Origin of the sequence: Rhizobium sp. 768_B6_N1_8 (assembly GCF_051811225.1) — a bacterium.
GTDB lineage: Bacteria > Pseudomonadota > Alphaproteobacteria > Rhizobiales > Rhizobiaceae > Rhizobium.
In genome coordinates this window covers 1,340,170-1,395,084 of the sequence record NZ_JBPWPV010000001.1, presented here as the reverse complement: position 1 = coordinate 1,395,084, position 54,915 = coordinate 1,340,170, and the positions used below count along the sequence as shown (strand labels likewise).

Sequence of the window (54,915 nt, the reverse complement as noted above, 5' to 3'; positions counted from 1 at the left end):
ATAACGCCGCTCGAGTTTGGTGACGATGCGCAAGGATTGGGCATTGTGATCGAATCCGCCATAGGGCAGCAGTTCTTCATGCAGCGCATCCTCGCCGGTATGGCCGAAGGGCGTATGGCCGAAATCGTGGACGAGCGCCACGCCCTCGGCCAAGTCCTCGTCAGCCTTCAGGGCGCGGGCAAGCGCGCGGGCAATCTGTGCTACCTCTATCGTGTGTGTCAGGCGCGTGCGGTAATGGTCGCCGTCCTGGGCGATGAAAACCTGCGTCTTATGCTTCAGCCGGCGAAAGGCGGTCGTATGGATGATGCGATCGCGGTCTCGCTGGAAATCGGAACGCGTCGGGCTGCCGCTCTCGTGATAGAGACGCCCGCGCGAGTTCCATGGATCTGCCGCATAAGCCGCCCGTTCGCCATAACCGAAACCCAATGCATGCCTGTCGAAGCTCATTCTTCACCGTCACTAACGCGTTGTAGCCTTGCCCATTGACGCGGCTATCCGCTCTTCATACCTATAGCTTACAGAAACGGCAAAGAGGCGCTTCATTGTCCGCTTCGCCAGATCCTGTCCTTTACCGAAGGAACATGATAAGTTTCTTTGATATCATGCGTTTGAATATCAAACGCCGAAAAAGAATTCTCTCCGGATCTTGACCCCGGCAGGAGGAAGAATGACTGAAGTGAATGTAACCCTTTCCGATGCCGCGGCAAAGCGTATTGCCGCTATCGTCGGCAGCGATCCCGGCAAGAGCGCGCTGCGCGTCTCCGTCGAAGGTGGTGGCTGTTCCGGCTTTTCCTACAAGTTCGATCTTGTGGATGGCGCAGCTGACGACGATATCGTCGTCGAGAAGAATGATGCCAAGGTGCTGATCGACAGTCTCTCGCTAGTCTACATGGCAGGCTCCGAGATTGATTTCGTCGACAACCTGCTCGGCCAGTCCTTCCAGATCAAGAATCCGAATGCGGTGGCAAGCTGCGGCTGCGGCACCAGCTTCGCGATCTGATCCAAGAACGACTTTGAACGACTTTCCATTGATAACCGGCCGAAGATTTTCTTCCGGCCGGTTTCTTGTCTTGTCCTCTGACGCGGGAGCGAGATAAAAGAGCGTTCAGCACAGAGAGCAGGATGAAGCCATGAAGATCGCGACTTGGAACATCAATGGCGTCAAGGCGCGTATCGACAACCTCACGCAATGGCTGAAGGATTCCAGTCCTGATATCGTCTGCCTGCAGGAAATCAAGACGGTCGACGAAGGCTTCCCGCGGCTGGAAATCGAGGCGCTCGGTTACCATGTCGAAACGCATGGACAGAAGGGCTTCAACGGCGTTGCCATTCTTTCCAAGAGCTCACCATCCGAAGTCAATCGCGGCCTGCCGGGCGATCCGCTCGATGAGCAGGCGCGTTTTCTCGAAGCCGTCTTCTCCTTGCCCGGCAACAAGGTGGCGCGCGTCTGCTGCCTCTACCTGCCGAACGGCAACCCGCCGGAAACGGAAAAATACCCCTACAAGCTCGCCTGGATGGAACGGCTGCGCAAGTTCGCGGCCGAGCGCCTTGAATACGAGGAAATTTTCATTCTGGCCGGCGACTACAATGTCATTCCCGAGCCGCATGACTGCTTCGACCCGAAGGTCTGGGAAAGCGATGCACTCTTCCTGCCGCAGACGCGCCAAGCCTTCCGCCGGCTGGAAAATCTCGGTCTCGCCGATGCGGTGCGTTCGGCAACCGATGCGACGGCGCTCTATTCCTTCTGGGATTATCAGGCCGGCGCCTGGCCGAAGAACAACGGCATCCGCATCGACCATTTGATGCTGTCGCCGGAAGCCGCCGACCGCATGACGTCAGCGGCCATCGAAAAGCATGTGCGTGCCTGGGAAAAGCCGTCGGACCACGTGCCCGTCGTCGCTTACTTCGATTTCGCTGCCTGAGATTTAAAGCACTTCCGTTTTACGCAATTCCGGACGCAAAACCGCTAAGCACTTTTGCTGTAATTGCTCGAAAACTCAATCGTCCGAGCCGCTCGCAATCGTGTGCGACAGGGATACGGCCGTGCGCCGATCCGCTTCGCTGGCGATCGAGAAGGCATCTTCCTGAAGCGATTGCATCCAGCTGCAATCCTTCGGCTTACAGCGATCGAGAGCCGCCGTCATCAGCGCGAGACCGCGAGCAGACTGGCCTTCATCGAAGAGGATGTTGCCGAAGACCGCCATGGCGCCGGGATGGCCGCTCTTGCGGGCCTGATTGAGCCATTTCTTGGCCTGATTGACATTGGCGCTACCGCCCTCGCCAGCCAGCATCATCTGCGCTAGCTGGAACTGCGCCTCGGGAACGCCGAAGGTGGAGGCAACCTGGAAATAGAGCTGGCGGGCCTGATTGAGATCGATCTTCACCGGGCTGCCGGAAATGCCGTGCTTGTAGTAGTTGGCAAGCGACAGCAGCGCGTTGATGAAGAAGCCGGTATCCTCCGAGCCAGGCTCCACGCCCTGCTGTGCAATCTCGCTGTAGATCTTGAAGGCCTCGAAATCGTCCTGCGCGACACCGTCGCCGTCAGCATACATATTGGCGAGCGCCCAGCGCGAACCGGTGTGGCCCTTTTCGGCGGCGTATTTATAGGCCTCGACCGCCTCTTCCTTCTGACCGTTCTTGTAAGCTTTGAAACCGAATTTGAAGAGATCGAAGGGCCCCGATTCCTTCGTCACGCCCGTCTTGATGTCGAATGCCAGGACCGGACAGGCCAGGGCCAGCGAAACGGCCATCGACATGCTGAGCAGCATGAATTTGAACAATCTGAACTCGGACGTTACCATCTTTACCGGTTTCTTTCGTTCATCACAGACGCCTGGCGGCGGCTTTTTTTCGCCGTTCTGCCCGCGTGGATGCATTCCTTCCAGGCGAGCGATCCCGCGGCGGGCTCCAAGGCCCCTTTACCCGCGTCGCTTCCAGCCCCATACCCCTCTTTCAAAACCAGCACATCCTTGTGAACCATCCGGCTTCCGGCACGGCCCGCATGTGATGCCTGCGGTACTCCTTTCGCGACCCAGGTCCCCACCCGTCCGCCTTTATCGTCTTCGTAAACAGCAAATGTGACCAAACCGGTATCGCACTCTTCCGTGGGGAACGAAGCTTCATGCCGGGAGACTGAAAATGATTGAAACGAGTAAATCTGCAACACTACCGAAGGGGCGGATTTCCGGCCGGAAATGCCTTTGGCGAAAAGCAAAACGGCTGCTGCCGCTGGCTTCTCGCCCGCGCCATCGCGATACCTGGCGTTACCGGAAAAAACTCGACCCATGCTACTGCTTACGCACACCCTACGCTTGTCATCTCCTCGCCCGCTAATAGCGCTGCGCCCTCTTTGTGGCGGGAAATGGACAAATTCGCCCCGCCGACACCATACGCGAACCGTCGTAAAAAAGTGTTGCTGAATCGTCACAAAACGAGGCGAGAAGATGGAATGATTAAGAGCGGCAAACAAAGAAGAGCCCGGCACTGCCGGGCTCCTCAATTCTTCAAATCAGGGAATTAAAACTTGACCTTTAGGCTGGTCGATAGCGCAGCAACCAGATCGTTGCCAAAGGAATAGGAGACATCATCTCCAAACGTGACGCCATTCTGTGTCACGACGCCAGACGAACCACTCGTCAGCACGCCGACGGCACCGGCGACGCGCCATTCGATGTGCTCGGTCGGCGTGAAGGCTGCACCGACACCGAGTGTCCAGCTATCGGTCTGAGCGCCATAGCCCTGGCTGGTGCCACGATCCCAGGTCAGGCTGACGGCGCCTGCCCATTGGTCATTGAACTTGTGGCCGACGCCACCGGTGATGGTCCAGCCGTCGCGATAGAGAAGGTCGAGCGAAGTCAGTTCTGTCTTACCGCCAGATGTGCAGGCGATCACGCCCTTTGTCGATGTCGGGCAGAAGGGCACGGACTGAAGGACACTCCAGTTCGTCCATTTGACCGAACCGAAAGCGAGCCAATCCGGAGCGATACCGCTCTGCAGCTTCAATTCCAACGAATCCGGCGCTTCGGCGGAACCGAAAACGGGCGTGACGCGTCCGTAAGGCGCAGCATTCAGCGGCGCAAAAGGTGCGGTAACCTGGGTCAGATCTACCGTGCCCGTCAGGTTGTCGTACTTGACGCGGCTGTTATAGACGAGGCTCGCGCGCATCGCATATTCCGGGATCTCGTATGCGAGACCGGCGCGCCAGCCCCAGCCATTGTCTTCGAGATCGAGGCGACCGATGCCATTACCCGTACCGACCAGAAGCGGAACCGTCGAAACCAGACGCTCCTTGAAGCCCTCGACTTCCTGATAGAAGGCGCCGCCGATGAAGCGAAGCTGTCCCGGACCGACATCGAAGCGATAGGAGCAGGTGCCGCCATAATTACGGGTTTTGATCTCCGTCTCGATATTGTTGTTGGCGCCAGCCCAGTTCAAGCCGGGATCGGTGTGCCCGCCGAAGGGCTCGGAATAGTCGACAAGGCAGTCGATCGCATCGCCGAAACCGGCCTTGAAGCCAATATAGGGAACGGCGTAATTCGCGGTATCGTCGGCGGTGCTCGAACGGCTGTTCAGATTGCCCCCCCCTGGAGATACAGAGGTATCCGTGTCGCGAGCATTCTTCAGCTTGCGCTGGGGCGTGACATAAATAACGCCCGATTGAAACGAGAAGGGCGAGGTATCGAACAACTGATCGATATTATAGCCGCCGCGCTCCAGACCACCCGCAAAGGACGGTGAAGCGAGCGCCGAAAGGATAACGAGCGATGTTACGCCCCTGAAAAACATACGCGCTGCCATTGTGTCTCCCCCACTCAAGCAATTGATGTAATCACACTGTGCTAGTGAACTTAACAAATCGCAACGAGGCGCCCCGCTGCGACGCGAAGTTGCGTTATGACTAATTTACGTAACTAATTGACGGGCACGTCAAAAAATCGGATGGATAAAATTCTATTCTTCCATCTCTGGATTTTTAAGGGCCTGTTAGATTCTTTTTCCATCAAGAGTGGAAGCTGTATCAAACTGACAACAGTGTTAGTTTTCGCGCACAGCATGCCCAAAATGGGTGATATCCACAGTGGTTGCGGCCCTAACGGGCCAAATTTAAGAGAATCATCATACTTTTGAACGCAAAAGGCGCGCTCCAAGGGAACGCGCCTTCAGGAATAATATACTCGTTCCCCGCGATTATCCTGCTTCGCTAACTCGCGCTAGAGCAGTCCTCAGGCTTTCGATCTGGCTCGTCAGTTCGGCGTGACGCTCGCGTTCCGCCTCCACCACTTCCGGGTTGGCATTGGCGACAAACTTCTCATTCGAGAGCTTGCCATCGATGCGGGCGATCTCGCCCTCGGCCTTTGCAATCGCCTTTTCGAGACGGTTCTTTTCCGCCGCGAGATCGATCAGATTGCCAAGCGGCAAGCAGGCGGTCGCTTCTGCGACGATGATCTGAGCAGCACCCTTCGGTGCGGATTCCGCCAGTGAGATACCCTCGACACGCGCCAGGCGCTTGATGGCCGCGTCGTGACGGAACAGCCGTTCACGCGTCAGGCTGTTGGCGCCAACGACGACGAGCGGCGCGGTGGCCGACGGCGGCACGTTCATTTCCGAGCGGACCGAGCGGATGCCGGAAACGAGGTCGATCAGCCAGTTGATCTCATCGGCCGCAGCATTGTCGGCATAAGACGGCGACGGCCATTCGGCGTGGCAGAGCAAGCCGTCACGTTCCTGGCCCTCACCCGCCGTGTGCGCCCACAGCTCTTCGGTCATGAAGGGCATGAAGGGGTGCAGCAGCTTGTAGATCTCTTCCAGAACATAAGCGCTGCACGCTTGAGCTTCGGCCTTCGCACCCTCGTCTTCACCTCCGAAGACCGGCTTCAGAAGTTCGAGATACCAATCGCAGAACTGGTTCCAGACGAAACGATAGAGCGCACCGGCGGCATCGTTGAAGCGGTAGGCTTCAAGCGCTTCCGTAACGTCACGTTCCGTGCGGGCAAGCTCCGTCAGGATCCAGCGGTTGATGGTGAGCTCGGCTGCTTCCGGCACAAAATGCGGATCGCTCTTGACGCCGTTCATTTCGGCAAAGCGCGTGGCGTTCCAGAGCTTGGTGCCGAAATTGCGGTAGCCGGCGATGCGAGCCGGGTCGAGCTTCACGTCGCGGCCTTGGGCTGCCATGATCGCCAGGGTAAAGCGCAGGGCATCGGCACCATATTCGTCGATCAGTTCGAGCGGGTCGATGACGTTGCCCTTGGACTTCGACATCTTTTGCCCGTTCTTGTCGCGCACCAGAGCGTGAATATAGACGGTATGGAACGGCTCGACCGGGTTATCGTCCTCGTCCTTCATGAAATGCAGGCCCATCTGCATCATGCGAACAACCCAGAACGGGATGATATCGAAACCGGTGACAAGAACGCTGGTCGGGTAATATCGCTCCAGTTCGGGCGTCTTGTCCGGCCAGCCAAGTGTCGAGAACGGCCAGAGGGCCGAAGAGAACCAGGTGTCGAGCACGTCTTCGTCACGTACCAGAATCTCGCCCGGCTTGAAGTTCTCAAGCAGGTCCTCGACATAGGCCTTCATCGGTCCTTCATGCGACAGGTAGTGCTGGATGGCGGCCTGCAGCGCCTCCTCTTCGGTCTTCTCGACGAAAACCTGACCATCCGGGCCATACCAGGCCGGAATCTGGTGCCCCCACCAGAGCTGACGTGAGATGCACCATGGCTGGATATTGTCCATCCATTGGAAATAAGTATTTTCCCAGTTCTTCGGGACGAACTTTGTCCGGCCCTCGCGAACAGAGGCAATGGCAGGCTTGGCAAGGGTCTTGTTGTCAACCCACCATTGCTCGGTCAGACGCGGCTCGATCGGCACGCCACCACGATCGCCATGCGGAACCATATGCTTATGCGGCTCGATCTTGTCGAGCAGGCCGGCTTCCTCGAAAATCTCGACAATGATCTTTCGTGCAGCGAAACGATCCTGGCCTTCCAGCCGGTCCCAGGCGCCATGCAAGGCGGCCGGATGATCGAGACCTTCCAGGAAATCCTCATTGTCCTTGATGGTAATCGTGGCGTCGACATTCATGATGTTGATGACACGCAGCCCGGTGCGCCTGCCGACGTCGAAGTCGTTGAAGTCATGCGCCGGCGTAACCTTGACCGCGCCGCTGCCGGCGGTTGGATCGGCGTAGCTGTCAGCAACGATCGGAATGCGTCGGCCAACGATCGGCAGGATGACATGCTTGCCGACGATCGACTTGTAGCGCTCGTCCTTGGGATTAACTGCAACGCCGGTATCGCCAAGCATCGTCTCCGGCCGCGTGGTCGCAACCACGAGGTAGTCGCGCGTTTCGAATTCGGTGGGCTTGCCCTCCTCATCAAAAGCGATTGGATACTGGTAGGTGACGCCGTCTTCCAGGGGATAGCGCAGATGCCAGAGATTGCCTTTGAGCTCGATCTGCTCGACTTCCATGTCGGAAATCGCTGTCAGCAACTTCGGATCCCAGTTGACGAGGCGCTTATCCTTGTAAATCAGCCCTTCCTTGTAGAGCGTGACGAAGACTTCGAGAACTGCCTGCGACAGGCCCTCGTCCATGGTGAAGCGCTCACGCGACCAGTCACAGGAAGCGCCGAGACGCTTCAGCTGGTTGAAGATCAGGCCGCCCGATTCACCCTTCCACTCCCAAACCTTTTCGATGAAGGCATCGCGGCCCATCTCGCGGCGGCCGGGAAGCTGTTGTTCCATCAGCTTGCGCTCGACAACCATCTGCGTGGCGATGCCGGCATGGTCCATGCCCGGCTGCCAGAGCACATCCTTGCCGCGCATGCGCTCGAACCGCACCATGACGTCCTGCAGCGTGTTGTTCAGCGCATGACCCATGTGCAGCGAACCGGTCACGTTCGGCGGCGGGATGACGATGGTGAAGCTGTCGGCGCCCGGCTTGGCATTGGCGCCGGCGCGGAAGGCATCGGCCTCATCCCATTTCGCAGCGATTTTCGGTTCGACGGCGGCGGAATCGTAGGTCTTTTCGAGCATTTTCTGACCAATTCGAGGTTCGAGGATGGGCGTTTTGTAAATAGGATGGTTACGGCCAAGTCAATAAAAAAGCCGCCCCGGAGACCGGAGCGGCTCTTGTCTGGAAAAAGCGTTTCCGATCAGCGGCGCGGGCCGTGCGCCACACGTTCGATCTCTTCGCGCACGAGGCGTTCGACGAGCGTCGGCAGATTGTCGTCTAGCCATTCGCGCAGCATCGGCCGCAGCATGTCTTCGGCAATCTCATCCAGCGAGCGGCGCTCGGCTGCGCCATCGATGGCAGCGGCGAGCTCTTCGAAGGAACGGGCAACCTGCAGGCCAGTGTTCTGGGACAGAAGTGACGGCTGAACGTCTTCCGCTACACGCAAAGGTGTAACTTCGGCAGGCTGGAAGGCCACCGGCTCGACGCGCTGTTCGACGACGGGAAGCATGGGTGCCTCCTCGACGAGCGCGGGCTGCGGAACCTCGGGCAGGCGCTGCTCGGCAAAGACCGGCGCAGGCTCGGGCGCATAATGGGGGACGGGGGCAACGCGGGGAGCCGGAGCCGGCTCGACCGGGCGGGGGGTGGGCGCTGCGTGCGGCGCGTCATAAGCTGACTGCGGCTCGAATTGCGGCTGCGGTTCGCGGAACACCTGGGGCATATCACGCGGCATGTCACGGAGAGCCTGGCCGGCCTGAACGGCGTTACGCTCTGAAGCAGCACGGACGCGGGCTGCGACGTCGGCAAGTGACATGGCGCGGGCCGGCATTTCCGGCTCAGGCGCAATACCGGCAGAATTTGCAGCGACGAAACGCGGATCGGGACGCAGCGCAGACGGCTCCGGGAACTCGACGCCGGCATAGGTATCGTCAACCGTCAGATGGATTTCGGAGTCGTTGTCCTCTTCCGCACCGTAAACGGGAGGAAGCGAGGCGGAAATCGCCTTTCCGGCGCCTGGCTCATTGCTTTCGATGATCTGGCGAATGGAGGCCAGGATCTCTTCCATGGACGGTTCACGCACTACACCTGGCTGAGCCATATCTATCCCCGTTATCCCTTAACAACGACCGGATGGCGTGGAGCATGCACCCGAATCACCATGACCTTAGAATACCCCAAAGGGGAAAAAAATCAGCGCGAATCAAACAAATGCAGCCATGCACAGTTTTGTTACCCAAGTGTAAGCGAAGTCTGTGAAGGCTTTTAAGACAGCCGAAACGAAAACGGGCGCCCATGGCGCCCGCTCAAAAAAATCGGCGGTAGAAACGCCTTAGAATACGAATTCACGAGCCTTGGCGAAACCGGGCAGCGGCTTGACCGAAGCATTGAAGAAGACGTTTTCGGAAACAGCCCCGCGCTCGCTGACGAAGACTTTCGCGCGGGCAGCATTGCCATAACCCTGCACGACAACGAGACGGCCGCCATCCTGCAGCTGGCCGAGAAGTGCCGCGGGAACCTCTTCAACCGAACCGTTGATGAAGATCAGATCATAGGGAGCGCCGGCGGCATTACCCTTCTCAAGCGGGCCAGTCGCCACCTGCACATTTGCATAGCCGGCGAGATTTGCCTTGGCTTCAGCCGCAAGGGTCTCGTCCGATTCGAGCGCCACGACGGAGCCCGCGATCAGCGACAGCAGCGCGGAGGCGTACCCCGTGCCAGCGCCGACTTCGAGAACGGCATCATCCTTGGTGACGGCGGCGAGCTGCAGCAGCTTGGCGAGCGGCGACGCCTCCATGATGAAACGGCCCGGATTGCCGGCGGTTGCCGGAGCAATCTCGATATCATTGTCGATATAAGCCAGCACCTTCGCCTTCTCCGGCACGAATGCTTCGCGCGGGACGGTGAGGAAGGCCGTCAGCACCGAATGCGAGGTAACGTCCGTGGTGCGGACCTGGTTGTCGACCATCTTTACGCGTGCTGCTTCGAAATCCATCATATCCTCTCGCCGATGAAAGCGGTTCTGTCTTCCGTCTCTTAATCTCCGGCACGAATGCTTTCAAGGCTTGCCGGAGACCCGTTTGAAGAATCCCGGAAACCCCTTCCCACATGCAACAGCTGAAAAACGATAGCTGCAACTTCTGCGTGGAGTAAATTGCGATTTCATGATACTGTTCTAACCGGAGGAAATGAGGAGGAGCAGGCCATGTCTGCCATTCTGGAATATTTTACGCTGTTCGACTTTTTCATCGGCGCAGCACTCGTCGGCATATTCTGCTGCGGGCTCCTGGACCGCGAGATGAACTGAACAGATTGCACTCTCTCAGTAAAAGTTTCCTGGCCGCCTGCTCGGCGCGCCGGAAAAATGGATTTCGGCGTCCAGTCGGATCAAGCCGGCACAGTCGATCGCGCCATTAACTCTATATCAACCATATTGTTGCGCCAATCGCGGCTTTCGCTAGTTTGGCCGCATGCAAACATTCGCCATTCAATCGCCAGATATCGAAGCGCTTCACTACAATCCGGAAGCGCGGCTGCTGCTTGTGAAGTTCAAAAGCGGCGCCATCTGCAATTTCACACGTATCTCAGCGCAGGCGCTGCAGCGACTGCTCGGCCCCGATGTGCAGATAGAGAACCCAACGGCAGAGGACGATGCCAGCTATCTGGCGGGCCTGCGTAGCGGCGGATTGCGGGCGCTTTATTCACTCACCGGCATCAAACCAGCCCAATTCGATTTCGCCCAAGTTCCCGGCATCTGGTGATGCGAGACTGCCGAATCGATGCCGCGCCTCATTTCTGAAGCGGATCGGATTTCTATGTCGGTGGAATTTTTTGGAGGCCTCGCCCGGAATTGAACCGGGGTACAAGGATTTGCAGTCCTCTGCGTCACCACTCCGCCACGAGGCCTCACAGGCTGTCATGTTAGCCGTGGCGAGCGTTTAGAATGATCGTAAGGAAATCGCAAGAGGGCTTTCCAAAAACATTTCCTGCAATTTCAAACTCCGGCCACATCCAGCGCATATAGAACAAGGGCCGATCCAGTCTCGAAGGGCGCCGCGACAGCCGCACGCATAGCTGATGATAAAAGACCCATTCTGCTGGAAATTCGCGCTCGGTTGAACAACAATTAGGCTAACAGCTGCTCAGACAGGCCTCCAGGCTATCCGAATTGCACAATAGGCATATCTCAATGAGTTTAGCCTATCACTTATATTCATCCAGGAGGTGCGATCTGCGATCGCAACAACGCCCTCACTTCCATTATATTAGATAAATCGAAATATCACCTCAAACATTAGTAACGAATTCTTAACTTGACTTTCAGAATCGTCATTCCATGCTGCCTGTGGGAGAGACAGGAGCAGAGATGAATTGGGTGCCGTTGAATTCCAAACAGATCCGCGCCGTATCCTACGATCCAGAAACCCAGGTTCTTCATGCCAAATTCGCCGGCCGCCGCCCAGTCCGGCATGTCGGAGTGCCGTCGCATATCTATGACAATCTCGTCGAAACCAGCGATCCGGAATTTTACTATAAATATTACCTCGAGCCTTCGCGTATTCAGACCGGCTGGTGGCGGAAAGCCAACCTCAGCCCCAATGCGGTGAAGCTGCTGATCATTCTCGTCGGCACACTCGTGATTACGGCGACGGCGCTTGAGGAAAATGGCGAACTGCCAATCCACCTGTCGGAGATCACAGAGTCGGGCACGACCTCTCCCGCCTCTGGCGAAAGGCCCGCCGTCTTTCCGCAGTGATGGTGCCCACCACCGCGCAACCGCAGTGCGCCGATCTACCGGCAGGCAGTTCAATCAGCGCCCGTCGTCGGCATGGTCGGTTATGGCTTCCTTGGCGACTTCACGCAGGGCGCTTTCGGCGATGCCACCAGACCGCGACGCGTCGCCGCCATCTGCGTGCTATCGGCAGGTCGTGGGATAAGACGAGGAAGCCCAGCGGCAGCATCCAGAACCCGAGGACAGGCAAAAAGCCCAGAATGCCGCCGAAAATGAGCAGCGCTCCGGTCGTCATGCGTGCGATGCGCGAGCGCGGCATCGGCACCCGCAGCGAGCCGAGAACCAGCTTGCCATCCTTGTGATCGATCCCGAAACGTTTTTCTCCGGCCTTTTTCGGCCCATTTTTCCTGCTAGTCATCCACAAAAGATGGGCTCAAGCGCCGCGAATACAAGCTGATTTCATTTTTTTGAAAAAACTGCTTGGCAAATCGGGAAAGCATTTGTATTACCCCGCTCACGCCGCGGCCAAGCGGTGATCCCTGGTAGCTCAGCGGTAGAGCATTCGACTGTTAATCGACAGGTCGCCGGTTCGAATCCGGCCCGGGGAGCCAGTTTTAGAGATAAGCGCCTGTTTTCGTCGAATATTCCGAAGCAGGCGCTTTCTCGATACATTCCCCGTAGTTTTCGCCGACAAGCCAACGAGATCGTGACGTTCTACGGCCAAGATGCTGATACCAGCAGTTCGGGCTATGACACTTGCACTCGCCTGAATTTTCGTCAAAATCCTGATCGCAATGCGCGGGCTCGTGATATCAGCGTGGCCCGTGTCCGGAAGTTTCATTCATAAATCAAAATAGAATTGCAGACGGCAGCGTGGCGGCAGCAATCGGCTCGTCGATGCTGAATGGTTCAAATTTCCAGACCTGCCTTCAAGACGAGGATGCGACATGGATTTCGACGCGTCGCAAGGGGACAGAAAATATCCGACCAGCAAGCAGGTGGGCGGGCTTATCGAATGTTCCGGGCTGCAGGTCGAGCTCCGGCATTTCGATCCGGGCTGGCAGGTCGATCTCACCCTCGAATGCACGGAAATAGCAGTCCTGCTGTCTGGTCAGTCGAAGATCAGGTGGACCGGCGACGGTCACCGGCGGGAGGCTATCGCCCGCCCCGGCGTCGCATGGGTATGTCCCGCCGGGGTCAATGAGAGCGCCGTAGAGATCGTCGGCACCATGCCCGAGTCCCTTCACATCTTCCTGCCGCCATCGCTTGTCGGTGAGAGCGCGCTTTCGAACTTCGACATCGACCCGGCCAAGGTGCAGCTCGCCTATGCGGGCGGTGTCCCCGATCCGGTGGTCTTGCAGATCGGTGAGCTCTTTCGTGGCGTGCTGAATCGAAAACTGGAGGCGACAGACCGTCTGTTTCTCGACGGGATTCAGCTCGCTCTGGCGGCGCATTTGCTCGGCACCTATTCGTCCGCCCACTGGCGTCCGCCGACTCGGACACCGACCATCGATCCGAAACGGCTGCGGCGCGTCCTCGATTTCATCGAGGCTCGCATCGCGGCGGAGATCTCGCTGGAAGACCTTGCTGCAGAGGCTTGCCTCAGTCCCTTTCACTTTTCCCGCACGTTTCGTGCGGCCACCGGTTTCGCCCCGCATCGCTACGTCACCCAGCGACGGATCGAGGCGGCCAAGGAGAAGCTGCGACTCGCGCAGTCCTCGCTGGTGGAGATCGCTATCGACGCCGGCTTCGGCTCGCAGGCCAATTTCACCCGCGTCTTCCGCAAGATGACCGGCTTGACGCCTGGCCAGTACCGCACGCTCTTCACCTCCTAGCAATATCCGCCGTCTTGACGCGTTCGCCGGCCCCTTCGTGCGCAGTCCGAGCGCAAGATCTGCAAATACTGCAGCAAGAGATGGAAATACCGCAAAGCGCCTTCCGGCCTACACCTGTCTCATCGAACGGGAAGCATTAATCCCCGAACGAAAAGGGAGACAGGGAGATGATTACCACTGACGAAGCCCGCAGGGTCATCGCCGCCGGCGAGGCGCGGGCAAGAGAAATCGGCGTCCCGGCCAATATCGCTGTCCTCGACGCAGGCGCCCACATGAAGGCGTTTGTCCGCATGGACGAAGCCCTGCTGGGCTCCATCGACATCGCCGTTAACAAGGCCCGGACAGCGGCACTGTTTTCCATGCGCACCGAAGCAATCGGCGAATTCTGCAAACCCGGTGGCACCTCGTTCGGTCTGGAGCAGACCAATGGCGGCCTCGTCGTCTTCGCCGGCGGCATTCCCCTCACCGATGGACGCAATATCGTGATCGGCGCGGTCGGCGTGTCCGGAGGGGCCGTCGCCCAGGACCTCGAAATTGCCCAGGCTGCAGCGGCCGCCCTCACCGCCTGAAATGCTTTCCAACCCCAAGCACATCGAAAGGACGTTATTATGACCAAGACCATTCTCATCACTGGCGCCGGGTCCGGTTTCGGCAAAGCCGCAGGCATCGGCATGGCCAAGAACGGCCATAACATCATCGCCACCACGCAGGTTTCGTCGCAGGTCACGCCGCTGCGTGAAGAAGCGGCCGCTCTCGGCCTGAAGAACTTCCGCGTCGAGCGCCTCGATCTCACCGACCCCTATGACATCAAACAGGCGCAGGGTTGGGATTTCGACGTGCTCTGGAACAATGCAGGCATGGGCGAGGCCGGCCCGGTCTGGGAAATTCCGGTCGAGCTCGTCCGCAAGAACTATGAAGTCAATGTCTTCCTGCCGCTGGTACTGACCCAAGGTGTCGTTCAGAAATGGGTGCGCGAAGGCAAGAAGGGCAAAGTGGTTTTCACCTCCTCGATGGGCGGCCTGTTCACTCCGGCCAACTGGGGTACCTACGTCTCCACCAAGCACGCCCTGGAATCGATCGCCGAAGCGCTGCAGCAGGAGCTTGGTTCTTACGGCATCAAGATCCAGACGATCAACCCGGGCGCCTACTACACCGGCTATAACGAGACGATGGCCGATAATCCGTTCCGCTGGCTCGATGACAGCAAGAACTTCACCAAGCGGGCAGACCTGCGCAACGGCTTCAACGACTTCTTCGCCACCCCTGAAGGCAAGATGGACCCGCAGGAAATGATCGACCGGATGATCGAGGTCGTCCCCGCCGACACAGGCAAGTTTCGCAACGTGGTTCCAAAGGTCATCGAAGACATGCTGAAGGAGCATCAGCTCAAGGCCTGGGAAAACCAGATCTGATCGGCGCAGAGCCTCGCACGCGACACCCGCTCAGCGGGTGTCGCACCACCAATCAATCTCTGGAGGAAGCCATGTCCATCACCGCAAGTGCCATCGTCCACAGCCCGCGATCCCTCGCCCGCGGCATCTTCAACGCTGCGCTCGGCATCGCCGCCACCATCCTGGCCCTTTGCGGGCTCGAAGCCCGGGCGGCCTCGCAGACGCTGACCGAAACCGAACGCCGTAACAAGACGGCCGTCGAGGCTGGGTTTGAGAAGTGGGCGTCTGGCACAGGTAGTCCTTATGACCTGCTCGCCGACGACGCCCGCTGGACCATCGAGGGCTATTCGCTGGCGTCGAAGACCTATCCTAGCCGCGAGGCGTTCCTGCGCGAGGTGATCCGCCCGTTCAATGCCCGCATGAAGGCGCCGCTGAAGCCCGTGATCCGCAACGTCTATGCCGACGGCGACACCGTGATCGTCTTTTTCGATGCCCGCGGCATCGCCCGCGACGGAAAACCTTACGTCAACACCTATGCCTGGTTTCTCGACATGCGCGACGACCGTATCGTCCGAGCTTCGGCCTTCTTCGATTCGGTCGCGTTCGACGACTTCTGGACCCGTGTGACGCCATCCGAATAGGCCAGGACCGACCTGCGTTCCAAAGCGGCGCTGCAGCGAGCAATACTACCTCTACGTCCGCGGCAACCATTCTCGTTCGCGGGAAAGCGAGAATGCGTCTCTGATAGAGGCCTGCGCCAGCCGACCTAAAAATAAAGACGCCCCGGAAGCCGGGACGTCTTTTGATCCAATCACAGTATCAGCGCAGTGGCTAACTCACGCAGACGGCTGCTTGGTCTTTCTAAGATACGGCAGAACCGTATCGAAGGAGCCGAAGCGGGCGATGGCGTCTTCATTGGAGACGGCAGCCGTGATGATGACATCGTCGCCCTGGTTCCAGTTGGCCGGTGTAGCAACCTGGTGCTTGGCGGTCAGCTGGATGGAATCGATGGCGCGCAGGATCTCGTTGAAATTGCGGCCGGTCGTCATCGGGTAGGTAAGGATCAGCTTGATCTTCTTGTCCGGGCCGATGACGAAGACCGAGCGCACGGTGGCGTTATCGGCGGGCGTGCGGCCTTCGGAGCTTTCGCCGGCACCAGCCGGCAGCATGTCATAGAGCTTGGCGACCTTCAGGTCCTTGTCGCCGATCAGCGGATATTCGACATCGAAGCCAGTTGCCGTCTTGATGTCGTTCTTCCACTTGCCGTGGCTTTCGACCGGATCGACGGAAATGCCGATGATCTTGACGCCGCGCTTCTTAAACTCGCCTTCAAGGCCGGCCATGGTGCCGAGCTCAGTCGTGCAGACCGGCGTGAAGTTCTTCGGATGCGAGAAGAGAACGGCCCAGCCATTGCCGATCCAGTCATGGAACTGAACAGGGCCCTGGGTGGTATCGGCGGTGAAATCGGGAGCAATATCGTTGATACGTAGGCTCATGGTCGGCCCTCCAATTGCGGATCATTAAATCTGAACACTCGCAGGCAGTTCTGCGTGCCAATGACTATCTACAGACCTGCGCCAAGCGCGGTCAAACCAAAGCCTTCCCCGAAAGGGGCAACGGCGGAATATTTATTTCCAGCGTGCAAAGATCGCCTGACATCGGACTAACGACATTATGCGCGCAAAAAGGCAGCGGCGCGCGCGCAAATCGATGCTTTTCGCATGTCGCGTTATTCCCTACTCACTATCGAATAATGACAAAGAGGGAAGCGGCGATGGGGACACCATTCTACTGGAATGAACTGAACACTTATGATTTTGCCGCGCTTTCCGCCGACACGACCATCGCTATCCTGCCAATCGCTTCGACTGAGCAACACGGTCCGCATCTGCCCATCGCAACCGATGTGGCGATCGCCAACGGCATGTTGGCGGAATTGCGCCGGCAACGGCCCGAGGACCTCGATATCCTTGTCCTGCCAACCCAGGAAATCGGCAAGGCCAACGAGCATGTCTATGGTCCAGGTACGCTTTCCCTCGGTGCCGAGCTGCTGATCCCCGTCTGGACGGCGATCGGCGCGAAGGTGGCGGAGGCGGGTGTGCGCAAGCTCGTTATCGTCAACTCGCATGGGGGCAATGTCGATATCATGAGCATCGTCGCCCGCGAGCTGCGCGTGCGCTACCAGATGGCTGTGGTTTCTACCCAATGGGGCCGGTTCGGCAATCCTGACGGCATGATCAGCGAGCACGAGACACGTTACGGCATCCATGGCGGCGAAGTCGAGACATCGCTGATGCTGCATTTCCGACCGGAGCTGGTACGGATGGAGAAGGCTGAGAATTTCGTGTCGAAGGCCGAATGGATGCGCGAGCAATCACAGTATATCCAGCCGCTGCCGCCACATTCGCTCGCCTGGATCGCGCATGATCTCAATCCGAACGGCGTCGTCGGCGATGCTTCGAAGGGCACGGCCGAAAAGGGCGAAGCAATCTGCCGCCATCAGGTGAAGGGCTTTATCGAGCTGCTCTATGATCTGAAGCGCTATCCGCTCTCCAACCTTTATTCGCACTAATCACGCAACGACAGGCCGCTCCAGCGGGATGTGCCCCTTGGCCTGCAGTTCCTGAACGAGACCCGCAAGCTCGGCCAGGAGATACTCTACGAAAAGGCTGGTGGCGGAATCGAGCGGCGCGCGGGCGCGGGCAAAGAGCTTCATCGGCTGATGGCGGCTATGCGGCTCGGCAATCGGGCGGAACACTAGTTCGCCCTGGCGGCACTCGGTGATGACATCGAGCGGGTTCAGCATGGAGAGCCCTGCTCCGCATTTGACCAGTTTCTTCAGCATTTCCGAGGCATTGGTTTCCAAAACAGGCTCGACAGGGATATCGAGCCTGGACATTGCGAGGTTGATGACCTCACGCAGGCTGGTACCCTGCTGCGCAAGCACCAGCCGCTCCTGCACGACATCGCCGAGATTGATCGGCCCCGGTCCGATCAGGGGGTGGCCGGGCGGCAGGATGACGCCAATCGGGATATCGAAATTGCCGAGCGTGCGGATACCGGGTGTCGCCGGAATATTGAAGCCGAGGCCGATATCCACCTCACCCGACAGCACCGGGTTGACTGTCATCGTCCCGGCATCGTTGCGCAGCTGGATGAAGACACGCGGATGCTCCGACTGGAAGCGGGCGATGATTTCCGGCAGCGGGCCTGCGGCAAGACCGACCGTCGTCACCAGCCGTACCTTGCCGGCCTGCTGCATCTTCAGGCTTTTGATGCGCCCTTCCAGCCGCTCGTAGTTCTTCAGAACCTCGCGAATATGCTCGATGCAGAGTTCGCCGGCGGCCGTCAGGCGCAAGCCACGCGGCAGGCGCTCGAAGAGCGGAGCGCCCATCTCCTCCTCCAGCGCCAGAATCTGTCGGTTGATCGCTGAAGAGGCGACATTGAGGCGCGCTGCGGCCTTCCTGATCGAGCCCGTTTTTGCGATCTCGTTGATGTAGAGAAGCTTTCTGGAGTGCAGCATCGCGACCTCGTTGCATCGTTTTTAAGCACAGCGCCCAATTTAGGCACAGACATCAGGTGAGATGCCAAAAAGGCATCGTTGCGCACGAATTTTGATGCTTTTCAAAGAGCGAAGCAATCGCTCAAATGCGGAAAATCGGAGGCCGAAAACGAGCTTCCATGGCACCAGAAGGGGAACGCCGCCATGTCCAACAGATTGAAAACATCAGTATTTTCTGCAGTTCTTGGGCTTGGCGGGATGCTTGCCGCCAGTGTTCCCGGTTATGCGCTCGACAAGGTCAGCTATGGTACCAACTGGCTGGCGCAGGCCGAACATGGCGGCTTCTACCAGGCGGTGGCCGACGGAACCTATGCCAAATACGGCCTTGACGTTTCCATCGTGCAGGGCGGACCGAATGCCGCCAACAACGCATTGCTGATCTCAGGCAAGATCGACTTCTATATGGGCGGGCCACAGGGCGAAATCTCCGCCGTCGAGCAGGGTATTCCGCTCGTCGATGTCGCTGCGATCTTTCAGAAAGACCCGCAGATCCTGATCGCCCATCCTGACGTCGGCGTCGACAAGTTCGCAGATCTTGCGAAGCTGAAGACCTTGTTCCTCAGCAAGGATGGCTACCTCACCTATTTCGAATGGATGAAGGCAAACTTTCAGGGCTTCAAGGATGAGCAATACAAGCCCTACAATTTCAATCCCGGCCCCTTCCTTGCCGACAAGCAATCCGCCCAGCAGGGTTACCTGACCTCGGAACCCTACGAAATCCAGAAGCAGACCGGCTGGGAGCCGAAAGTCTTTCTTCTCGCCGATAACGGCTATTCACCCTATTCGACGATGATCACCACGACCCAGCAGATGGTCGATACCAAGCCTGACGTCGTGCAGCGCTTCGTCGATGCCTCGATAAAGGGCTGGTACAACTATCTCTACGGCGACAACAGCAAGGGCAATGAGCTGATCAAAAAGGACAATCCGGAAATGACGGATGGCCAGATCGCTTATTCGATCACCAAGATGAAGGAATACGGCATCATCGAATCCGGTGAGGGCCTGGAAAAGGGCATCGGCTGCATCACCGACGCTCACTACAAGAAGTTCTTCGATGAAATGGTGGCGATCAAGGTCTTCAAGCCTGAGACCGACTACACCAAGGCCTTTACGACGAAGTTCGTGTGCAAGAGCGTTGGCGTATCGCTGAAGAAATAAGCCTCCCAAGGCAGGGTCCGTCGCTCTCAGGCGGCGGGCCGCATCCCCTTCGATAAAAGAGCGAAAGAATGTCCCTAGCCGAAACCAAGGCGGCGCCTTCGAAGGAAATACGCAGGCGGCCGCTGGTCGTCATGCAATCGGTCTCGAAGGTCTTTTCCAGCGGCACGATTGCGCTTTCGGGCATGTCGCTGACGGTCGAAAGCGGCGAGTTCATCAGCCTTCTCGGTCCGTCCGGCTGCGGCAAATCCACGGCCTTGCGCATCATCGCCGGTCTTGGCGACGTCACGTCGGGCAAGATCGACTGGCCAAGTTCGCGCATCAATTCGAAGGGCCTGCCGGAGGGCGATATCGGCTTCGTCTTCCAGGAGCCGACGCTGATGCCCTGGAAGACGGTTTTCGGCAATGTCTACCTGCCGCTGAAACTGCGCGGTGTTTCCAAGTCGGAGGCGAGCGACCGGATCATGCAAGTGCTCGCGACTGTCGGCCTGCAGGATTTCGCCGATGCCTATCCGCGGGAACTCTCCGGCGGCATGAAGATGCGTGTGTCGATCGCCCGCGCCTTGGTGACCAAACCGAAACTGCTGCTGATGGACGAGCCTTTCGCAGCGCTCGACGAGATCACCCGGCAGAAGCTCAATGACGACGTTTTGCGGTTGTGGAAGGCGACCGGCATCACGGTGATTTTCGTCACGCATTCCGTCTTTGAGTCCGCCTACCTTTCCAACCGGATCGTGGTGATGAAGGCGCGGCCCGGCCGCGTTCATGCCGATATTCCGCTTACGACGAGCCTCGATCGTGACGCGCACTACCGGACTTCCGAGGAATACCGGCAGGCCTGCGAGACCGTTTCCTATTCGCTGATTGGCGCGATCAACGCGGCAAAGGAAGACTGATGAGCATCGAGACAGTCGAAAATTCCGTACCGGCAATGCCCAATCCACTCAATGCGAAGCGCCGGGATCTATTGCTCCGCATTACCGTGCCTTTTGTCGCCATCATCGTGCTGATTGCGATCTGGGCGACCTATGTCAAGGTTTCGGGTGTGCCGCCCTATATACTTCCGAGCCCATTTGCGGTTGCCGGAGCGCTCGTTAGTGATTGGGGCACGCTTTCGCCGGCGCTCTGGGTTACGACCAAGATCACCTTCATGTCGCTGGCGCTCGCCCTGATCGGCGGCGTCGGTTTTGCGATCTTCCTGGTGCAGTCGCGCTGGATCGAGATCGCCTTCTATCCGCTCGCCGTCATCCTGCAGGTCACGCCGATCGTGGCGATCTCGCCGCTGATCCTGATCTATGCGCCGTCGACGCAGGTGGCGTTACTGATCTGCGCTTTTCTCGTCGCCTTCTTTCCGATCCTGTCGAACATGGTGCAGGGATTGAAGAGCGTCGATCACAACCTCATCAATCTCTTCGAGCTCTACGGCGCCTCGCGCTGGCAGACGCTACTTTATCTGAAGTTGCCCGCGGCCCAGCCCTATTTCATGACCGGGCTTCGCATCGGCGGCGGTCTGGCGCTGATTGCGGCGGTTGTGGCCGAGTTTGCGGCCGGTTCGGCGGGTGCGGGCTCCGGCCTTGCCTTCCGACTCCTCGAAGCGCAATACCGCATGAATATCCCCCGCCTCTTCGCTGCGCTCTTCATGCTGTCGATGCTCGGTGTCGCGATCTTTGCCATCACCTCCTTCATTTCATGGCTCAGCCTGCATCGCTGGCACGAGAGCAGCCTGAAGCGGGAAAATTGATGACCTATTCCTTCATGTCTCCCCCGAATGCGGGCCGCTTCGTGCTGGCCAATGCGACGCTCCCGACCGTTGCCGTCAGCGACTTCGCTGCTGCCTCCAATGAGGGCCTCGTCAAGGCCGACATCGTGATTGCCGACGGTCTCATCTCGGCAATCCTGCCCTCCGGAACAGCACCGGCGGAATTCGCCAAGTCCGATATGAAAGAGGGCATGGTCTGGCCGTGCTTTGCCGATATCCATACGCATCTGGACAAGGGCCATATCTGGCCGCGCAAGCCCAATCCGGACGGCACCTTCATGGGTGCACTGGAGGCCGTCGGCAGGGACCGCGAGGCGAACTGGTCGGCGGCGGATGTGCGCAAGCGCATGGAATTTTCGCTACGCTCGGCCTATGTGCACGGCACCGGCCTAATCCGCACGCATCTGGATTCACTTGCTCCCCAGCACCGTATTTCTTTCGAGGTCTTTGCCGAGGTGCGCGACGAGTGGAGAGACAAGATTGCCCTGCAGGCAGTCGCTCTCTTCCCGCTCGACAATATGGTCGATGAAGCCTTTTTCGCCGATCTCGTTGCTGTCGTGAAGGACAAGGGCGGCCTGCTTGGCGGTGTCACCAGGATGGGACCGACACTCGACTGGCAGCTCGATACGCTTTTGCGCGCGGCGACGGAGAATGACCTCGATGTCGATCTGCATGTCGATGAGACGGATGATCCGGGCGCGGAGACACTGAAGGCGATCGCCGAAGCGGTTCTACGCAACCGGTTCGAAGGCAAGGTGACAGCGGGCCATTGCTGCTCTCTGGCGCGGCAGGATGACGATGCGGCCAAGTGGACCGTGGATCTCGTTCACAAGGCAGGGGTTTCGGTCATCTCGCTGCCGATGTGCAACATGTACCTGCAGGATCGCTATCCCGGCCGCACGCCGCGCTGGCGTGGCGTCACTCTGTTCAAGGAACTGGCGGCTGCCGGCGTCGAGACGGCTGTCTCCTCCGACAATACGCGCGACCCCTTCTATGCCTATGGCGATCTCGATCCGGTGGAAGTATTTCGCGAGGCGGTTCGCATCCTGCATCTCGACCATCCGCTCGATACTGCGGCGCGTGTCGTCACGGCGTCACCGGCCAAGATTGCCGGCAGGCCGCAGATGGGCCGCATTGCCGTCGGCAACCCCGCCGATCTCGTGCTCTTCAACGCAAGGCGCTGGAGCGAATTCCTTTCCCGTCCGCAGTCTGACCGCGTCGTGCTTCGCCGCGGCAAGGTGATCGACCGCAGCCTGCCGGATTATCGTGAACTCGATAGCGTCGTTGGAGGCTGAGATGGCCGATTATCAGAAGATCAGACAAGAACTCGAAGGTATCGCGGTCGAAGACAATCCGGCGCTCGTTCGCCAGAAGAGCCGGGATTTCTATTGGTATTCGCCGATCCTGAAGGCGCAGCTCGACAATGTGACGGCCGATATCGTCGTCACGCCGAAGAACGAGGCCGAAGTCATCCAGACGCTGAAGGTTGCCTTCGCCCATGGTGTTCCTGTCACCCCGCGTGGCGCCGGTACGGGCAATTACGGTCAGGCCATGCCACTGTCAGGCGGTATCGTGCTCAACCTTGCCGCCATGGACAAGATCAAGGAAATTCATCCCGGCCGCGTCATCTGCGAACCCGGCATCGTGATCGCCCAGCTCGATAAGCAGACCAAGGCACATTCCGGGCAGGAGTTGCGCTTTCACCCTTCGACGGCGCAGACGGCGACGGTCGGCGGTTTCATTGCCGGCGGCTCTGGCGGCGTCGGCTCGATTACATGGGGCGGGTTGCGCGATCTCGGCAATATCCTGCGCTTGCGTGTCGTGACCATGGAGGCGGAGCCGCGGGTGCTCGATCTCACCGGCTGGGACCTGCAGAAGGTCAGCCATGCCTATGGCACCAACGGCATCATCACCGAAATCGAAATGCCGCTGGCACCTGCCTATGACTGGGTGGACGTTCTCGTCGGCTATGACGACTTCATGGATGCAGTGCGCTTCTCCGATGCGCTGGCGAAGTGCAACGGCATTCTCGTCAAGGAAATAGCGCCGATCGCAGCACCCATCCCGCATGAATATTTCACCCGCCACAAGCCCTATATCCGTCAGGGCCAGTCGATCGTCGTGCTGATGATCGCACCGCATTCCATGGATGCCTTCCTGGCCTTTACGGCAGCGCAGAAGGGTGAAATCATGTTCCGTTCCGACAAGGTCGAGAGCATGCGCGGCATCCCGCATGCCTATGAACTTGCCTGGAACCACACGACGCTGCGTGCCCTCAAGGTCGATCCGTCCTTCACCTATCTGCAGGTGCAGTATCCGGGGCCGGATCATGTCGCCAAGGTGAGGAAGATGGTGGAGATTTTCGGCGATGAGGTGCCGGGTCATCTCGAATTCATCAAATTCGATGGACAGATCCAGTGCTCTGGCCTGCCGCTGGTACGCTACACGACCGAGGAACGGCTGGAAGAAATCATCAAGATCCATCAGGACCACGGCTGCCCAATCTTCAACCCGCACCGCTATACGCTGGAAGAAGGCGGCATGAAACGCACAGACAAGGTGCAGCTCGCCTTCAAGCATGAGACCGATCCAAAGGGGCTGCTCAATCCCGGCAAGATGATCGCCTGGGAAAATCCCAATTTCGATTTCAATGCCGGCAAGAACTATCTCTTCCCGGGTCTTGCCGCCGTTATGGAGGCTTCATGAGGGTTCTCGTCCTCCACTCGCACCCGGTCGAGGAAAGCTACGGCAAAGCGCTCTTCAGACAGACCCTGGAGAGCCTCGCCAAGGCCGGGCACGAGGTGGATGCGTGCGATCTCTATGCGGAAAATTTCGACCCCGTCCTGTCGAAACATGACCGGCTCGTCTATCACGACTATCCCGGCAATACCTCGCTGGTGAAACCCTATGTCGAGAGGCTGAAGCAGGCCGAGGCGCTGGTCATTTGCACACCGGTGTGGAACTTCGGTTTTCCGGCCATCCTCAAGGGCTACTTCGACCGGGTCTGGCTCCCCGGTGTTTCCTTCGAACTTGTCGACGGCAAGGTTCAATCCCGACTGCGGCATATCAAGAAGCTCGGTGCAGTGCTGACCTATGGCGCGACACCTTTTCGCGCCTTCGTTGCCGGCAATCCGCCCAAGAAGATCGTGAAGCGTGTTTTGCGGGCGCAGATCAACCCACTCAAGCCGGTCACCTTTCTCGCCCATTACGACATGAACAATTGCACCCCGGAGACGCGAGCAGCGTTTCTCGCCAAGGTGAAGAGCGCGATGGAGCGCTTCTAAAGTCGCGCAAAAATGTGGTGCGGTTTGCGACAACCACATGCGAAAACAAGTGCCTGAGCGCGGCCAGCAAATCAGAAGGATTGCGATACGCTTTAGGAAGCGGCTTGCATGCGTGCTGCCACGCCGTTGAACTGCGCGGTCGTGATCGCCACGGAGCCTGCGGTCAAACCTTAGAAGACCTTGGCGGCCGTTACTTCCACCTCGACCAAAAATTCGGGCCGGGTAAAGCCGCTGACGATGATGAGCGTCGAAACAGGTTTCGGGTCGAGCGTGAAGCGGTCGCGCACCGCCATATAGGCCGGGAAATCCTCCCGCTTCGTTACGAAGCCGGAAACGCGGATGACATCGGCAAAGCTCATCTCGGCCTCGGCGAGGATCGCCTTGATCGCCTCGAAGCAGAACTCGGCCTGCGCCGTCACATCCTCGGGGACCTTTTCATCGAGACCGATTCCAAGTTGACCTGACGTGACCAGCAAGGACGCGCCCGGCGGCACGAGAAGGCCGTGATTGTAATTTCCGAAGGGGCGGCGGACAGACGGCGGGTTGAAAATCTTCTTCATGAAAAACCTCGCTATAGACAGGGTTTTATAGCGAGGATTTTCAGCATATTCCAAGCACTTGCTTGCGGCTTCGTCCTCAAAAATCGAGAGACTGCTGGGCGGGCGGCGGCGGGCCGACATGCACGCCCTCGAGTTCCAGCATATGCAGCTTGGCATTCGAACCACCGGGCGCCGAAAAGCCGCCGATCTTGCCGCCTGCGGCCAGCACGCGATGACAGGGAATGATAAGCGCGACGGGGTTTTTCGCCATGGCCTGGCCGACGTCGCGTGCGGCTTCCGGCCCTGCTCCAAGCTCCTTGGCCAGCGTGCCGTAGGTGGTCGTGCGACCCCAACTGACGCGGCGCGCGGCGGCATAGATATCGCGGAAGAATGCGTCCTGGCCGTCAAGGTCAACGGCGACAGTGGAGAAGTCGACTTCCTCACCTTCGAAGTAGCAGTTTACCGCAGCAACGGCGTCCAGAATCTGCGGCGTCGGCCTGCCCGGTTCGGCAGCCGGCAAACGGCGCAGCAACAAGCGTTCTGTCGACTCGGCGCTCTTCGTCGGCAGCTGGAATCGCGTCACGCCGGCATCGCTCCAGGCAATGCCGCAAAAACCGCCGGCGGTTTCGAAGATCAGATATTGATGCACTTTCTGAGCCATGGTGAAGCCCTCACATTCCGTCGGGCATCAGAATCGTACTGCAAAGGCGTAAGTTCAACCCGTTTCTTGCGCATGTCCCGATAAAATATCAGGCCGATGCGGCGGTCGCGGCAAGCGTGGATATCTGCGGTCTCTTCGCCTTCGCCTTGCCTTTTACTGCATCGAACAGGGCGTAGCCGCCGGTCCAGCGACCGAAACCGCTGGCAATGTTGATATGGCCTGCGAGACCTATGTTGCGGACCTCGGTTTTCCAGAGGCGAGTGTAGAAGCTCAAACGGTCGAGCGACATATATTTGTCGTCGAGGCTGCCGACGGTGAGGCTCGGAAAGGGAAGCGGGTTTGTCGGCATGGGGCCGAAGGCGAGCGAGCCGGGATGCAGCCTTTCCGTGGCCGGCAAATCGCACGGGGCGACCAGAAGCGCTCCCTTTACCCGGCGGGCCAGTGGCCGGTCGGCGAGCCTCGCCGTCAGGATGCAGCCGAGGCTATGGGCAACGATATAGGCTTCCCCCGCCTCCAGCAGTGCCTGTTCCAGCCGCTCCATCCAGTGGTCCAGACGAGAGTGGTTCCAGTCGTCCTGCTCGACCATTCGGCTCTGCGGTACATCATCAAGCCAATAGTGCTGCCAATGCCCCTCGTCGGAACCGAACAGACCCGGCACGATCAGGATTTTTGTCATTGCTATCTCCTGGCGCATGCGCAGCAAACTGCCGCGACGCATCTCAGCCAGAATTATCCATAAATTTTATGGACTAAAGAAATGAAGCTCCAAAACCCGCAAGAAAGCTGGAAAATCCATCGCGGGATCAGAAGCTGTCGCTCACAGCAAAGGTCAACAAGTCGCAGGATATTCTGAGGCCGATCGTGTTGTGGCAAGGCATCCCCTCGCCTGCAGTCATATCGCGCCCGTCGGAAACGAGAATGCGCTCGGCATTCCCGACGCGGACGGGGCCAGCAGACCAGAGCGAAGGACGGTCGACGTCGATGACCGAAACCCGTTGCTCCGTTGCTTTCACAACGGTCGACGCCAGCGCCATGCCGCTCACCGTCAAAGTGAGTGCAAGCATCATCTGAAGGCAGAGATCTCCGGCTTCGCGCGGTGAAATGAACATGAAGGCCTCATGCCGTAACAAGGGTTTCACTGCGCAGGTAAGGCAAAGGAGAGCTCAGGCAAAGCGGCTTTCGCGGTTAAGGTTTATGCGTAACCATGCGCAATTGTCTCAACCGCCCCGTTTAAATTTTGTAACCCTAATTTTGGAACCAGGAGTTTTCTCACGGGTTAGGAAAGGGTCGCCAAAGACGAAAATCTAAGGAGGACAGCTCCCATGCATAAATCTCTTATCGCCGCCTCGCTGCTTGCCATCGGCATGGCTTCATCGGCATTGGCTCAGTCTAATCCCGACACCATCGGCCCGACCAATGGCGGTTCGACGGACCCGAGTTCGGGCAATTATTCGTCCGACTACACCAATGACAGCAATGGCATTCATCCGATGCCCGGGGCCACGGTAGACCCGACCACGACGCAGAGCATCGGTGGTCAGGCCATCGATTGCCCGGGCATGCCGCAGCAGAATACCGGCGTCGATACGCGCGGTGGCGAGAGCGGCGCTTCGGTCAGCGATGCCTGCCGCGAATACGACAACTGATCGGGCAAAGACCCGTTCATTGAGAGAGGCCGGCTCCCACCGGCCTTTTTCATGCGCGCCTGATGAAACTGTTGATCCGATTGCCTCGTACTTCCGTAACAGACAGAGAGGCAAGGCAGGGAGCAGCCATTGGCACGGGAGACTGTTGCAAGACCGGTAATCGTCTGGTTCCGCAAGGACTTGCGTCTTGACGACAACAGGGCTCTGCATGCGGCATGCGCATCGGGGCGGCCGGTCATTCCGCTTTATATCCGCGAACCCCAGGAAGACGGCACGGGGCCTCTTGGCGCTGCCCAGGCGTGGTGGTTGCATCATTCACTGCATGCGCTTGACGCAGCCCTCAAAAGACATGGCGGCAAGCTCATTCTAGCAAGCGGTCATGCCCGCAATGTGCTTGCCGACATCATCAAGCGGAGCGGTGCGGAAGCCGTGTTCTGGAACCGCCGTTATGATCCGCCGGGCATCGCGATCGACACCCGCCTGAAGCATGAATTCGAAAAACAGGCGATCGAGGCACGCAGCTTCGGCGGACAGCTTCTGCATGAGCCGACCAAGCTCAAAACGGCAAGCGGCACGTCATACCGCGTCTATACGCCATTCTGGCGGGCGCTCGAAGAAGGCGGCGAGCCGGAGGCGCCGGTCGATGCGCCTGAGCGCTTCCGCTTCCCAAAACAGTTTCCGGCTTCCGAAGTGCTGACCTCCTGGGAGCTCCTGCCGCTTAAGCCGAACTGGGCAAAGTCCTTCCCCGACATGTGGACGCCGGGTGAAGCGGCAGCCCAGGAAACGCTCAGCGGTTTCGTCGAGGAGGGACTTCCAGGCTATTCGGTCGATCGGGATTTTCCCGGAAAGAGCGCAACCTCCCTTCTCTCTCCGCACCTGGCACTCGGCGAAATCTCGCCCGCCCGCATCTGGGACGCCACGAAGGGACTTTCGCGGCGCATTCCATCCGACGATATCGTACGCTTCCGCAAGGAACTGGCATGGCGAGAATTCTCCTACCATCTGCTCTTCCATTTTCCGATGCTTGCCAGGGATAACTGGAACGACAATTTCGACGGCTTCGGTTGGCGCGAAGATGAAGACGGATTCCATGCCTGGTGCAATGGCCAGACCGGCTATCCCATCGTCGACGCCGGCATGCGTCAACTCTGGCGCCATGGCTGGATGCATAACCGCGTGCGGATGATCGTCGCCTCGTTTCTCATCAAGCACCTGCTGGTCGACTGGCGCCGCGGCGAAGCCTGGTTCCGCGACACGCTTGTCGACGCAGACCCCGCCAATAACGCGGCCAGCTGGCAGTGGGTGGCAGGTTCAGGCGCCGATGCCTCCCCCTTCTTCCGCATCTTCAATCCGATGCTCCAGGGCGAAAAATTCGATGCCGACGGCAGCTACATCAGGCAGTTCGTGCCGGAGCTCGGAAAGCTCGAGGACAAACATATCCACCGGCCGTTCGAGGCACCAGCGAGCGTGCTCGAAAACGCCGGCGTCACGCTTGGGAAAACCTACCCCAGACCCATTGTCGATCACGCCACGGCGCGCAGACGAGCGCTGAAGGTCTATAGCGCCATAAAGGATGCAGCATGAACGTGCATGTTCCTTCGCTGCCACGCCGCCTCAAGGTCGCCATCGTAGGGTCGGGCATATCGGGTGCTTCGGCCGCCTGGGCGCTCAATCCTGTCCATGACGTGACACTCTACGAGAAAGATGCCCGGCCGGGCGGCCATACGGCAACGGTCGATGTCGGCTATGACGGGCTGAGCATTCCGGTCGATACCGGCTTCATCGTCTACAACGAGCACAATTATCCCAATCTGACCGCGCTCTTTGCAGAGCTCGGCGTTGCCACGCATGCCAGCGACATGAGCTTTTCACTGTCGCTGGATCATGGCAGGCTGGAGTGGAGCGGCGGCGGGCTGTCGTCTATATTCGCGCAGAAGCGCAATCTGCTGAGCCCCTCCTTTCTCTGGATGATCCGCGAGATCCTGCGCTTCAACCGGACCTGCCTGGAAGACCGGGCGGCCGGGCACCTGGCCTCACGTTCGATCGGCGATTATCTCGACTGGCGTGGCTTCTCGCCGGGTTTCACCAACAACTATCTGGTGCCGATGGCGGCGGCGATCTGGTCGACGCCATCAGCGCGGATGCTGCAATTTCCCGCCGAACATTTCGTCAATTTCTTCGACAATCACCGACTTATCTATCGCCGTCAGCATCAGTGGCGCACCGTCACCGGCGGCAGCCGCAACTACCTGAAAAGGCTTCTGTCACCGCTCGGCGACAAATTGAAGCGCGGCTGCGGCGTGCGTGGCGTGATCCGCAGCGACAAGGGCGTCACCCTGATCGACGAGACCGGCGGCGAGGCCTTCTTCGACAAGGTGATCTTCGCCTGCCACAGTAATCAGACGGCGCGGCTGCTGATCGATGCGACGGATCAGGAAAAGCGCTTGCTCGCTGCTGTCCCCTATCAGCCCAACCGCGTTATCCTGCACCGTGACACCTGCCTGATGCCGACGCGGCGCAAGGTATGGGCCTCCTGGAACTATCTGCGTTCGAGCCATGCCGACGGCAGGGCGGCCGGTGTGGCCGTGACCTACTGGATGAACAGGCTGCAGGGCATAGACCCGAATTTTCCGCTGTTCGTCACGCTCAACCCGGACCGCGAACCGGAGAGCCGCAAGGTCTTTGCCGAATTCACCTATGAGCATCCGCAGTTTTCCGCGGAAGGGATGGCCGCGCAACGGGCGATTGCCGCCATCCAGGGAAGAAACAATTGCTATTTCGCGGGCGCCTGGACCGGATACGGATTCCACGAGGATGGACTAGTTTCCGGTCTTGCGGCGGCAGAGGCACTGGGCGGGATCACACCCTGGCGGACCGCCCGGCCCTCCTCTGGAACCACACTGGAAGCGGTAGCATGATGGCATCCCGCAAAAGCCCCCGCGCATCGAGGTATGGCGTCAGCGTGACGCGAAACGGTCCTCCGCCGGACGCAGCGGCGGTACTTTATGTGGGCGATGTCATGCATCAGCGCATTAAACCGTTCGGCCATCGCTTCCAATATCGGGTCTTTTCGCTCTCCATCGATCTCGACCGGTTGGAGGAAGCCGAAAGCCAGTCGGCGCTGTTTTCGGTCAACCGAAGCAATCTCGTCTCGTTCCATGAAGAGGACCATGCAGCAAATGGAAAGCTGCGCTCCCATGCCGACCGCCTGCTTGCGGATGCGTGTGTCGAACGACCGGCCAAGATCCTGCTCGTCTGTTATCCGCGGATCCTCGGCTACGTCTTCAATCCCCTTTCGGTCTATTATGCTTATGACGACAGGGATGCCTTGATTGCGCTGATCTACGAAGTGCGCAACACATTCGGCGAGCGGCATAGTTATGTCTGCCCCGTCGAGGATAATGAAATTTTCGAAAGCGGTCTTCGCCAGACCTGCGACAAGCTCTTCTATGTCTCTCCCTTCATTGGCATCGGCATGCGCTATCATTTCCGCATGCTGCCACCCGGCCAGGAAATCCGCTGGCGCATCCTGGAAACCGATGCGGAAGGGCCGCTTCTTGCCGCAACCTTCGCCGGCCGGAAAAAGCCGCTGACTGGCCGGACGCTCGGTTATCTTCTCACAACTATTCCCTTCCTGACCATCAAGATCATGACCGGAATTCACTGGGAGGCTCTGAAACTCTGGCTCAAAGGCGCCATCTACGTTCGCCGGCCACCACCTCCGCCGCCTGTCAGCGTGAAGCCGGCAAGCCGGCTTGCAGAAGCTGCGGAATGAATCTAGCGTTTGCGGCAATCGCCGGAGGAGAGGCGCAAGCATTGTCCTGACCGGCCTAAAAATACGGGAGGATGGACGGTGAGCAATTTACAGGATTTGAATCAATCTGCCCGGGACGCGGTGACGCTGACGGCAGAAAATATTTCACGCATCGTCAAAGGCCTGCCCTTCAAAGCGAAGCTTGCACTGCGCGGCCTGATGCGCATGCAGCACGGCTCCCTTGCGGTCACGCTGCCCGACGGGCGCAAGGTGTTTATCAAGGGCAAGGCTGCCGGACCTGACGCCGCGTTGACGCTTCGAAACTGGAACCTTGCCGATCGCGCGCTGACCAGCGGCACGATCGGTGTCGCCGAGACCTATATGGACGGCGATTGGGACAGCCCCGACATCACTGCCTTCCTCGAGCTTTTTCTCGTCAATGGCGAAGCGGCGCACAGCTACGCGCATGGCAAGCGCGGCGTCGGCCGCTTCGTCGAGCGAATCCGCCACTGGATGAACGCCAACACTAAGACGGGCTCCAAGCGCAATATCTCGGCCCATTACGACCTCGGCAACGACTTCTACAAGCAATGGCTCGACCCGAGCATGACCTATTCCTCGGCGCTCTATTCGACCGGCGCCAACGACCTGCAATCGGCACAGAACGCCAAATATCGGGCGCTGGCGGAGGCGACCGGCATCAAGTCCGGCGAACATGTGCTGGAAATCGGCTGCGGCTGGGGTGGCTTTGCCGAATTTGCGGCAGGCGAGTTGAATTGCCGGGTGACGGGGCTGACCATCAGCCGCGAGCAGCTTGCCTTCGCGCAAGCGCGCATCAGCAACGCGGGACTTAGCGACAGGGTCGATTTTCGCTTCCAGGACTATCGAGACGAGACCGGCGTCTACGACCGCATCGTCTCGATCGAGATGTTCGAGGCTGTCGGCGAGAAATACTGGCCGGCCTATTTCTCCAAGTTGAAACAGTGCCTGAAGCCGGGCGGTAAGGCGGGCCTGCAGATCATCACCATTCGTCCTGAATCTTTCGAGCAATATCGCAGCAATCCGGATTTCATCCAGAAATATGTCTTCCCCGGCGGCATGCTGCCGACGCGCCACCACCTTGCCGAACTCGGCAGGAAGATGGACTTGTCACTGGTCAGAGACTTCGGTTTCGGCCTTGACTACGCCCGTACGCTGGCGGAATGGCGCGAGCGTTTCTGGTCCGTCTGGCATAAGCTCAGGCCGATGGGTTTCGACGACCGGTTCAAGCGGCTCTGGGAATTCTACCTCTTCTACTGCGAGGCAGGCTTTCGCGCCCGCAACATCGATGTGCGGCAGGTGGTCTTTTCGCGGTCTTGATCACTCAGCCGGATGCGGCGTCACCGGCCGGTGACTGGAGTTGGCGGGCCGCTCGCCCCAACCGGTGAAGCGGTTCACCAGTGCGAAATAGAGACCGTAAGGCAAGATCCGCAGGACCTTCAGCACATAGGTGAAGCGCTTCGGGAAGGTGATCTCGAAAGCCTGCGATTTGAGGCCTGCCGCAATGCGCTCTGCCGCTGTCTCGGGCGAAACCAGTGCCGGCATGGGAAAGGCATTCTTACGCGTTGCCGGCGTATCGACGAAGCCCGGATTGATGAGCTGGATGCGGATGCCGATCTTGTCGAGATCGAATTTCAGGCTTTCGGCCATGTTGATCAGGGCAGCCTTGGTCGCGCCGTAGGCGGCGCTGGTCGGCAATCCCGTGTAGCCCGTCACTGAGGAAACGATGGCGATCTGGCCCTGCCCTTTCGCCTTCATGTGGCGGATCGCCGGCAGCAGACAATTGACGACGCCTGACAGGTTGACGGCAAAAGTCTTCTCGAAATCGGCTCGGTTCAGATCCTCGCCGTGGACGGGCTGATAGACGCCGGCACACAGGATCGCCATGGAGAGCGCTCCGTGCTCATATTCGATCGAGGCCATGACATGTTCCATGTCTTCGGCATCGGTCACATCGCCATCGAGCACGATGATTCTGCCGGACAGTCCGGCTGCCTCGAGCTGCAATTCCACCAGTTTTTCGTGACTGCGGGCGGTGACGGCGACCCCGTATCCCTCGCCTGCGAGCTTCAGCGCCAGCGCTCGGCCTATTCCGGAACTCGCACCGGAAATCCAGACGATACCATGTTCTGGACGGGCGATGAAATTACGCATGACACTTCCTCCGGTCTGCCGATTTGAACACGAACACAGGCCCGGAAGCTCCTCAACTCTCCCGGGACCATGGCTCTATCACAGCATTGTGGCTGCTTTCAGCCGATGAGGTCGCCGATGATCTGCCGGAAGGAGCCAGTGAGCTTGATCGGGCCGTCCGAAACGGCAAAAGCGATGCAGGGCCGGTCTTTCTCGGCGACGGGGCGATGGTCGACGGTGGCATCCGCAACCGAGATATCCCCCGGCCCGAAACGGCCGCGCTCGTCGCGGAAAGCGCCGTCGAGGATGAGGATCAGTTCCATGCCCGCATGCGTGTGGGCAGGCAGTGCGCGACCCGGCCGTATCCACATCAGGCTGACCTCGCAGCCGTCAATATCGGTCGCATATTCCTTGAAGCCCGGAAGGCGCTTGCGCCACGGCACATCATCGGCTTCGAAACCGATGAGATTGCGCAAGGCGCGCGGGAAAAGAGCACCCTGCCGACGTGACGGGAGCTTCGGCGGGGACGCAGGAGCCTTCGAGCCGAAGATTGCTGCAAGCTTCGCATCGCGGTCGCTGATCGGGCTTGATGGCGTGCTCTCCAGAGCTTCTCCAGCCAGCCGTTCGAGGTCAACCACCAGGCCGCGATTGTCCGGCTTCATTTCAAGATGAGATTCCACGAGTGCGCGGGCCGGCTCCGGAAGGGAGCCAGCAACATAATGCGCCATCAATGCATCGATCGTGTCGATATGCTCGTGAACCATGTCAGATTCGGTCACGCCTTGTTCCTGCGCCCGTGCTTGCTTTGTCGTCATCCATACGCCGAAAGTCAATCTTCGGATCACTGCTTGCCCGGGCTGAGCGAAAGGCTGGAAATAGAAGACTAATTTTATCGCGGGCTTGGAAGGCATGGAATAGGATTTCTTGCCAATGCCGCCTTGTGAAGGGAAAAGACCGTTCCTAAACTATGCGTAAACGAGGCAGATTCCATGACCTTCCACCCATCCGTAATCGAGGCTATCGGCAATACGCCCCTCATCAAGCTCAAGGGTGTTTCCGAGGCGACCGGCTGCACCATTCTCGGAAAGGCCGAATTTCTCAATCCCGGCCAGTCGGTGAAGGACCGAGCGGCGCTTTACATCATCCGTGACGCCGAGAGAAAGGGCCTGCTCAAGCCCGGCGGCGTCATCGTCGAAGGTACGGCGGGCAATACCGGGATCGGCCTGACGGTCGTCGCCAAGGCGCTCGGCTATCGCACCGTGATCGTCATTCCGGAAACCCAGAGCCAGGAAAAGAAGGATGCACTGCGCCTGCTCGGCGCCGAGCTCGTCGAAGTTCCGGCCGTTCCCTACAAGAACCCCAACAACTACGTGAAGGTTTCGGGCCGCCTTGCCGAACAGCTTGCCAAGAGCGAGCCGAACGGCGCTATCTGGGCGAACCAGTTCGACAACGTCGCCAACCGTCAGGCGCATATCGAAACGACGGCACCGGAGATCTGGAAGGACACGGACGGCAAGGTCGACGGCTTCATCTGCTCGGTCGGTTCGGGCGGCACGCTTGCCGGCGTGGCGGCAGGCCTCAAGACCTTCAACAAGGATATCAAGATCGGCATTGCCGATCCCGAGGGTGCGGCGCTCTACGAATTCTACGCGAACGGCACGTTGAAGTCCGAGGGCTCGTCGATCACGGAAGGTATCGGCCAGGGGCGCATCACCGCCAACCTCGAAGGCTTCACGCCTGATTTCTCCTATCATGTCACCGATGCGGAATCGCTTCCCTTTCTCTTCGACCTGGTCGAGCATGAGGGGCTTTGCCTTGGCGGCTCGACGGCGATCAACATTGCCGGCGCAGTGCGACTCGCCAGGGATCTCGGCCCCGGCCACACGGTCGTGACAATCCTCTGCGACTATGGCAATCGCTATCAGTCCAAGCTCTTCAATCCGGATTTCCTTTCGTCCAAGGGCCTTCCCATTCCTCAATGGATGGTCGGCTCGACGGATATCAAAATACCCTACGAACCCGCAGCGTGAGCCTCCATGCCAGTCAATGCCCTCTACCGTGACGACTTCTATCTTTCCACATGCGAAGCGGTCGTCACGGCCGTTCACGAGGACGGGGGCATCGAGCTGGACCAGACCTGCTTTTACGCGACATCGGGCGGGCAGCCGGGCGACACCGGCTTCTTCGAACGGGTCGATGGTTCCAAGATAGAGCTTGGCCAGGCAAAGCACGGCGCGAGCAAGGACATCGTCATCCATGTGCCGCTGGAAGGCCAGCCGCGCCCTGAGAACGGCGAGAAGCTGGTGCTACATATCGACTGGCCGCGCCGCTACAAGCTGATGCGCATGCACACCGCCTGCCATCTTCTGTCCGTCGTCTGTTCCTACCCGATCACGGGGGCTGCCGTCGGCGAGGACGAAAGCCGCGTCGACTTCGACATGACCGATACGATCGACAAGGACGAAGTGACGGCCAAGCTGCTGGACCTCGTCAACCAGAACCATCCGGTCTATCTTCAGTGGATCACGGATGAGGAGCTTGCCGCCAATCCGGGCATCGTCAAATCGAAGAATGTGCGCCCGCCGATCGGCCTCGGCCGCGTCAGCCTCGTCTGCATCGGTGAGAATTCGGCGATCGACAGCCAGCCCTGCGGCGGCACACATGTTTCGGAAACACAGGAAGTCGGTCAGATTCATATTGCCAAAATCGAGAAGAAGGGCAAAGAGAACCGGCGCTTCCGCATTCGCTTCGGCTCGCCCGGCGACGAAGCCTGATAGACGATGCCTGCTATTTGGGCCTGATATTTGGGGAGATCATCATGAGCGACACCAAGAGCCGTTTCGTCGTCTCGGCCGACTGGCTGCAAGCTGAGCTCGGTAAGCCCGACCTGCGCGTGCTCGACGCATCCTTCTATCTTCCGGCGCAGAAGCGCGATGCGAATGCGGAATATGCCGCCGGGCATATTCCCGGCGCCATCCGTTTCGATCAGGACAAGATCGCCGACCATTCGACGAACCTGCCGCATACGATCCCCTCGCCCGATTATTTCGCCGAGGAGGCCGGCAAGCTCGGTATCAGTGAGAACGACCGCATCGTCGTCTATGACGGCATCGGCATGTTCGCCTCGCCGCGCGTCTGGTGGCTGTTCCGGGTGATGGGCGCAAAGAATGTCTTCGTGCTCGATGGTGGACTGGATGGCTGGAAGGCCGAGGGCCGGCCGCTCGAAACCGAAGTGCCGAACTACGCCTCGGCAAGTTTCAAGACGAATTACGACGCAGGCCGCGTCGTCCATCTCGACCAGATGCGCGATATTGTTGCGAGCGCTGCCCTGCAGATCGCCGATGCCCGCAGCGCCGGCCGCTTCGCCGCCGTCGAGCCGGAACCGCGCGCAGGCATGCGTTCCGGCCATATGCCCGGCGCGCGCAGCCTGCCCTCCGGCGTCTTTGCCAATCAAGGCCGCTTCAAATCGCTGCCAGAACTGAAGCAGACGATCGAGGATGCCGGCATCGACCTTTCCAAGCCGGTGGTCACCTCCTGCGGATCAGGCATTACCGCCGCGATCATCACACTGGCGCTGGAATCGCTCGGCCATACCGATAACAAGCTCTATGACGGCTCCTGGAGCGAATGGGGCAGCCGCGAGGACACGCCCGTCGTCACCGGCCCGCCTGAACCGGTCAAAGCCTGACCGCCATGGGGAAGACGCCCGCCTCGCTCAAGGCCCATATTACGCGGCTTGAAATGGTCGCGCCGCCGAAGGCAAGCCTGCCTGTGCCCGTCAACATACAGACGGCAATCATGCGCGCCCCAGGTATTCCCTTGGCCTTCTATCGCTACCTCTACCGGCAGGTTGGCGCGCGCTGGCAGTGGGTCGACCGATTGAGGATGAGTGACGAGGAGCTTACGGCAGCGCTGCATGACAAGCGCAACAATATCAGCGTACTCTACGTCAACGGTGCGCCGGCTGGCTTCTTTGAATATCTCTGCGAGGACGAGGATACGATCGAGCTCTCCCATTTCGGGCTCTTCGAACATGCGCTCGGCCTCGGCATCGGCAAATGGTTCCTGCTTCAGGCGCTCTACGCGATCTGGACACTGAACCCGACAAAGGTCACGACGACCACCAACAATCTCGACCATCCACGGGCATTACAGCTCTATCAGATGTTCGGTTTCTCTCCCGTCTCCACCGGCACCGGGATCGTCAGGCCGTTGAGCGACAAGGAACTGCTGGAAATCGCCAGGAAAAGCTGATCGCGTTTGCACGCCACGTGCTGTTCGAAGCAAGAATCGGGTGGCTTGGTTGATCGTCAGCGCGGAAACTATGGCAAAGCTCACAAGGAGATTTGCCATGACCAGCATCCAGTTTTCCGCCATGCCGACAACAGATGCAGAAGCGCTCTGGAGCGGCGGCCGCGACGCCTATGATCAATTGCCTGAGACGATGATATCCGATGGCGACGGTTACCCCTGCCGGCATTGCCTGGGGAATATCGGCGCCGGCGAAGAACTCTTCGTCTTTGCCTATCGGCCCTTTCCGGAACTGCAGCCCTATGCCGAGACCGGCCCGGTCTTCCTGCACAAGCAGGCCTGCAAGCGCTATTCCGCCGAAGAGGCTCTGCCTCCTGTCCTGACGACAAGCCCTGACTTCATCGTCCGCGGCTATGGCGAGAATGACAGGATCGTCTATGGCACCGGTGCGGTCACGCCGATCGAGAAGATCCCTGCTTATGCGACCGAACTGCTTGCGCGACCCGGTATCGCTTATGTGCATGTGCGCTCCGCGCGCAACAACTGCTATCAGTGCCGGATCGACAAAGTAAAAGCGCCGGCCCTTGCGGAAACCGGCGCCTTCCTCTGACCTAGGGTCAGCTGGTTTACGCTACGTTCAGCGCGCTTTCCGGCGCGACAGCTTCATAACCAAGCGCGTCAGCGACCGGCTTGTTGGTGATGCGGCCCCTATGGACGTTCAAGCCGTTGCGCAGATGCTTGTCCTCGGCGATGGCGCGCAGGCCGCGATCGGCGAGTGCGAGGCCGTGGACGAGTGTCGCATTGTTCAGCGCGTGGGCAGACGTGACGGGAACGGCGCCTGGCATGTTGGCGACGCAATAATGCACGACGCCGTCGACGACATAGGTCGGCTCGGAATGGGTCGTTGCATGCGAGGTTTCGAAGCAGCCGCCCTGGTCGATCGCGACGTCGACGATGACTGAGCCCTTCCTCATGCCTGTCAGCATTTCGCGGGTCACGAGCTTCGGCGCGGCAGCGCCAGGGATCAGCACGGCACCGATGACGAGATCAGCGGAGAAAACTTCTTCTTCCAGGGCCTGAATGCTGGAATAGCGTGTATGGATACGGCCATTGAAGATATCGTCGAGTTGGCGCAAGCGCGGCAGCGACTTGTCGAGAATGCTGACATCAGCGCCGAGGCCGGCTGCCATCTTGGCTGCATGCAGGCCGACGACGCCGCCGCCGATGATGGCAACCTTGGCCGGGAGAACGCCGGGCACGCCACCGAGCAGGATGCCGAGGCCGCCATTGGCCTTCTGCAGCGCGGTGGCACCGGCCTGGATCGAAAGACGACCGGCGACTTCGGACATCGGCGCCAGGAGCGGCAGGCCACCGCGATCGTCCGTCACGGTCTCATAGGCGATTGCCGTAACGCCGGAGGCGAGCAGACCCTTGGTCTGTTCCGGATCGGGCGCAAGATGCAGATAGGTGTAAAGGAGCTGACCATCGCGGAGTTGCGCCCATTCCGACGGCTGGGGCTCCTTGACCTTGACGATCATATCGCACTTTTCGAAGATGTCTTTGGCGGAGGCGGCGATCTTCGCGCCAGCAGCCATATAGGCGGCATCATCGGCACCAATGCCGGCACCCGCCTTCGTCTCCACCCAGACCTCATGGCCGTGGGCGACATATTCTCTTACCGAAGCCGGCGTCAGGCCGACGCGATATTCATGGTTCTTGATTTCCTTCGGGCAGCCGACACGCATTCGCGTTCCTCTCATTTTATGTCCGCGTTCCGCGGAGCGTTTTCTTGCTCCTAAATCCAACCACCACGGCCACGAAATGTCCTTGCAAAGAGGATTTGTTTTCAGCAAAGTTTCGAAGATTATTGCGCTAACCGTCCATTTTTCGAAGGTTCTTCGAATGTCTGACCTCGATAGTATCGATCTTGCGATTCTAAGGGCGCTGCAGATCAATGCCCGTATCACCAATGCGGAGCTCGCCGACAAGGTGGGACTATCGCCTTCCGCCTGTTCGCGCCGGCTCGATATTCTCGAAAAGAGCGGTGTCATCGGCGGCTATCATGCGCGGCTTTCGCATAGGGCGCTCGATTACAAGATGATCGCCATCGTACACATCTCGCTGTCCGGCCAGTTCGCCAAGACGCTGTCAGAATTCGAGGCGGCAGTGAAACGCTGTCCGAACGTGCTCGTCTGCTACCTGATGTCCGGCGAATACGACTATATCCTTCGCGTCGCCGCCCGTGATCTGGAAGACTATGAGCGCATCCACCGAGACTGGCTTTCGGCGCTGCCGCATGTGGTGAAGATCAATTCGAGCTTTGCGCTGCGCGAAATCATCGACAGGCCGAATGTCGGCCTTTGAGCCCTTGCAAAGCCCTCGAAATCCTGCCCTAGCTTGATGTTGCGGGCGTCTCCGCTTTGACGGCAAGACATGAAATCCAAGACTCACGGCTATATCTTCCTGCTCCTTGCACTGACGATCTTTTCAGCGCAGGACGCGATCTCGAAGCATCTTGGTTCAGCCTATTCGCCTATCTTCGTGACGATGGTGCGCTATTGGGCCTTCGGCCTGTTCACCGTGGTTCTGGCCGCGAAAATGCGCGGTGGCATCGCCGCCACCGCCCGCACGAAACATCCCTTTCTGCAGGTTTCACGCGGTATTCTGCTTGCTGCGCAGGTGGTGCTGGCAATCACCTGTTTTGCGCTGATCGGGCTGGCGCATTCGCAGGCGATCTTTGCCGCCACCCCCATCATCGTCGCACTGCTTGCCATTCCACTGCTTGGCGAAAGGGTTGGCTGGCGCCGATGGACGGCGATCGGTGTCGGGCTTTGTGGCGTGTTGCTCATCATCAAGCCGGAGGGCGGGTTCTTCGACGTGAACCTGCTTCTTGCCGTCGTCTCCTGCGTCAACTTCGCGCTTTACGTGATCGCCACGCGTTACGTCAGCCGGCGGGATTCGGCGATGACGAGCTTCTTCTATACGGGTGTCGTCGGGGCTCTCGTCATGACGCTTGCAGGCCCTTTTTACTGGACGCCGATTCAGGGCTGGGACTGGATGTGGATGCTGGCCGTCTGCCTGACCGGAACATCGAGCCACTATTTCCTGATCCGCGCCTATGACAGTCTCGATGCGGCGGCCGTCCAGCCGGTTACCTATATCCAGCTTGTCTATGCTTCTATCCTTGGCGTGCTCATCTACGGGGAGGAGCTGACGCTGAACATGATCGTCGGTTCGATCATCGTGGTCGCGGCCGGCATCTTCACGGTGTGGCGCGAACATGTCGTGGCGCGGCGAGCGGTCGTGCCGAATTGAGACTTTCGCAGCAATTTTAAATAAGCGCCTAAAGGCATTTCAATCTTCGCTGCCTATGCTCCTCCCGAATTCGTCACGGGGATAAGCATGATACGCAATCTCAAGATCACGGCCCGCAAGGCCGACCGCAGGAGCTGCCGCGTTTTTGGCAAGATCCGTTATCTGAACAACCAGGTAGATGCCCGCATCCTGGATATTTCTGCTACGGGTGCAGCACTCGAAGTCAAAGCGCCGCTTCATGCGGCCTCGGGCAGTAAGGTCCGCATCGAAGCCGAAAATCTCGGCCTGCTCGAAGGCGTCATCCGCTGGACACATAATGGTCGTGTCGGCATCCAGTTCGACGTGAATTCCAATGCCCGCGCGCTCATTGCCTCCTATTTCCGCTTCTTCCATCGCGAAGTGCCACGCGTTCGGTAAAGCTTTCCAGAGCGGTGCCGCTTTGGCGGCATCGTTTTTGCCATTCTGTCATTTTCGCGATGTACTCCTTTGCCAATCATCCTAAGTTCATCGAACCGGGTGATGCATGATGTCAAAAGGAGTGTTTCCATGCCTTCCATTCTCGATGTGCCTGCAATGAGCCGTCGTTCCCTGCTTGGCGGTCTTGCCGCCACTTCCGCTCTGGTGCTGCTGCACCCGTTCAGCGCCCGCGCTGCCGCAAACCAGGCGCATCTGCGGCTCATGGAAACGACCGACATCCACGTCAACGTCCTCCCCTATGACTATTATGCCGACAAGCCGAATGACACGATGGGCCTGTCGCGCACGGCAACGATCATCGACACGATTCGCGCGGAAGCCGTCAACTCGCTGCTGATCGACAATGGCGACGTGCTGCAGGGCAATCCGATGGGCGATTACATGGCCTATCAGCACGGCATGAAGGATGGCGACGTGCATCCGGTCGTCAAGGCGATGAACACGCTCGGCTATACGGTCGGCACGCTCGGGAACCACGAATTCAACTATGGCCTGGACTTCATGTTCAAGGTGCTGAACGGTGCGAACTTCCCGTTCGTCTGCGCCAACCTGACCAAGGGCCAGCTCGCCTCCGATCCGAAGCAGGACGATCTGTTCTTCAAGCCCTACATCATCGTCGAAAAGCAGATCAAGGACGGCGCCGGCAATGAAAGCCCGGTCAAGATCGGCTTCATCGGCTTCGTACCGCCGCAGATCATGCTGTGGGACATCAAGAATCTCGAAGGCAAGGCGCAGACGCGCGATATCGTTCAGGCCGCCAAAGCCTGGGTGCCCGCCATGAAGGAAGCCGGCGCCGATATCATCATCGCCCTGTCCCATTCCGGCATCGATGGCTCAGGCCCATCCGAGAAGATGGAAAACGCCTCGCTGCATCTTGCTGCCGTCGAGGGTATCGACGCGATCTTCACCGGCCACCAGCATCTGGTCTTCCCCGGCCCGAAAACCTGGGATGGCATAACCGATGCCGATCCGGTCAAGGGTACGCTACATGGCAAGCCCGCCGTCATGGCCGGCTTTTGGGGTTCGCATCTCGGCCTGATCGACCTGCTGTTGGAGAAGGATGGCAACAGCTGGAAAATCGTCGCCTTCACCTCCGAAGCACGGCCCATCTACCATCGCGACGACAAGAAGAAAGTCGTTGCCGACGTCACCGATAAGAAAGAAGTGGTCGAGGCCGCCAAGGCAGAGCACGAGGCAACGCTTGCCTATGTCCGCACGCCTGTCGGCAAGACCTCCGCGCCGCTCTATTCCTACTTTGCGCTCGTTGCCGACGATCCCTCCGTGCAGATCGTTTCGCAGGCTCAGACCTGGTACATCAAGCAGATGCTGGCCGATACGCAATTCAAGGATTTGCCGGTTCTTTCCGCCGCAGCCCCTTTCAAGGCCGGCGGCCGTGGCGGCGCGGACTACTATACGGATGTTCCGGCCGGCGATATCGCCATCAAGAATGTCGCCGACCTCTACCTCTATCCGAACACGGTTCAAGCGGTCGCCATCACCGGTGCGCAGGTGAAGAACTGGCTGGAAATGTCCGCCGGCATGTTCAACCACATCGAGCCCGGCGCGAAGGATGCGGCTCTCCTCAACAACGACTTCCCATCCTACAATTTCGACGTGATCGATGGCGTGACCTATCAGATCGATCTGTCGCAACCGCCGAAATATGATTCGTCGGGCAAGGCCGTCAATCCGGACTCCAACCGAATCCAGAACCTTGCCTTTAAGGGCAAGCCGATCGATCCGGCCCAGAAGTTCGTCGTCGTTTCCAACAATTATCGTGCCGGTGGCGGCGGCAGCTTCCCGGAAATCGCCTCCGACAAGGTGATCTTCCAAGCGCCGGACACCAATCGCGACGTCATCGTCCGCTATGTCCATGATCAGGGCACGATCAACCCGTCCGCCGACGGCAACTGGACCTTCAAGCCCCTGCCCGGCACGACCGTCGTGTTCGAAAGCGGCCCGAAAGCCAAACAGTATCTCGCCGACGTCAAGAGCGTGAAGATCGAGGATGCCGGCGAAGGCACCGAGGGCTTCGCGAAGTTCAGGCTGGTTCTCTAAAGCCGCAGGGGCGCGGTTTCTTCAACCGCGCCCCTTTTGCTCAAGCAGTTTCGGCCTCAGCTTCGATGCGACGAAGAAGCAAGCCGAGTTCGGCCGGCGGCTTCTTTTCGATCCGGCGATATTGCCTGCCATCGCGGGTGCGGTGGACAAGCCCGGAATCGAAAAGCTCGCGGCGCAGCAGTGCCGCATCGCCGAAGAGATGCAGGCGGCTCAGCAAGTCGCTGATTTCGCGCTCCGTCAGTTCCGTATTCGCCGGTATTTTCGACCACAGGAACCATAAGCAAAGCTCCTGCAGCCCCCTCTTGCCCGGCCAGCGGATCAGTCGACCATTGCCATCGAAATGGCGCGATGCCCTCAGCACTCGGTCTTCGTCCGGCAAAGGCTGGGGATCCAGCTTCAGGCTCCAGTCCTTCAGCACTTCGGCGGAGTGCGCCACACTGCGGAAATGCTGGTAGTTGCGATAACCCGCCGCGCGAGTCAGCAGATTGAGCATCTCGACATGGCTCGGCCTGTCAGCGAGCACTTCGATCTGCTTGCGGAGAGATTTGGCAAAAGCCGAAAGATCGGCGATTTCCATTGGAAAGATAGATCTGGTCACGTCTTATCCTCAACGCGCCGTTCCCTGAAAAAGGTGTCGGTGGTCGCCGGCTTTCGACTTCGGCACAGGACAAGTGCTGATGATCTTTCTAAAGCAGGTTTAGCTTCCCTTGCGGGACGGCGACGCCTCGGTGAACTGCAGACCGTGACGCCGTTATAGCAAAGGCCGGAAACCCGTCAACTGTGCGGCTATTCCGCAGCCTCGCGAATGGCGTGCAGTCCGTCGATGCCCAGCATGTTGATGAGTTCGCCATGGCTCGGGCACATGGAGAGTCGCCGGCGGAAGGCTTCGATCAGCCACTGGCCGGCAGGACCCGGCGGGTTGGCGGCCTTGCGCATGGCGTAGATCGGGTATTCGCCCTGTTCGTAGGCCTCCAGTTTGATGGCGACCAGATTGCCCTTCATGATATCGTCACCGACGAGAGACACCGGCAAGCCACCCCAGCCAAGACCACCCTTGATGAGCTGATGCTTGGTCGCAATGTCGCTGACGCGCCATGTCCTGTAAGACAGAACATTGAAATCCCGCCCTTTGGTAAGCCCGGAGGCGTCGGAGACCACGAGCTGGATCTCTTCACGTACATCGGCCAGCGTCAGGGGCCGCTCGATACGCGCCAGCGGATGATCGGGCGCGACGACAGGAACCATGAAGGAATAGCCGATCTTTTCAGCTATCAGCGAATCTTCCTGCCTCACGAGCGCGCCGCCAATGCCGATGTCGGCCTTGTCGCTCAATACCATGTCCATGACCATGCCGAGCTCGCCGACATTGAGGTTGAGCGCAACGCTGGGGAATTTCTCGCGGAATTCGCGCAGCTCCATCATGACGGCATTGGCTGGCACCATCACGCTGATCGCCAGAGAAAGCTCAGCTTCCAGCCCCTGCTTCATGCTTTTCACGCGGGCGCGCATGACTTCGAGGTCAGCCATCAGGCGGCGGGCGTCTTCAAGCATCGCCTTGCCGGCATCCGTCAGCTTCGGCTGGCGGGCGCCGGAGCGCTCGAAGAGCGGCACTTCAAGCTGGGCTTCCAGATTGGCGATCGTATAGCTGATGACCGATTGTGCGCGGTTCAGCACACGCGAAGCGGCCGAAAAGCTGCCGGTTTCGGCAACCGTCAGGAAAACCTGCAATTGATCCAGTGTCGGGTTGGGAAGCATCTTCCATCCAATCCATCGATAATTTTGATCGACATTATCCCAGTTTTTTCGATACTTGGCCAGCCTTATTTCTTGTCTCGAACACAGCGGCCCACGCTCCCAACCGGCTGCTGAACCGCAATTCGAGAGGAAATTCAACCATGTCTTCCATTCTTCTTCTGACGTCCAGCCCGCGTTCAGAGTCCCTTTCCACGTCGATCGCCGTTGAACTCGCCGATAAGCTCAAGGCTCAGAACCCCGGTAGCGTCGTCGTTCGCCGCGACCTCGCCGCCAACCCGCTGCCGCACATTGACGATCTCTTCACCGCCGCCATCCGCAAGCCGCCGGAAGCCCGCACCGCCCAGGAAGCTGCTGCCGTCAAGACTTCCGACGAACTCGTCAACGAGCTGCTCGCAGCCGACAGCATCGTCATCGGCACGGGCCTCATCAACTTCAACATCTATTCTTCGCTGAAGACCTGGATCGATAATGTGGCCCGCGCTGGCCTCACCTTCAAGTACACCGAAAGCGGCCCGGTCGGCCTCGCCACCGGCAAGAAGGTCTATGTCGTCCTCGCTTCCGGCGGCGTATATTCCCAGGGTCCGGCTGCCGGTATGAACCATGCCGTCCCTTACCTGAAGTCGGTTCTTGGCTTCCTCGGCATTACCGACATTGAAACCATCTATGTCGAAGGCCTCGCTTTCGGCCCGGAAGCTGCGGAAAAGGCCATCGGCGCCGCCAAGTCGCGCGTCGAGGAACTCGCTCTCGCTGCCTAACCTGCAAATTCAAAAGTTCCACTCGAGGGGGCCGGCGCAAGCCGGCCCTTTCATTTTGCCGAGAAACCATCGACGAAGGACCGGACCGTTTCCAGGATTTCTTCAGAGAGTTTTTCGTCGTCGGCAATGCGTGCAAGGCCGACCGCACCCGTCATCAGGCACGAAACGATGATTGCTTTGCGGCGTGCGTCAGCCTCGTCGACCGCGTTCATGCGGCCTGTCATGTTTCCAAGATTCGTCTTCAGCTGGTCGGTCGCAAGCGAGCGGCATTTCTCGCCGCTGCGGGCAAGGTCGGCGGTCAACGCGGCAAAGGGGCAGCCACCGCTTACGTCATCGCGATGGACCTCGCTGAGGTAATTGGCGGAATATTCCGCCATCGGAATATCTGCCGGCGCCCTGCCCTGCGAACGCACTTTCGCTTCCCAGGACCCGAAAGCCAGCTTCATGGCTTCGGCCACCATGTCATCGCGTGATGCAAAATGCTTATAGAAGCCACCGACCGTCAGCCCGGCCTCCTTCATCAGATCGGCGACGCCGATACCCTCGAGCCCCCTCTCCCGCAGGCGCCTGGAAGCAATCTCGACGATCCTGTCGTGCGTCTTCTGCTTTTCGAGTTGCGAGTGGCCCATTGAAAATCTCCCGACATACGGACTTGACTCAAGTGGATTGCAATCATAATCCTTGTAGATATCGATCATAATCCAGATCGAGGTATTTTCCAATAGGAGCCATTCCCATGCGTCTCAAGAACAAGGTCGCGCTGATTACCGGCGGCAACAGCGGTATCGGGCTTGCCACCGCCAAGGTCTTCGTCGCCGAAGGCGCGAAGGTCATCATCACCGGCCGCAACCCGGAAACGCTCGCAGCGGCCAAGAAGGCGCTCGGCGGCGATGTGCTGGCGCTGAAGATCGATCTCACGGACGTCGCGGCAGCGGAAAAGATCTTCGCCGAGGCTGCTTCTGATGTCGGCAAGTTCGATATCGTCTTTGCCAATGCCGGCATCGGCGGCGCAACACCGCTCGGCCAGACCTCGTTGGAACAGTTCGAAAAGATCATCAGCACCAACCTGACCTCGGTCTTCTTCACGGTTCAGTCCGCACTGCCGCATCTGAACGATGGCGCTTCGGTCATTCTCAACGGCTCCGTCCACGCCGTTCTCGGTGCGCCGGGCTGGTCGGCCTACGCCGCCACGAAGGGCGCCGTGCGCTCCATGACCCGCAATCTGGCCTCCGAGCTCGCGCCGCGCGGCATCCGCGTCAATCAGGTAACGCCGGGCGGCACGCGCACGCCGATCTGGTCGCCCTACGCACAGACGGAAGATGCGATGACGGCACTGGAGGAAAAGCTCGGGAATATGAGCGCGCTTGGCCGCATGAGCGAAGCAGACGAGATCGCAAAGGCTGCGCTTTATCTCGCCTCTGATGATTCCAGCAATGTCACGGGGATCGAGATTACCGTCGATGGCGGCATGACGAGCGCTCCCTCCGGCGCCAAGATCTTCCGCACTGCCTGAGCGGGCTTGGTCTAGCTGACTTTTACGACGCCGGAGCGGCCGACGACACAGTTGCGGCCGCTCTTTTTTGCCTCGTAGAGGCGGCTGTCCGCCGCCGAAAGCACAGTCGTGAAGCTGTCCCCATCTTCGTCGGCGGTTGCGACACCTATGCTCACAGATACGGAAGTGTCATCAGGCGTCTTCACGCTGGTCACAATCGTCCAACGCAGGCGCTCGGCGAGCAGCAATGCCTCCTCATGGCCAGTACCGGGGCAAACGGCAACAAACTCTTCGCCGCCGAAGCGGAAGATACGGTCGCTGGAGCGGAGTGTCGTTCCGAGCCTCGAGGCAATGGCCTTCAGAACCTCGTCGCCCTGCAGATGGCCGAACCCGTCGTTGACGTCCTTGAAATGGTCAGCATCGATGATGAGAACGGTCGCATACTGGCCCTGCCGCAGCGCCTCGCGCACCATCAGCGGTGCCTCCAGCTCCATGCGACTGCGGTCATAGACGCCGGTCAGCATGTCGCGGCCGGTGCGTTCCAGCAGATCGTTGTAGCGCTCACGGAATGTCAGATCGCCGAAGAGGTCGCTGATCGAGCGGGCCGAGGCGGCAACGCCGGCCCGGCGGATACGGTATTCGTAGATGGCAAACATCAGGGAATAGAGGCAGACGGCCAGCATCTTGGCTTTCCATCCGGCCCAGAAGGCCGCCATCGGAACGCCCATGAAATAGTGCAGGCCGCTGAAGAAACAGATCTGGTCAAAGGTCAGAACCACGAGGCCCGAGATCATGAAGCGCAGCACCACGCGCCTGCGCATGAAATCGCCAAGCTTTTCGTAGAGCAGGATGATGCCAAGCGAGTCGAGGTAGAGAACTGCCGTTCCCCACACCATCAGCCAGCCCATTTCCTTCAGGAAATCGACGTCTGCCGGATGACCGGGCGACAGCTCCAGCGGCTGGTGAAGCTGCAGTACCCAGGCAATGGCGACAGTCAGGAGATTACCGAGAAACAGACCATAGATCGGCTGGCGGACGGTCGCCGCATCCTCCTGCAGGTAGAGCATGAGGATCATCATCAGCTTGCCGGAAAAGAAGATCGAAGAACCCGGCGAGACGCTCCCGAACGGCAGGGAAACATAGAAGACCGCAGCGAGATAGGTCTCCATGAAATGCATGACGCCAAGCGCCGTCAGGAAGACGCCCAATCCGAGGCGCTGGCGAAAATGCAGGAGACTGACCATCAGCACGAAATAGCCGACGGCTTCGAAGATGAAGAGCGCGGAGTTCAAGAGCTCCATCACGGTCCTCCGCCTACAACAGGACCGCGCGAGAGAGCCACAGCCGCCGCAGCGGATCTTCTGGTCAGTCGTCCGGAAAGCTCAAACACATGCGGCGCCCTGCAAAACCTGCAGGCGCCACCTTCGCCATAATCCTTTAAGATTAGGTGAGCAAAGCAGCAATTTCCATCACGGAAATGCTGTCATAGTTTTGAAAAACAACGGGAAATGTCGGATCGAACAAATCCTGTCCGGCTAATGAGCGCTCAGACCTGCCGAAGCTTCTCGCCATCGCCGAAGAGGGAGGGGCCATGCTGATCGATGATCTGTTGCGCCTTGCGCACCGTGCATTCGATCGCATCATCGGACGAGGAAAAGAGATCGGCGCGAATGAACTTGCGCACGAGAACGTCCTCGCCAACCTTCTTTTCGATGCGGCCCGCTAGACGATACTGGCCGCCTTCCTTCTGCGGCTCCGCATAGATGGTGCAATCGCCATAGAGCTGCGGTTCACCGGAAGGACCCGCAGCTGCCTCGGTGGAGGATTTGCCGCCGCCGGAGAATACCGAAAGAATGTTTGAAAGGAACGAAGCCATAATCCGCCTTTAGCACGCAGTGCAGTGGACGCAAAGTCAAATGATCAGGTTTGCGAGGATCTCGTTTTCGGTAATGTCCTCGAAGCCCATGCCGGCTCGTTCGAAATTGGCGACCAGCGTCGCGAAGTTTTCCGGGTCCGTCGTTTCGATGCCGATGAGGATCGAACCGAAATTGCGCGCCGATTTCTTGAGATATTCGAAGCGGGCGATATCGTCATGCGGTCCGAGAAGATTGAGGAAATCGCGCAGCGCGCCGGGGCGCTGGGCAAGACGCAGGATGAAGTATTTCTTCAGACCGGCGTAGCGCATGGCCCTTTCCTTGACATCGGGCAGCCGCTCGAAATCGAAATTGCCGCCCGAGACGAAGGCAACGATCGTCTTGCCCTTGATGGCTTCCCGGTCCATGGCGGCGATCGCCGTCAGCGACAGGGCGCCGGCCGGCTCCAGCACCACGCCTTCGACATTCAGCATCTCCTGGATGGTGACGCAGATGGCGTTTTCCGACATCAGCATGACCTGTTCGGCCGAGAAGTCTTTGAGGGCTGCGAAATTCAGGTCACCGATGCGGGCGACGGCCGCGCCATCGACGAAATTGTCGACCTTGGGAAGGGTCACCACCTGCCCGGCCTCGAGGCTGCGGCGCAGGCTCGGCGCGCCGGCAGGTTCGGAAAAGACGAAATCGGATTTCGCGACGATGCCGTCGAGATAGCCGGTGATGCCGGCGGCAAGGCCGCCGCCGCCGACCGGCAGGACGACCATGTCAGGCACCGTGCCTTCGGGAAGCTGCTGCATGATTTCTGCGGCAACGGTCGCCTGTCCCTCGATGATATCGACGTGGTCGAAGGGAGGCACCATGACGCCGCCGATCGCTTCCACATGATCGCGGGCGGCCTTGTAGCACTGGTCGAAGAAATCGCCGATGAGCTCGATGGCGATGAAACCGGCGCCGAACATGCGTGTCTTGTCGATCTTCTGCTGCGGCGTGGTGACCGGCATGAAGACGACACCCGGGACGCCGAAATGGCGGCAGACGAAGGCAAAGCCCTGCGCGTGATTGCCGGCCGACGCGCAGACGAAAGTCTTGCCGCCCGCACCTTCGGCAATCGCCTTGCGGAAGAAATTGAACGCGCCGCGGATCTTGTAGGATCGCACCGGCGAAAGATCCTCGCGCTTCAGCCAGATATCGGCACCGTAGCGGGCGGAAAGGTGATCATTGAGCTGCAGCGGCGTAGCGGGGAAAAGGCTGCGCATTGCCTCTTCTGCGCCTTCGACATCGTGTCTTGTCACGGGCGTTCGTCCATTCTTCAAAAATCCAGACGTCGCTATGACACAGGCCGCTTGTGGAAAGAAGCCCGTTTGCGCCATTTGTGGTTCGCCCGATGAAAGGCTTCCTTAAGCGCGTCTTCAGATTGGGCCCAAGATCCAGGTTACGTGGACGGCTTTTAACTTGATGGCGTACAGCAATTGCTAATATGACGACACGATGACATCCAAGATCACAAAGCTTCTAGCGTGGCTTCTTCTCGCCTTCATCCTGTTCGTCACAGTTTCGCCGATCGAATTGCGACCCCACACGATCGAAACACCTGACATCGACCGTGCCACGGCTTACCTGTTGGCAGGGCTGGCTTTTGCCCTTGCTTATCCGAAACAATGGAAAACGGTTGCTGTGCTGCTGATCTTCGGTGCGGTCGGGATCGAATATCTGCAGTACCTGTCGCCGACGCGGCATGCGCGCCTTCATGATGCAGGCGTCAAGGCAGCGGGCGCAGCACTCGGCCTGGCCGCCGGCTGGGCTTTCAACAAGTGGCGTGAAGCGAAAACCGGGGCGAATGCCGCCGCGTAATTTGCCAGACGCTGACAACGGGCGGGGACGTTAGAACCCACATAGCTGCAAGACCCGGAAGAAAAGCGGCACTGCTGCCACCGCCGTTCCCGGTGAAGCCGTTGCACAATAGCTCGAGTTGGCACCTCAGCATTGGCGTCGTCCGTATGCTTTTAATTTCGAGGCAAGAACCGGAGTTCCACAGGGCCGATACGCACCTATTCCCAAGCTCAGGTCATCGAGCGGTTTCGATGATCCTCCCGAAACAGATCAGAGGATCCATTTCAATGAGCAAGGAAGAAGACAACAAGGCCGTCGTCGTGCGCTGGTTCACCGAATTCTGGGGCAAGGACGTCAATCTTGCCGTCGTCGACGAGATTGCGGCACCCGACATGCTACTCAAATACTCGCTGCACGAACCCCGCCGCGGCCATGACGACATCAAGGCATTCATGACCGATTTCCGCGCCGCATTTCCCGATCTCAACTTCTGGGACACGGCCGATCTCATTGCCGAGGGCGACTATGTCGTCGGCCAGTGGGAGGGCGGCGGCACCCATACCGGTCCAGCCTTCAACGACTTCCTGATCGGCGGTCTCCCGGCCGCAACCGGCCGCAAGATGCACTTCACCGGCACTACGGTGCTGAAGCTGATCGACGGCAGGATCGTCGAGGAGATCGGTCTCGATGACGGTGTAACCGCCCTCGCCCAGCTCGGGCTGATGAAGGCTGCCTGATCGAAGCATTCTACGTGCCGCCCCATAGCACGTGGCCATTCACTTTCGGTCGTCGGATGAGGTTCGCGCTTCCAGCGCGGGCCTCTTTTTCGTTTGAACAGCATCACTCCGATGCTCTTGACCAACCAGGGCATCAACGCCGGTCGGCAACTGCACTCCTCTCGGATGAAATCGGGTGGCTGCTATTTGGATTTGAAGGCAAGAATAGGAGTGTGTCCGACCGGATTTTGCAGGACGATCACTTCAATCATATGAGGCGATAAAACCATGACCACGGCCCACAAAGCTGCCATCCTGTCAGTCGCCGACGATCCTCGCTGGGCGCGTATCGTCGAGCGCGACAAGACTGCCGACGGACATCTCTGGTATTCAGTTTCGACGACAGGCGTCTACTGCCGGCCCTCGTGTCCCTCCAGGATTGCCAATCCCAGGAATGTCCAGTTCCATGACAGCATCGAAAGCGCCAGGGCGACCGGATTCCGGCCTTGCCAGCGCTGCAATCCGGAAAGACCGTCGCTCGAATACGAGAACGCGACCCTTGTCGCGAAGGCGTGCCGCATCATTGAGGAGAGCGAGGAAGAGCCTTCGCTTGAAGAACTGGCTGACAGGGTCGGCCGCAGCCCGAGTTACTTCCACCGCGTATTCAAGGCAGTGACCGGGCTGACACCGAAGAATTATGCCTCGGCACATCGCGCTGAGAAGGTCCGTGAGGGCCTTGCCTCCGGCAATACCGTCACGGAGGCGATGTATGATGCAGGCTTCAACTCCAGCGGACGCTTCTATGAGAAGTCGACCGGCATGCTCGGCATGACGCCATCGCAGTATCGCGCCGGTGGTGTCAACGAAGAGATCAAGTTCGCGGTAGGGCAGACTTCGCTGGGGGCCATCCTCGTCGCCTCGAGCAAGAAGGGTGTTGTATCCATCCTCTTGGGTGACGATCCGGACAAGCTCGTCCACGATCTTCAGGACCGTTTTCCGAAGGCTCGTCTGGTCGGCGCCAACAGGGACTACGAGGCCCTGGTCGCGCGCGTCGTCGGTTTCGTCGAGAAGCCGGGCGTCGGCCTCGATCTCCCCCTTGATGTCCGCGGCACCGCTTTCCAGCAACGTGTCTGGCAGGCGCTCCGGGAAATTCCCGTTGGCGAGACGATATCCTATGCCGAAATCGCTCAACGGATCGGTTCGCCGCAGGCGGTACGTGCGGTTGCCGGAGCATGCGCGGCGAACAAGCTTGCCGTCGCTATTCCCTGCCATCGTGTCATTCGCAATGACGGCGCTCTCTCGGGCTACGCCTGGGGCGTCGAGCGCAAGCGCGCCCTGATCGACCGGGAAGCGTCCGGTCCGGAGTCATCCGATCATGTGTGATCTGTTTGAAGGCATTGTCCCGCCGGACCCGCCACGGAGTGGCGAAATAAAGGAAGGGCATCATGAGACCGTCAGATGCATGCGCATCAACCTGACTTTCCGCGGTGCGCTCTAGTGGTTCGGCGCCGGAGCAAGGACGTTTCATATGGTCTCGCACGATGGATTCGACGCCAAGAACAAAAGACGACAGCTTTCAGGTACCGACACCACTTCCGATGCGTTTGACGAACTCTTCCATGCCGATCCCGCCAGATCGCTCGTGATGGCGTATTTCAATCAGCTGGTCACCGATGGCCTTGCTGAATGGGATATGCTCGCCAATGGAGACATCCGGCTCTGTTTCCCGACAGGAGAGACGTTCCTGCTGGCAAAGACGGTGATCATCCGCCTTGCATGAGGACCAACGGTCGCTGGACCGATGCCGGGTGTAACGGCACTCGGCTTTTTTTCCAATGCTGAAAAAGAAGAACTCCGATTTGAAAGCAAGGACCGGAGTTCGGGCGGGCCGGCGCGCGGATAGTTTCGATCATAAGGACAAACGAAGGAGTTAGTTCAATGAACCTCATGATTTCCACCACCAGCTCGCGGCCTGCACCCGCTGCAAAGAATGCAAATCCCGGCATCGACATTCTCTACTACGCGATCGGCGAATGCGCCCTGGGCCGGGTGCTGGTTGCTCGCAGCGACAGAGGCGTCTGCGCCATTCTGATCGGCGATATGGACGAAGATCTCACGGATGATCTTGCGAACCGGTTTCCCGAAGCCGAGCTTATCGCAAACGAGATCGCCGTCCACGATGATCTCGCGAAGGTAATCCTCTTCGTGAAGAAGCCCCCTGACGGACTTCATCTCACGCTCGACATGCGCGGAACGCCATTCCAGCGCCGTGTTTGGGAGGAGCTTTGTGCTATCCCTGCAGGCAAGACGACAACCTATATGGAATTGGCCCGTCATGTTGGCGCACAGACCTCGCCGCGCGCGGTCGGCGCGGTCTGCGCCGCCAATCCCATTGCCTTGGCGATCCCCTGTCACCGCGTCGTGCGCAGCGACGGCGATCTCGCGGGCTATCGTTGGGGTATCGAACGCAAGCGTGAGCTGCTCCGGAAGGAGGCGATAGCATGAGCCTCCCGTCCCCGGCTATCTCCCCGACCGCTGCAGACATGTCCGCGGAGGCACGCGTAGCCAGCTACGACTGGCGGTCGCTCGCAGGCGATCTCGACAATTATGGTTGCGCCGTCCTGCCAAACCTCCTCTCGCCGGATGAGTGCCGCGGCATCGCGATGCTCTATCCGGACGAAAGCCACTTCCGCAGTCACATCCACATGGCTCGGCATGGTTTCGGCAAGGGTGAATACCGTTATTTCAAGTATCCGCTGCCGGGCCTGCTCGGCGGCTTACGGACGGTGCTCTATCCGCATCTCGCTGGCGTCGCCAACGAGTGGAACGCTCGCATGGGGATCGACGAACGCTATCCCGATGCACATCCGTCTTTTCTCGAACAGTGCCACGAAGCCGGCCAGATGCGTCCCACACCGCTTCTGCTGCAGTATGTTCCAGGCGACTTCAATTGCCT

At 59.2% G+C, this 54,915-nt stretch carries 59 protein-coding genes, 2 tRNA genes and 1 pseudogene (2 of these 62 cut by a window edge); 38 read left to right on the top strand and 24 right to left on the bottom strand.

Annotated features, from left to right (window positions below):
* Positions 1–447, bottom strand: partial view of a deoxyguanosinetriphosphate triphosphohydrolase gene (locus AB8B33_RS07150; RefSeq protein WP_113325717.1) — the beginning only. Its footprint begins 771 nt before the window's first position; the window shows 447 of its 1,218 coding nt (coding positions 1–447); it begins with the start codon at positions 445–447; the stop codon falls past the left edge of the window.
* Between the two features lie 220 nt (positions 448–667).
* On the opposite strand from AB8B33_RS07150, the gene erpA reads away from it, so the two are divergent.
* A complete protein-coding gene (gene erpA, locus AB8B33_RS07145; protein WP_007815592.1) occupies positions 668–1,000 on the top strand; it encodes an iron-sulfur cluster insertion protein ErpA in 333 nt (110 codons plus the stop codon).
* A 130-nt stretch (positions 1,001–1,130) separates the two neighbouring features.
* Complete coding sequence (gene xth / locus AB8B33_RS07140; RefSeq protein WP_113325716.1) at positions 1,131–1,922, top strand: exodeoxyribonuclease III; 792 nt, start codon at positions 1,131–1,133, stop codon at positions 1,920–1,922.
* 75 nt (positions 1,923–1,997) lie between these two features.
* On the opposite strand, the gene exoR is transcribed toward xth, so the two are convergent.
* The 6 genes from exoR to AB8B33_RS07110 all read right to left on the bottom strand — a co-directional run bounded on the left by exoR (position 1,998) and on the right by AB8B33_RS07110 (position 9,944).
* Entirely contained in the window at positions 1,998–2,801 is an 804-nt protein-coding gene (gene exoR / locus AB8B33_RS07135; protein ID WP_113325715.1) for an exopolysaccharide production regulator ExoR, read from the bottom strand.
* A 2-nt stretch (positions 2,802–2,803) separates the two neighbouring features.
* The gene (locus tag AB8B33_RS07130) at positions 2,804–3,484 is read right to left on the bottom strand and encodes a hypothetical protein (protein WP_439014825.1); all 681 of its coding nucleotides are present in this window, start codon (positions 3,482–3,484) and stop codon (positions 2,804–2,806) included.
* A gap of 32 nt (positions 3,485–3,516) precedes the next feature.
* Positions 3,517–4,797, bottom strand: a complete 1,281-nt coding sequence (locus AB8B33_RS07125) for an OmpP1/FadL family transporter (RefSeq protein WP_113325714.1) — start codon at positions 4,795–4,797, stop codon at positions 3,517–3,519.
* A gap of 390 nt (positions 4,798–5,187) precedes the next feature.
* Positions 5,188–8,031 (bottom strand): valine--tRNA ligase, encoded by a 2,844-nt coding sequence (locus AB8B33_RS07120; protein ID WP_439014824.1) that lies wholly within the window; start codon positions 8,029–8,031, stop codon positions 5,188–5,190.
* A 119-nt stretch (positions 8,032–8,150) separates the two neighbouring features.
* Positions 8,151–9,047 (bottom strand): DUF2497 domain-containing protein, encoded by an 897-nt coding sequence (locus AB8B33_RS07115; protein ID WP_439014823.1) that lies wholly within the window; start codon positions 9,045–9,047, stop codon positions 8,151–8,153.
* A 231-nt stretch (positions 9,048–9,278) separates the two neighbouring features.
* A complete protein-coding gene (locus tag AB8B33_RS07110; RefSeq protein WP_439014822.1) occupies positions 9,279–9,944 on the bottom strand; it encodes a protein-L-isoaspartate O-methyltransferase family protein in 666 nt (221 codons plus the stop codon).
* A gap of 472 nt (positions 9,945–10,416) precedes the next feature.
* Here AB8B33_RS07110 and AB8B33_RS07105 point away from each other — a divergent pair, with 472 nt between their 5' ends.
* Complete coding sequence (locus AB8B33_RS07105) at positions 10,417–10,707, top strand: hypothetical protein (protein ID WP_037106434.1); 291 nt, start codon at positions 10,417–10,419, stop codon at positions 10,705–10,707.
* Positions 10,708–10,778: 71 nt separating this feature from the next.
* On the opposite strand, the gene AB8B33_RS07100 is transcribed toward AB8B33_RS07105, so the two are convergent.
* Positions 10,779–10,852: transfer RNA gene (locus AB8B33_RS07100), tRNA-Cys, on the bottom strand.
* A gap of 460 nt (positions 10,853–11,312) precedes the next feature.
* On the opposite strand from AB8B33_RS07100, the gene AB8B33_RS07095 reads away from it, so the two are divergent.
* Entirely contained in the window at positions 11,313–11,702 is a 390-nt protein-coding gene (locus AB8B33_RS07095) for a KTSC domain-containing protein (protein WP_439014821.1), read from the top strand.
* Positions 11,703–11,802: 100 nt separating this feature from the next.
* On the opposite strand, the gene AB8B33_RS07090 is transcribed toward AB8B33_RS07095, so the two are convergent.
* Positions 11,803–12,096 carry a membrane protein gene (locus tag AB8B33_RS07090; RefSeq protein WP_037106437.1) on the bottom strand — a complete coding sequence of 98 codons (294 nt, stop codon included), beginning with the start codon at positions 12,094–12,096 and terminating at the stop codon, positions 11,803–11,805.
* Positions 12,097–12,214: 118 nt separating this feature from the next.
* Between AB8B33_RS07090 and AB8B33_RS07085 the strand changes: the two genes are divergently transcribed.
* From AB8B33_RS07085 to AB8B33_RS07065, 5 genes are all read left to right on the top strand, one after another.
* Positions 12,215–12,289: transfer RNA gene (locus AB8B33_RS07085), tRNA-Asn, on the top strand.
* A 336-nt stretch (positions 12,290–12,625) separates the two neighbouring features.
* Positions 12,626–13,513 (top strand): helix-turn-helix domain-containing protein, encoded by an 888-nt coding sequence (locus tag AB8B33_RS07080; RefSeq protein WP_439014820.1) that lies wholly within the window; start codon positions 12,626–12,628, stop codon positions 13,511–13,513.
* 167 nt (positions 13,514–13,680) lie between these two features.
* A complete protein-coding gene (locus tag AB8B33_RS07075; RefSeq protein WP_439014819.1) occupies positions 13,681–14,082 on the top strand; it encodes a GlcG/HbpS family heme-binding protein in 402 nt (133 codons plus the stop codon).
* A gap of 39 nt (positions 14,083–14,121) precedes the next feature.
* A complete protein-coding gene (locus AB8B33_RS07070; protein WP_439014818.1) occupies positions 14,122–14,925 on the top strand; it encodes an SDR family oxidoreductase in 804 nt (267 codons plus the stop codon).
* Positions 14,926–14,996: 71 nt separating this feature from the next.
* Positions 14,997–15,545, top strand: a complete 549-nt coding sequence (locus tag AB8B33_RS07065) for a nuclear transport factor 2 family protein (protein WP_439014817.1) — start codon at positions 14,997–14,999, stop codon at positions 15,543–15,545.
* 195 nt (positions 15,546–15,740) lie between these two features.
* On the opposite strand, the gene AB8B33_RS07060 is transcribed toward AB8B33_RS07065, so the two are convergent.
* A complete protein-coding gene (locus tag AB8B33_RS07060; protein WP_007815641.1) occupies positions 15,741–16,400 on the bottom strand; it encodes a peroxiredoxin in 660 nt (219 codons plus the stop codon).
* A 278-nt stretch (positions 16,401–16,678) separates the two neighbouring features.
* On the opposite strand from AB8B33_RS07060, the gene AB8B33_RS07055 reads away from it, so the two are divergent.
* Positions 16,679–17,476, top strand: coding sequence for a creatininase family protein (locus AB8B33_RS07055; protein ID WP_439014816.1), 798 nt, complete (start codon positions 16,679–16,681; stop codon positions 17,474–17,476).
* On the opposite strand, the gene AB8B33_RS07050 is transcribed toward AB8B33_RS07055, so the two are convergent.
* Positions 17,477–18,427, bottom strand: coding sequence for a LysR family transcriptional regulator (locus tag AB8B33_RS07050; RefSeq protein WP_310383100.1), 951 nt, complete (start codon positions 18,425–18,427; stop codon positions 17,477–17,479).
* A 183-nt stretch (positions 18,428–18,610) separates the two neighbouring features.
* On the opposite strand from AB8B33_RS07050, the gene AB8B33_RS07045 reads away from it, so the two are divergent.
* The 6 genes from AB8B33_RS07045 (at position 18,611) to AB8B33_RS07020 (ending at position 24,667) form a co-directional block, all read left to right on the top strand.
* Positions 18,611–19,627, top strand: a complete 1,017-nt coding sequence (locus tag AB8B33_RS07045; RefSeq protein ID WP_439014815.1) for an ABC transporter substrate-binding protein — start codon at positions 18,611–18,613, stop codon at positions 19,625–19,627.
* 68 nt (positions 19,628–19,695) lie between these two features.
* Entirely contained in the window at positions 19,696–20,520 is an 825-nt protein-coding gene (locus AB8B33_RS07040) for an ABC transporter ATP-binding protein (RefSeq protein ID WP_113324099.1), read from the top strand.
* Positions 20,520–21,365: an ABC transporter permease gene (locus tag AB8B33_RS07035; RefSeq protein ID WP_113324100.1), complete on the top strand. Its 846-nt coding sequence runs from the start codon at positions 20,520–20,522 to the stop codon at positions 21,363–21,365. Before AB8B33_RS07040 ends, AB8B33_RS07035 begins: the two co-directional genes overlap by 1 nt.
* Entirely contained in the window at positions 21,365–22,678 is a 1,314-nt protein-coding gene (locus tag AB8B33_RS07030) for a cytosine deaminase (protein WP_439014814.1), read from the top strand. Before AB8B33_RS07035 ends, AB8B33_RS07030 begins: the two co-directional genes overlap by 1 nt.
* Position 22,679: 1 nt before the next feature.
* Complete coding sequence (locus AB8B33_RS07025) at positions 22,680–24,089, top strand: FAD-binding oxidoreductase (RefSeq protein ID WP_439014813.1); 1,410 nt, start codon at positions 22,680–22,682, stop codon at positions 24,087–24,089.
* A complete protein-coding gene (locus AB8B33_RS07020; protein WP_439014812.1) occupies positions 24,086–24,667 on the top strand; it encodes an NAD(P)H-dependent oxidoreductase in 582 nt (193 codons plus the stop codon). The genes AB8B33_RS07025 and AB8B33_RS07020 overlap by 4 nt, the downstream gene beginning before the upstream one ends.
* A gap of 170 nt (positions 24,668–24,837) precedes the next feature.
* Here AB8B33_RS07020 and AB8B33_RS07015 read toward each other — a convergent pair whose 3' ends face one another.
* From AB8B33_RS07015 to AB8B33_RS07000, 4 genes are all read right to left on the bottom strand, one after another.
* Positions 24,838–25,227 carry a RidA family protein gene (locus tag AB8B33_RS07015; protein WP_439014811.1) on the bottom strand — a complete coding sequence of 130 codons (390 nt, stop codon included), beginning with the start codon at positions 25,225–25,227 and terminating at the stop codon, positions 24,838–24,840.
* 76 nt (positions 25,228–25,303) lie between these two features.
* Complete coding sequence (locus AB8B33_RS07010) at positions 25,304–25,867, bottom strand: methylated-DNA--[protein]-cysteine S-methyltransferase (protein WP_439014810.1); 564 nt, start codon at positions 25,865–25,867, stop codon at positions 25,304–25,306.
* A gap of 88 nt (positions 25,868–25,955) precedes the next feature.
* Entirely contained in the window at positions 25,956–26,543 is a 588-nt protein-coding gene (locus AB8B33_RS07005; RefSeq protein WP_439014809.1) for an RBBP9/YdeN family alpha/beta hydrolase, read from the bottom strand.
* Between the two features lie 127 nt (positions 26,544–26,670).
* The gene (locus AB8B33_RS07000; RefSeq protein ID WP_113325214.1) at positions 26,671–26,976 is read right to left on the bottom strand and encodes a hypothetical protein; all 306 of its coding nucleotides are present in this window, start codon (positions 26,974–26,976) and stop codon (positions 26,671–26,673) included.
* 213 nt (positions 26,977–27,189) lie between these two features.
* Here AB8B33_RS07000 and AB8B33_RS06995 point away from each other — a divergent pair, with 213 nt between their 5' ends.
* The 5 genes from AB8B33_RS06995 to AB8B33_RS06975 all read left to right on the top strand — a co-directional run bounded on the left by AB8B33_RS06995 (position 27,190) and on the right by AB8B33_RS06975 (position 32,626).
* On the top strand, positions 27,190–27,513 hold the full coding sequence (locus AB8B33_RS06995; protein ID WP_439014807.1) for a hypothetical protein: 324 nt from the start codon (positions 27,190–27,192) through the stop codon (positions 27,511–27,513).
* Positions 27,514–27,642: 129 nt separating this feature from the next.
* Positions 27,643–29,097, top strand: coding sequence for a cryptochrome/photolyase family protein (locus AB8B33_RS06990; protein WP_439014806.1), 1,455 nt, complete (start codon positions 27,643–27,645; stop codon positions 29,095–29,097).
* A complete protein-coding gene (locus AB8B33_RS06985) occupies positions 29,094–30,431 on the top strand; it encodes an NAD(P)/FAD-dependent oxidoreductase (RefSeq protein WP_439014805.1) in 1,338 nt (445 codons plus the stop codon). Before AB8B33_RS06990 ends, AB8B33_RS06985 begins: the two co-directional genes overlap by 4 nt.
* Positions 30,428–31,288 carry a DUF1365 domain-containing protein gene (locus tag AB8B33_RS06980; RefSeq protein WP_439014804.1) on the top strand — a complete coding sequence of 287 codons (861 nt, stop codon included), beginning with the start codon at positions 30,428–30,430 and terminating at the stop codon, positions 31,286–31,288. Before AB8B33_RS06985 ends, AB8B33_RS06980 begins: the two co-directional genes overlap by 4 nt.
* Before the next feature lie 78 nt (positions 31,289–31,366).
* Complete coding sequence (locus AB8B33_RS06975; protein ID WP_439014803.1) at positions 31,367–32,626, top strand: class I SAM-dependent methyltransferase; 1,260 nt, start codon at positions 31,367–31,369, stop codon at positions 32,624–32,626.
* On the opposite strand, the gene AB8B33_RS06970 is transcribed toward AB8B33_RS06975, so the two are convergent.
* Both AB8B33_RS06970 and AB8B33_RS06965 read right to left on the bottom strand, forming a co-directional pair.
* Entirely contained in the window at positions 32,627–33,460 is an 834-nt protein-coding gene (locus AB8B33_RS06970; protein WP_439014802.1) for an SDR family NAD(P)-dependent oxidoreductase, read from the bottom strand.
* Between the two features lie 98 nt (positions 33,461–33,558).
* Positions 33,559–34,218, bottom strand: coding sequence for a ChrR family anti-sigma-E factor (locus tag AB8B33_RS06965; protein WP_439014801.1), 660 nt, complete (start codon positions 34,216–34,218; stop codon positions 33,559–33,561).
* Between the two features lie 210 nt (positions 34,219–34,428).
* Between AB8B33_RS06965 and AB8B33_RS06960 the strand changes: the two genes are divergently transcribed.
* The 5 genes from AB8B33_RS06960 to AB8B33_RS06940 all read left to right on the top strand — a co-directional run bounded on the left by AB8B33_RS06960 (position 34,429) and on the right by AB8B33_RS06940 (position 38,300).
* A complete protein-coding gene (locus AB8B33_RS06960; protein WP_439014800.1) occupies positions 34,429–35,469 on the top strand; it encodes a cysteine synthase A in 1,041 nt (346 codons plus the stop codon).
* A gap of 6 nt (positions 35,470–35,475) precedes the next feature.
* On the top strand, positions 35,476–36,213 hold the full coding sequence (locus AB8B33_RS06955; protein ID WP_439014798.1) for an alanyl-tRNA editing protein: 738 nt from the start codon (positions 35,476–35,478) through the stop codon (positions 36,211–36,213).
* Between the two features lie 44 nt (positions 36,214–36,257).
* Positions 36,258–37,127, top strand: a complete 870-nt coding sequence (sseA, locus tag AB8B33_RS06950; RefSeq protein ID WP_439014797.1) for a 3-mercaptopyruvate sulfurtransferase — start codon at positions 36,258–36,260, stop codon at positions 37,125–37,127.
* Positions 37,128–37,132: 5 nt separating this feature from the next.
* On the top strand, positions 37,133–37,693 hold the full coding sequence (locus AB8B33_RS06945; RefSeq protein WP_007815685.1) for a GNAT family N-acetyltransferase: 561 nt from the start codon (positions 37,133–37,135) through the stop codon (positions 37,691–37,693).
* A 97-nt stretch (positions 37,694–37,790) separates the two neighbouring features.
* Entirely contained in the window at positions 37,791–38,300 is a 510-nt protein-coding gene (locus AB8B33_RS06940) for a DUF1203 domain-containing protein (protein ID WP_439014796.1), read from the top strand.
* A 16-nt stretch (positions 38,301–38,316) separates the two neighbouring features.
* On the opposite strand, the gene ald is transcribed toward AB8B33_RS06940, so the two are convergent.
* Complete coding sequence (ald, locus tag AB8B33_RS06935; RefSeq protein ID WP_439014795.1) at positions 38,317–39,435, bottom strand: alanine dehydrogenase; 1,119 nt, start codon at positions 39,433–39,435, stop codon at positions 38,317–38,319.
* 157 nt (positions 39,436–39,592) lie between these two features.
* Between ald and AB8B33_RS06930 the strand changes: the two genes are divergently transcribed.
* From AB8B33_RS06930 to AB8B33_RS06915, 4 genes and pseudogenes are all read left to right on the top strand, one after another.
* A complete protein-coding gene (locus AB8B33_RS06930; protein ID WP_439014794.1) occupies positions 39,593–40,054 on the top strand; it encodes an Lrp/AsnC family transcriptional regulator in 462 nt (153 codons plus the stop codon).
* Positions 40,055–40,123: 69 nt separating this feature from the next.
* A complete protein-coding gene (locus tag AB8B33_RS06925; protein WP_439014793.1) occupies positions 40,124–41,005 on the top strand; it encodes a DMT family transporter in 882 nt (293 codons plus the stop codon).
* An 87-nt stretch (positions 41,006–41,092) separates the two neighbouring features.
* A pseudogene (locus tag AB8B33_RS06920) lies at positions 41,093–41,407 on the top strand (PilZ domain-containing protein); the annotation flags it as partial.
* A gap of 144 nt (positions 41,408–41,551) precedes the next feature.
* Complete coding sequence (locus AB8B33_RS06915; protein WP_439014792.1) at positions 41,552–43,540, top strand: bifunctional 2',3'-cyclic-nucleotide 2'-phosphodiesterase/3'-nucleotidase; 1,989 nt, start codon at positions 41,552–41,554, stop codon at positions 43,538–43,540.
* A 40-nt stretch (positions 43,541–43,580) separates the two neighbouring features.
* On the opposite strand, the gene AB8B33_RS06910 is transcribed toward AB8B33_RS06915, so the two are convergent.
* Both AB8B33_RS06910 and AB8B33_RS06905 read right to left on the bottom strand, forming a co-directional pair.
* Entirely contained in the window at positions 43,581–44,138 is a 558-nt protein-coding gene (locus tag AB8B33_RS06910) for a DUF2087 domain-containing protein (RefSeq protein ID WP_439014791.1), read from the bottom strand.
* A gap of 188 nt (positions 44,139–44,326) precedes the next feature.
* Positions 44,327–45,295, bottom strand: a complete 969-nt coding sequence (locus AB8B33_RS06905; RefSeq protein ID WP_310383073.1) for a LysR family transcriptional regulator — start codon at positions 45,293–45,295, stop codon at positions 44,327–44,329.
* A 140-nt stretch (positions 45,296–45,435) separates the two neighbouring features.
* Between AB8B33_RS06905 and AB8B33_RS06900 the strand changes: the two genes are divergently transcribed.
* Positions 45,436–46,050: an FMN-dependent NADH-azoreductase gene (locus AB8B33_RS06900; RefSeq protein ID WP_113325199.1), complete on the top strand. Its 615-nt coding sequence runs from the start codon at positions 45,436–45,438 to the stop codon at positions 46,048–46,050.
* 50 nt (positions 46,051–46,100) lie between these two features.
* Here AB8B33_RS06900 and AB8B33_RS06895 read toward each other — a convergent pair whose 3' ends face one another.
* Entirely contained in the window at positions 46,101–46,679 is a 579-nt protein-coding gene (locus tag AB8B33_RS06895; protein ID WP_439014790.1) for a TetR/AcrR family transcriptional regulator, read from the bottom strand.
* 107 nt (positions 46,680–46,786) lie between these two features.
* On the opposite strand from AB8B33_RS06895, the gene AB8B33_RS06890 reads away from it, so the two are divergent.
* Positions 46,787–47,563, top strand: coding sequence for an SDR family oxidoreductase (locus AB8B33_RS06890; protein WP_113183270.1), 777 nt, complete (start codon positions 46,787–46,789; stop codon positions 47,561–47,563).
* An 11-nt stretch (positions 47,564–47,574) separates the two neighbouring features.
* Here AB8B33_RS06890 and AB8B33_RS06885 read toward each other — a convergent pair whose 3' ends face one another.
* The 3 genes from AB8B33_RS06885 to ilvA all read right to left on the bottom strand — a co-directional run bounded on the left by AB8B33_RS06885 (position 47,575) and on the right by ilvA (position 50,705).
* Complete coding sequence (locus AB8B33_RS06885) at positions 47,575–48,846, bottom strand: diguanylate cyclase (protein ID WP_439014789.1); 1,272 nt, start codon at positions 48,844–48,846, stop codon at positions 47,575–47,577.
* 242 nt (positions 48,847–49,088) lie between these two features.
* The gene (locus AB8B33_RS06880; RefSeq protein ID WP_007812996.1) at positions 49,089–49,418 is read right to left on the bottom strand and encodes an HlyU family transcriptional regulator; all 330 of its coding nucleotides are present in this window, start codon (positions 49,416–49,418) and stop codon (positions 49,089–49,091) included.
* 36 nt (positions 49,419–49,454) lie between these two features.
* Positions 49,455–50,705: a threonine ammonia-lyase gene (gene ilvA, locus AB8B33_RS06875; protein WP_439014788.1), complete on the bottom strand. Its 1,251-nt coding sequence runs from the start codon at positions 50,703–50,705 to the stop codon at positions 49,455–49,457.
* 196 nt (positions 50,706–50,901) lie between these two features.
* Here ilvA and AB8B33_RS06870 point away from each other — a divergent pair, with 196 nt between their 5' ends.
* The 6 genes from AB8B33_RS06870 to AB8B33_RS06845 all read left to right on the top strand — a co-directional run.
* Positions 50,902–51,264, top strand: a complete 363-nt coding sequence (locus AB8B33_RS06870; RefSeq protein ID WP_113324660.1) for a VanZ family protein — start codon at positions 50,902–50,904, stop codon at positions 51,262–51,264.
* 266 nt (positions 51,265–51,530) lie between these two features.
* Complete coding sequence (locus AB8B33_RS06865; RefSeq protein WP_439014787.1) at positions 51,531–51,980, top strand: ester cyclase; 450 nt, start codon at positions 51,531–51,533, stop codon at positions 51,978–51,980.
* Between the two features lie 267 nt (positions 51,981–52,247).
* The gene (ada, locus tag AB8B33_RS06860; RefSeq protein WP_439014786.1) at positions 52,248–53,342 is read left to right on the top strand and encodes a bifunctional DNA-binding transcriptional regulator/O6-methylguanine-DNA methyltransferase Ada; all 1,095 of its coding nucleotides are present in this window, start codon (positions 52,248–52,250) and stop codon (positions 53,340–53,342) included.
* Between the two features lie 145 nt (positions 53,343–53,487).
* Positions 53,488–53,739, top strand: a complete 252-nt coding sequence (locus tag AB8B33_RS06855; RefSeq protein ID WP_113324657.1) for a hypothetical protein — start codon at positions 53,488–53,490, stop codon at positions 53,737–53,739.
* A gap of 158 nt (positions 53,740–53,897) precedes the next feature.
* Positions 53,898–54,464, top strand: coding sequence for a methylated-DNA--[protein]-cysteine S-methyltransferase (locus AB8B33_RS06850; protein WP_439014785.1), 567 nt, complete (start codon positions 53,898–53,900; stop codon positions 54,462–54,464).
* On the top strand, positions 54,461–54,915 hold the 5' portion of the coding sequence (locus AB8B33_RS06845) for a 2OG-Fe(II) oxygenase (protein WP_439014784.1). The gene runs 295 nt beyond the window's last position; only the first 455 of its 750 coding nucleotides appear in the window; its start codon is at positions 54,461–54,463; its stop codon lies beyond the right edge, outside the window. Before AB8B33_RS06850 ends, AB8B33_RS06845 begins: the two co-directional genes overlap by 4 nt.

What these genes read in the sequence shown, in the direction of transcription:
- AB8B33_RS06995 (WP_439014807.1), top strand. Translation starts at nt 27,190, where the DNA reads ATGCATAAATCTCTTATCGCCGCCTCGCTGCTTGCCATCGGCATGGCT.
- AB8B33_RS07115 (WP_439014823.1), bottom strand. Translation starts at nt 9,047, where the DNA reads ATGGCTCAGCCAGGTGTAGTGCGTGAACCGTCCATGGAAGAGATCCTG.
- AB8B33_RS07040 (WP_113324099.1), top strand. Translation starts at nt 19,696, where the DNA reads ATGTCCCTAGCCGAAACCAAGGCGGCGCCTTCGAAGGAAATACGCAGG.
- AB8B33_RS07055 (WP_439014816.1), top strand. Translation starts at nt 16,679, where the DNA reads ATGGGGACACCATTCTACTGGAATGAACTGAACACTTATGATTTTGCC.
- xth (WP_113325716.1), top strand. Translation starts at nt 1,131, where the DNA reads ATGAAGATCGCGACTTGGAACATCAATGGCGTCAAGGCGCGTATCGAC.
- AB8B33_RS07015 (WP_439014811.1), bottom strand. Translation starts at nt 25,227, where the DNA reads ATGAAGAAGATTTTCAACCCGCCGTCTGTCCGCCGCCCCTTCGGAAAT.
- erpA (WP_007815592.1), top strand. Translation starts at nt 668, where the DNA reads ATGACTGAAGTGAATGTAACCCTTTCCGATGCCGCGGCAAAGCGTATT.
- AB8B33_RS07030 (WP_439014814.1), top strand. Translation starts at nt 21,365, where the DNA reads ATGACCTATTCCTTCATGTCTCCCCCGAATGCGGGCCGCTTCGTGCTG.
- AB8B33_RS07075 (WP_439014819.1), top strand. Translation starts at nt 13,681, where the DNA reads ATGATTACCACTGACGAAGCCCGCAGGGTCATCGCCGCCGGCGAGGCG.
- AB8B33_RS07025 (WP_439014813.1), top strand. Translation starts at nt 22,680, where the DNA reads ATGGCCGATTATCAGAAGATCAGACAAGAACTCGAAGGTATCGCGGTC.
- AB8B33_RS06895 (WP_439014790.1), bottom strand. Translation starts at nt 46,679, where the DNA reads ATGGGCCACTCGCAACTCGAAAAGCAGAAGACGCACGACAGGATCGTC.
- ada (WP_439014786.1), top strand. Translation starts at nt 52,248, where the DNA reads ATGACCACGGCCCACAAAGCTGCCATCCTGTCAGTCGCCGACGATCCT.
- AB8B33_RS07020 (WP_439014812.1), top strand. Translation starts at nt 24,086, where the DNA reads ATGAGGGTTCTCGTCCTCCACTCGCACCCGGTCGAGGAAAGCTACGGC.
- AB8B33_RS07070 (WP_439014818.1), top strand. Translation starts at nt 14,122, where the DNA reads ATGACCAAGACCATTCTCATCACTGGCGCCGGGTCCGGTTTCGGCAAA.
- AB8B33_RS06905 (WP_310383073.1), bottom strand. Translation starts at nt 45,295, where the DNA reads ATGCTTCCCAACCCGACACTGGATCAATTGCAGGTTTTCCTGACGGTT.
- AB8B33_RS06870 (WP_113324660.1), top strand. Translation starts at nt 50,902, where the DNA reads ATGACATCCAAGATCACAAAGCTTCTAGCGTGGCTTCTTCTCGCCTTC.
- AB8B33_RS07105 (WP_037106434.1), top strand. Translation starts at nt 10,417, where the DNA reads ATGCAAACATTCGCCATTCAATCGCCAGATATCGAAGCGCTTCACTAC.
- sseA (WP_439014797.1), top strand. Translation starts at nt 36,258, where the DNA reads ATGAGCGACACCAAGAGCCGTTTCGTCGTCTCGGCCGACTGGCTGCAA.
- AB8B33_RS07000 (WP_113325214.1), bottom strand. Translation starts at nt 26,976, where the DNA reads ATGTTCATTTCACCGCGCGAAGCCGGAGATCTCTGCCTTCAGATGATG.
- AB8B33_RS07090 (WP_037106437.1), bottom strand. Translation starts at nt 12,096, where the DNA reads ATGACTAGCAGGAAAAATGGGCCGAAAAAGGCCGGAGAAAAACGTTTC.
- AB8B33_RS06890 (WP_113183270.1), top strand. Translation starts at nt 46,787, where the DNA reads ATGCGTCTCAAGAACAAGGTCGCGCTGATTACCGGCGGCAACAGCGGT.
- AB8B33_RS06855 (WP_113324657.1), top strand. Translation starts at nt 53,488, where the DNA reads ATGGTCTCGCACGATGGATTCGACGCCAAGAACAAAAGACGACAGCTT.
- AB8B33_RS07050 (WP_310383100.1), bottom strand. Translation starts at nt 18,427, where the DNA reads ATGCTGCACTCCAGAAAGCTTCTCTACATCAACGAGATCGCAAAAACG.
- AB8B33_RS06960 (WP_439014800.1), top strand. Translation starts at nt 34,429, where the DNA reads ATGACCTTCCACCCATCCGTAATCGAGGCTATCGGCAATACGCCCCTC.
- AB8B33_RS07065 (WP_439014817.1), top strand. Translation starts at nt 14,997, where the DNA reads ATGTCCATCACCGCAAGTGCCATCGTCCACAGCCCGCGATCCCTCGCC.
- AB8B33_RS06930 (WP_439014794.1), top strand. Translation starts at nt 39,593, where the DNA reads ATGTCTGACCTCGATAGTATCGATCTTGCGATTCTAAGGGCGCTGCAG.
- AB8B33_RS07080 (WP_439014820.1), top strand. Translation starts at nt 12,626, where the DNA reads ATGGATTTCGACGCGTCGCAAGGGGACAGAAAATATCCGACCAGCAAG.
- AB8B33_RS07120 (WP_439014824.1), bottom strand. Translation starts at nt 8,031, where the DNA reads ATGCTCGAAAAGACCTACGATTCCGCCGCCGTCGAACCGAAAATCGCT.
- AB8B33_RS06955 (WP_439014798.1), top strand. Translation starts at nt 35,476, where the DNA reads ATGCCAGTCAATGCCCTCTACCGTGACGACTTCTATCTTTCCACATGC.
- AB8B33_RS06850 (WP_439014785.1), top strand. Translation starts at nt 53,898, where the DNA reads ATGAACCTCATGATTTCCACCACCAGCTCGCGGCCTGCACCCGCTGCA.
- AB8B33_RS06985 (WP_439014805.1), top strand. Translation starts at nt 29,094, where the DNA reads ATGAACGTGCATGTTCCTTCGCTGCCACGCCGCCTCAAGGTCGCCATC.
- AB8B33_RS07005 (WP_439014809.1), bottom strand. Translation starts at nt 26,543, where the DNA reads ATGACAAAAATCCTGATCGTGCCGGGTCTGTTCGGTTCCGACGAGGGG.
- AB8B33_RS07095 (WP_439014821.1), top strand. Translation starts at nt 11,313, where the DNA reads ATGAATTGGGTGCCGTTGAATTCCAAACAGATCCGCGCCGTATCCTAC.
- AB8B33_RS06925 (WP_439014793.1), top strand. Translation starts at nt 40,124, where the DNA reads ATGAAATCCAAGACTCACGGCTATATCTTCCTGCTCCTTGCACTGACG.
- ald (WP_439014795.1), bottom strand. Translation starts at nt 39,435, where the DNA reads ATGCGTGTCGGCTGCCCGAAGGAAATCAAGAACCATGAATATCGCGTC.
- AB8B33_RS06970 (WP_439014802.1), bottom strand. Translation starts at nt 33,460, where the DNA reads ATGCGTAATTTCATCGCCCGTCCAGAACATGGTATCGTCTGGATTTCC.
- AB8B33_RS06880 (WP_007812996.1), bottom strand. Translation starts at nt 49,418, where the DNA reads ATGGCTTCGTTCCTTTCAAACATTCTTTCGGTATTCTCCGGCGGCGGC.
- AB8B33_RS07045 (WP_439014815.1), top strand. Translation starts at nt 18,611, where the DNA reads ATGTCCAACAGATTGAAAACATCAGTATTTTCTGCAGTTCTTGGGCTT.
- AB8B33_RS06915 (WP_439014792.1), top strand. Translation starts at nt 41,552, where the DNA reads ATGCCTTCCATTCTCGATGTGCCTGCAATGAGCCGTCGTTCCCTGCTT.
- AB8B33_RS07060 (WP_007815641.1), bottom strand. Translation starts at nt 16,400, where the DNA reads ATGAGCCTACGTATCAACGATATTGCTCCCGATTTCACCGCCGATACC.
- AB8B33_RS07010 (WP_439014810.1), bottom strand. Translation starts at nt 25,867, where the DNA reads ATGGCTCAGAAAGTGCATCAATATCTGATCTTCGAAACCGCCGGCGGT.
- AB8B33_RS06900 (WP_113325199.1), top strand. Translation starts at nt 45,436, where the DNA reads ATGTCTTCCATTCTTCTTCTGACGTCCAGCCCGCGTTCAGAGTCCCTT.
- AB8B33_RS07035 (WP_113324100.1), top strand. Translation starts at nt 20,520, where the DNA reads ATGAGCATCGAGACAGTCGAAAATTCCGTACCGGCAATGCCCAATCCA.
- exoR (WP_113325715.1), bottom strand. Translation starts at nt 2,801, where the DNA reads ATGGTAACGTCCGAGTTCAGATTGTTCAAATTCATGCTGCTCAGCATG.
- AB8B33_RS06945 (WP_007815685.1), top strand. Translation starts at nt 37,133, where the DNA reads ATGGGGAAGACGCCCGCCTCGCTCAAGGCCCATATTACGCGGCTTGAA.
- AB8B33_RS06980 (WP_439014804.1), top strand. Translation starts at nt 30,428, where the DNA reads ATGATGGCATCCCGCAAAAGCCCCCGCGCATCGAGGTATGGCGTCAGC.
- AB8B33_RS06865 (WP_439014787.1), top strand. Translation starts at nt 51,531, where the DNA reads ATGAGCAAGGAAGAAGACAACAAGGCCGTCGTCGTGCGCTGGTTCACC.
- AB8B33_RS06940 (WP_439014796.1), top strand. Translation starts at nt 37,791, where the DNA reads ATGACCAGCATCCAGTTTTCCGCCATGCCGACAACAGATGCAGAAGCG.
- AB8B33_RS07125 (WP_113325714.1), bottom strand. Translation starts at nt 4,797, where the DNA reads ATGGCAGCGCGTATGTTTTTCAGGGGCGTAACATCGCTCGTTATCCTT.
- AB8B33_RS07110 (WP_439014822.1), bottom strand. Translation starts at nt 9,944, where the DNA reads ATGATGGATTTCGAAGCAGCACGCGTAAAGATGGTCGACAACCAGGTC.